This window comes from Pseudomonas sp. GM60 (assembly GCF_000282415.1).
GTDB classification, from domain to species: domain Bacteria; phylum Pseudomonadota; class Gammaproteobacteria; order Pseudomonadales; family Pseudomonadaceae; genus Aquipseudomonas; species Aquipseudomonas migulae.
Genome location: NZ_AKJI01000109.1, coordinates 1 through 57671, shown reverse-complemented (window position 1 = coordinate 57671; position 57671 = coordinate 1). Strand labels below are relative to the sequence as shown.

Genomic DNA, 57671 nt, shown 5'->3' with positions numbered 1-57671 from the left:
AAATCGCCATCGAGACCGCTCGCAAAAGCGCGCAGCCGACCCTGATCTGCTGCAAGACCACCATCGGCTTCGGTTCGCCGAACAAGCAAGGTAAAGAAGACTGCCACGGCGCCCCATTGGGTGACGCGGAAATCGCACTGACCCGTACTGCGTTGAAGTGGAACCACGGTCCGTTCGAAATCCCGGCCGACATCTACGCCGAGTGGGACGCCAAGGAAGCCGGCCGCGCTGCCGAAGCCGAGTGGGACCAGCGTTTCGCTGCCTACTCCGCCGCTTTCCCGACCGAAGCGAACGAACTGATTCGTCGTCTGAGCGGTGATCTGCCGGCCGACTTCACCGAGAAAGCCGATGCTTATATCGCTGAAGTCGCTGCCAAAGGCGAAACCATCGCCAGCCGTAAAGCCAGCCAGAACGCTCTCAACGCATTCGGCCCGCTGTTGCCTGAATTTCTCGGCGGCTCCGCTGACCTGGCCGGTTCCAACCTGACCCTGTGGAAAGGCTGCAAAGGCGTCACGGCTGAAGACGCCAGCGGCAACTACATGTACTACGGCGTTCGCGAGTTCGGCATGACCGCCATCATGAACGGCGTTGCCTTGCACGGCGGCCTGGTGCCTTACGGCGCGACCTTCCTGATGTTCATGGAATACGCCCGCAACGCTGTGCGCATGTCGGCCTTGATGAAGCAGCGCGTGATCCACGTCTACACCCACGACTCCATCGGTCTGGGCGAAGACGGCCCGACTCACCAGCCTATCGAGCAACTGGCCAGCCTGCGCTGCACGCCAAACCTCGACACCTGGCGTCCAGCCGACGCCGTGGAATCGGCGGTGAGCTGGAAGTGCGCACTGGAGCGCAAGGACGGTCCTTCGGCCTTGATCTTCTCGCGTCAGAACCTGCAGCACCAAACCCGCAACGCGATTCAGATCGAAGAGATCTCCCGTGGCGGTTACGTGTTGAAGGACTGTGCAGGCGAGCCTGATCTGATCCTGATCGCCACCGGTTCCGAAGTCGGCCTGGCGGTTCAGGCTTATGACAAGCTGACCGAGCAGGGTCGCAAAGTGCGCGTCGTTTCGATGCCGTGCACCAGCGTGTTCGATGCCCAGGACGCCGACTACAAGCAATCGGTCCTGCCGTTGCAGGTCAGCGCCCGCATCGCCATCGAAGCCTCTCACGCGGACTACTGGTACAAGTACGTGGGCCTGGAAGGTCGCGTCATCGGCATGACCACCTACGGCGAGTCGGCGCCTGCGCCAGCCTTGTTCGAAGAGTTCGGCTTCACCCTGGAAAACATCCTGGGTCAGGCTGAAGAGCTGCTGGAAGACTGATCCAGAAGTTGCGTTATCGGGGCTGACGCCTTCGCGGGCAAGCCTCGCTCCTACAAGGGATAGCGTTGTTGGCGGAATTGGGGTCATCCCGATCCTCAACAATCTCAAACCTGTAGGAGCGAGGCTTGCCCGCGAAGACGGCAGGCCTGGCGACTACATTCCCAAGCGTCATCGAGAACCCCCATGCCTCAACCGCGTCCCTACAAAGTTGCACTCAACGGCTACGGCCGGATTGGTCGTTGCGTCTTGCGTGCGTTGTTTGAGCGAGGCTCGGCGGCCGGGTTTGAAATTGTCGCGATCAACGATCTGGCGGACATGGCCAGCATCGAATACCTGACACGCTTCGACTCCACGCACGGGCGTTTTCCCGGCGAGGTGAAGGTCGACGGCGATTGTCTGCATATTAATGGCGACTGCGTGAAGGTCCTGCGCAGTGCCACCCCCGAAGGCATCGATTGGGCGTCCCTGGGCGTCGATCTGGTGCTGGAGTGCTCCGGCGCTTACCACACCCGTGAAGACGGCCAGCGTTTCCTCGACGCCGGCGCGCCACGCGTGCTGTTTTCCCAGCCGATGGCCAGCGAGGCGGATGTCGACGCCACCATCGTCTACGGCGTGAACCAGGATTGCCTGACCGGCGACGAGCTGCTGGTGTCCAACGCATCCTGCACCACCAACTGCGGCGTGCCGCTGTTGCGCCTGCTGGATCAGGCCATCGGCCTGGAATACGTGTCGATCACCACCATCCACTCGGCGATGAACGATCAGCCGGTGATCGATGCCTATCACCACGAAGACCTGCGCCGCACGCGTTCGGCGTTTCAGTCGGTGATTCCGGTGTCCACTGGTCTGGCGCGTGGCATCGAGCGCCTGTTGCCGGAACTTGCCGGGCGAATTCAGGCCAAAGCCGTGCGGGTGCCGACGGTGAACGTGTCCTGCCTCGATATTACGATGCAGACCGTGAGCGATACCGACGCCACCGAGGTCAACCGGATTCTGCGCGAGGCTGCCACCAGCGGCCCGCTCAAAGGCCTGCTGGCCTACACCGAGCTGCCCCACGCAAGCTGTGATTTCAACCATGACCCACATTCGGCGATCGTCGATGCCAGTCAGACCCGAGTTTCCGGCCCACGGCTGGTGAACATCCTGGCCTGGTTCGACAACGAATGGGGTTTTGCCAACCGAATGCTGGACGTTGCAGAACACTATCTGCAAACAGCAACTTCAAAAAAACCGTAGGAAGTGCGACCCATGACCGTGTTGAAGATGTCCGACCTCGATCTGCAAGGTAAGCGCGTATTGATCCGCGAAGACCTCAACGTCCCAGTCAAGGACGGTGTTGTCACCAGCGATGCGCGAATCCTGGCCTCGCTGCCGACCATCAAGCTGGCCCTGGAAAAAGGCGCGGCCGTGATGGTCTGCTCGCACCTTGGCCGTCCGACCGAAGGCGAGTTCTCGGCCGAGAACAGCCTCAAGCCTGTCGCTGACTACCTGAGCAAGGCCCTGGGCCGCGAAGTGCCGCTGGTTGCCGATTACCTGGGCGGCGTTGACGTCAAGGCCGGCGACATCGTGCTGTTCGAAAACGTGCGCTTCAATAAGGGCGAGAAAAAGAACGCTGACGAACTGGCCCAGCAATACGCCGCCCTGTGCGACGTGTTCGTGATGGACGCCTTCGGCACCGCTCACCGCGCCGAGGGTTCGACCCACGGCGTGGCCAAGTTCGCCAAAGTCGCGGCCGCGGGCCCGTTGCTGGCCGCCGAACTGGACGCACTGGGCAAAGCCCTGGGCGCTCCGGCTCAACCAATGGCAGCCATCGTTGCCGGTTCCAAGGTATCGACCAAACTCGACGTGCTGAACAGCCTGAGCCAGATCTGCAACCAGCTGATCGTCGGCGGCGGCATCGCCAACACCTTCCTGGCAGCAGCCGGTCACCCGGTCGGCAAGTCGCTGTACGAGCCGGACCTGCTGGACACCGCTCGCGCCATCGCCGCCAAAGTCAGTGTGCCGCTGCCGGTCGACGTGGTGGTCGCCAAGGAATTCGCTGAAAGCGCCACTGCCACCGTCAAGCTGATCGCCGATGTGGCGGCAGACGACATGATCCTGGACATCGGCCCACAGACCGCGGCGAATTTCGCCGAGCTGCTGAAGTCGTCCAAGACCATCCTGTGGAACGGCCCGGTCGGCGTGTTCGAATTCGACCAGTTCGGTAACGGCACCAAAGTCTTGGCCCAGGCCATCGCCGAAAGCTCGGCGTTCTCCATCGCGGGCGGCGGTGACACCCTGGCGGCCATTGATAAATATGGCGTTGCGGATCAGATCTCCTACATTTCTACCGGCGGCGGCGCATTCCTCGAATTCGTCGAAGGCAAAGTGTTGCCGGCCGTAGAAGTCCTGGAAAGTCGGGCCAAGGCCTGAGGTCGCTGATTTGACCAGGCAAAGGAGTGTTCAGATGGTCAAGACGCTAGCGTTGTTGATCGTCGCCGGTTCACTGGCGGCTTGCGGGAGTAACCCGAAGGCCGCACCGGAACCTGCGCCGCAATCGGTGCAAAAAAGCTGCTACCAGGCTGACTGGCAAGCGGAAACCAACCCGGTGCTCAACAAGCGTTCCGGGCCTGATGGCCTGGACAAATACGAAACACAGACCCCCGCCAAGGAACATGGTTGTCCTTGACGGGTCTGACTCCTTACTCAGGGCTGGCAGCGTGCGCCGTCAGTCGAGGAACACGGATGAAAGGTTTTATCGCCATTACGGCGCTGGTGCTGCTGGCAGGTTGCTCGAATTTTGACCTGTTCAAGCCGGCCCAATCGACGGACAGCTGGGCCACCTGGACCTGCGACAGCCAGGCCAAAGTGATCTGGCGCTACACTGACGACAGCCACAAGGCCGTCGACGTGCGCCTCGGCGGGGCCGATCAGGTCTATCGCCTGAAGCTTGAGCCGGGCGCCGAAGGTTCGCTGTACAGCAACGACATGCTGGCGTTTCACATAAAAGGTGAGGAAGGCCTGGTTTACTGGGTCGCCACCAACGATTTGATCGGCCGCGGTTGTAAAGCCGAGTGATTGAAGGCTTGTGCCAAGCCTGTAGGAGCGAAGCTTGCTCGCGAAGAGGGCGCCACATTCAACGCATGTGGTGTCAGTTAAACCGCTTTCGCGAGCAAGCTTCGCTCCTACAGGGTTTCTGCGTAATACCGAATGAGCGGACTGGATTAACCCCCGATCTGCAATAACTTGAATAGCCGCCGCCGCTCCGGCAGGCTGGCACGATTAACGACCCAAACCGGGAGAGACACACACAATGGCACTTATCAGCATGCGCCAGATGCTGGACCACGCAGCCGAGTTCGGCTACGGCGTTCCAGCCTTCAACGTCAACAACCTTGAGCAGATGCGCGCCATCATGGAAGCCGCTGACAAGACTGACTCCCCGGTGATCGTCCAGGCGTCGGCCGGTGCTCGCAAATACGCCGGCGCACCGTTCCTGCGTCACCTGATCCTGGCCGCCATCGAAGAATTCCCGCACATCCCGGTGTGCATGCACCAGGACCACGGCACCAGCCCTGACGTCTGCCAGCGCTCCATTCAACTGGGCTTCAGCTCGGTCATGATGGACGGCTCCCTGGGCGAAGACGGCAAGACGCCGACCGACTACGACTACAACGTCCGTGTTACCCAACAAACCGTCGCCATGGCTCACGCCTGCGGCGTTTCGGTAGAAGGCGAGCTGGGCTGCCTGGGTTCGCTGGAAACCGGCATGGCCGGTGAAGAAGACGGCATCGGCGCTGAAGGCGTTCTGGATCACAGCCAGATGCTGACCGACCCGGAAGAAGCCGCTGACTTCGTCAAACGCACTCAGGTCGACGCCCTGGCCATCGCCATCGGCACCAGCCACGGCGCGTACAAGTTCACCAAGCCGCCTACCGGCGACGTGCTGGCTATCGACCGCATCAAAGAAATCCACAAACGCATCCCGAACACCCACCTGGTGATGCACGGTTCGTCTTCGGTTCCGCAAGAGTGGCTGGCGATCATCAACCAGTACGGCGGCGACATCAAAGAAACCTACGGCGTACCGGTTGAAGAAATCGTCGAAGGCATCAAGCACGGCGTGCGCAAGGTCAACATCGACACCGACCTGCGTCTGGCATCCACCGGTGCGATGCGTCGCCTGATGGCCACCAACCCGAGCGAATTCGACCCGCGTAAGTTCTTCGGCGCGACTGTCACTGCAATGCGTGATGTGTGCATCGCTCGCTACGAAGCCTTCGGCACTGCCGGCAACGCTTCGAAGATCAAAGCGATTTCGCTGGAAGGGATGTATCAGCGTTATCTGAAAGGTGAGTTGAACGCCAAGGTTAACTAAGCCTTCAGCGTTTGAGTTGCACAAAAAAACCCGCCGAGAGGCGGGTTTTTTTATGGGCGATGACTCTTGGTTGAATGCGGTCATTGTAGGAGTGAGCCTGCTCGCGATGGCGGGGTGCCAGGCGACTTCAACGTTGAATGACACTCCGCCATCGCGAGCAAGCCCGCTCCCACAGGTTCAGCCGTGATTCACATCACTTATCGTGATCAATATCCAGTTTGCTAAATGTCACTTTACCGCCTTCACTGGTGTACCCGGTGTTGTCCTGCACATAGACCCCGGCCTTGAAGTACAGCGGTTTGACCCGCCACGTGGCGCTGATGTTGGTGTCCCACTGATAACCCGCGGCACTGATGCCCAGCGCACCGCCAGGGCTGAGGTGGATGAGGTAGGAGAACTCCTGATCCAGTTTCACGCCGGTGGCGATGGTGATTACCCGGCCTTCGTCGTCATCGGGGTGCATGCGCACTTTGGCGACGATGTTGCCGGTCTTGGTGGTGGTCTTGTACTGATACTCGACCTTCACCATGGGTTTCTGGCTTTCGTAGGCGTGGATCTGGCCGATGACGATTTTGCCGGAACTCGGCACCTGGTTCACCGCCAGGGTGGCGCGCAGGGAATTGTCGGCGTCCGGGTAGTACCAGTTTTTCAGGGTGCCGTTGCTGTAGGTTTCCCGTAGTTCGGTGCGCGGATATTTCGCGTTTTCGGTTTTTGTGCCGGTTACCGGGGCCCAGAAAAACAGGGTGCCGGTGTCGGAGTGGAAGTATTGATCCTTGAACCCATTCACCAGTTTGGCCGTTTCAACGGTGTACGGCGGGTTACCGACGGGAACGCTGAGGTTCCAGGATGCGAGATCGATCATAGGCAAAGCTTCCACGAATTTTTGCGGCACGGACGTACCAGAAGCTCTAGCACGCGCCTTTGAGGGCGGTCTTTATAAGCGTAGAAGGCTATTTTGTTAACGTCTGTCTGACAAATGGATGACGTCAAAATCCTGTTAAAAGGCCATCTTTCCCGGTTTTAGCGGGCTGTAGAGGCGACCGTTAGTCGGGCAATGAACCCTTTAGTTAAATGATGGCGTACTGATATCTTCTGCTTTCGCGAATCCCGGTCTAGAGTGAAGACGTAACATTTGTCCGGTTTTCACGAGAAACCGGCCTGACGCCCCGACATAGAGAAGCAGCATGGAATGCGCGCAACCCACGCCAGCCGAAGGCAGCTCAACCCTTTTAATCGTCGATGATTACCCTGAAAACCTGATCAGCATGCGCGCGTTGCTGCAGCGCCAGGACTGGCAGGTGATCACTGCTGCGTCCGGTTTCGAAGCTCTCGGCCTTCTGCTCGAACACGATATCGACCTGGTGCTGCTGGATGTGCAGATGCCGGGCATGGATGGCTTTGAAGTGGCGCGCCTGATGCGCGGCAGTCAGCGCACCCGTCTCACGCCGATCATTTTCCTCACCGCCAACGAACAGTCCCAGGATGCCGTGATCAAGGGCTATGCCAGTGGAGCGGTGGATTACCTGTTCAAACCGTTCGACCCGCAGATTCTCAAGCCCAAAGTCCAGGCGCTGCTGGAGCATCAGCGCAATCGTCGGGCGTTGCAGCGCCTGAGCCACGATCTGGAGGTCGCACGCGCCTTCAACGCCTCGGTGCTGGACAACGCCGCCGAAGGCATCCTGGTGGTCGGTGAGGACGGTCTGATTCGCTTTGCCAACCCGGCGATGTCGCGACTGCTCAACGCCACGGTGCAAGACCTGCAAGGCAAAGAGTTTCTGGATTACCTGCAAAAGCCGCATATTGCGGTCTGGGCCGATTCCGAACTGCTGGCCGGTTACAAGCGCGGCGAAACCCTGCGCCTGCACGATGCGCTATTGCGTACAGCGCCGGGCCAGCAGGTGCCTGTCGCACTTTCATGCGCGCCATTGCCAACCGAGCAACACGCGATGGTGGTGACGGTGCTCGACATGTCGGTGGTGCGTCATCTGCATCAGCAGCTGGAATTTCAGGCGGTGACCGACCCGTTGACCGGCCTGCTCAATCGCCGTGGTTTCTATCAGACCGTGGAAAACCTGCTGCTGCGCGGTGAGCGTAACGACAGCGCCTGGGTGTTGCTGTACCTCGACCTCGACGGTTTTAAACGGGTCAACGATTCCCTTGGTCACGATGCCGGCGACCGCGTGTTGCGCTGGGTGTCCGAACAATTGAAGGCTTGCTTGCGACCCTTCGACATTCTGGCGCGCATGGGCGGCGATGAATTCACGGCGCTGCTCGATCTGGAGTTCCCCGAACAAGCGGCCAAGATTGCCGAGAAGCTGATTGAGCGGGTGTCGATCTGTCAGCAGATCGATGGGCTGGATATCGCCCTCGGCGCCAGCATCGGCATCGCCACGTATCCGGATTGCGGGGCCAATCTCGATGGTTTGCTGCGAGCGTCCGACATCGCCATGTACGAAGCCAAGCGTGCCGGGCGTCAGCAATATCGCTTCTATGACCATGACATGAACGGTCGCGCGCGCTCACGGCTGATGCTCGAAGAAAGTGTGCGCACCGCCATCGAAAACCGCGATTTCAATCTGGTGTATCAACCGCAGGTGGCCATTGCCGGAGGGCAGATTCGCGGGTTCGAAGCCCTGCTGCGCTGGCAGCATCCGAGCGTTGGCGACGTGCCGCCGGGGCTGTTTTTGCCGTTGCTGGAAGAGGCGCGGTTGATCAGTCGTCTGGGCAGCTGGATTTATCATCGCGGCGCCGGGCAACGCAAAGCCTGGGAAACCTTGTTTGCCGAAGACTTGGTGCTGGGCGTCAGCTTGAGCAGTACACAGTTCGGCATGCCCAACCTGGTCACCGAGTTGCGTCAGGTGCTGGAGCGCCATGGCTTGCAGGCGCGGCATCTGGAGGTCGAGGTCACGGAAGAGGCCTTGATGCACAACCCCGATGAAACCCGCAAACAACTGCGCCTGCTGCGCAATCTGGGGGTGCGGGTGGCGCTGGATGATTTCGGCTCCGGGCCGTGCTCGTTGTCGCATCTGCGGGATCTGGAACTGGACACGCTCAAACTTGACCGGCATGTGATCGCCCGGTTGCCGGACTCCTCGCGGGATGCGGCGTTGGTGCGCAATGTGATCGACCTGTGCAAGCAGTACGGGATGCTGGTGATCGCCGAAGGCGTGGAAACCGTCGCGCAATATGAATGGCTGCAAGCCAATGGTTGCGAGTACGTGCAAGGTTTCCTGGTGGCGCGGCCGATGATTGCCGAGGACGTCGGCGACTTTGTGCGGCCGTTCGACTGGAGCACGTTGATCGACTGAATTCGCTACACTGGCGGCCTTTCAGTAATTGATGTTGCCTATCCCGATGACCGCGTTGAAATACCTTCAGGCCTATCCCGTAGAGTTGCAGACCCAGGTGCGTGGGCTGATCACCGAAGGTCGGCTGGGCGACTACCTGGACAAACGCTACCCGCAAAAGCACGACGTGCAGAGTGACAAGGCGCTGTATGCCTATGCCCTGGACCTCAAGCAGGAATACCTGCGTAACGCCCCGGCCATCGACAAAGTGTTGTTCGACAACCGTCTGGACCTGACCCATCGCGCCCTCGGCTTGCACACCACGATCTCGCGGGTGCAGGGCGGAAAACTCAAGGCCAAGAAAGAAATTCGCGTGGCCTCGCTGTTCAAGGAAGCGCCTTGCGAGTTTCTGAAAATGATCGTGGTGCATGAGTTGGCGCACTTCAAGGAATCGGATCACAACAAGGCGTTCTACAAGCTGTGCGAACACATGTTGCCGGGGTATCACCAGGTCGAATTCGATTTGCGGGTGTACCTGACGTGGCGGGAAATGCAGTAGCCAAGGAGTGTGTGGATGGACGTGAGCAAGACCAAGAGCAGTTTCTATCGCCGTTTATACGTGGCGTACCTGATCGACAGTGGGCTGGCCAGCAGCGTCCCGGCATTGACCGACGTGACCGGCATGCCCCGACGCACGGCGCAGGACACCATTGCGGCGTTGGCGGATCTGGATATCGTTTGCGAGTTCGAGCAGGAAGAGGGCGCGCGCAACCATGCGGGGCGTTATCGGATTCGCGAGTGGGGAGCGATTGACCGGGGGTGGATCGAGCGTAATCTGCGGCAGATTAAAGCGGTGTTGGAGTATCCCTAGCTCCTGCGGTGTCTGACCTGGCGCCTTCGCGGGCAAGCCTCGCTCCTACAAGGGCAGAGCAAATCCTGTAGGAGCGAGGCTTGCCCGCGAAGAGGCCCTCAAGAACGACGCATCCCGATATGCGGAATGCCATCTTCCACGTATTCCTCACCCGCCACGACAAACCCGTACCGCCCGTAATACCCCTGCAAATGCGCCTGCGCCGACAGATAAACCGGCACATCAGGCCAACGCTTCGCAGCCTGCTTCAGCGCCAGGGCGATCAGCTCATGACCCAACCCTTTGCCGCGCGCCTGCGGGGCGGTAAGCACCCGGCCGATCACCACGTCGCCGCCCTGTAATTCCGGGTCGAGCAAACGCAGGTACGCCACCAGCCGATCGCCGTCCCAAGCCATCAAGTGGCAGGTGTCACCCTCCAGATCCTGGCCGTCCACGTCCTGATAGACGCATTTCTGCTCCACAACGAAAACCTCTGAGCGCAGCTGCAGAATGGCGTACAGCTGCTCTTTGCCCAGATCACTGTGGTGCTTGCAGATCCAATCGATTGTCATCTTCACATTCCGTTGACCTAGTCGCTCCGATACTAATCGCCTCGGCGAAAGATGTCTTTATGGCAGAGAAATCTGTGACAAAGGCCAAAATGCCATCATTCAATTCGCGCGGCGTTGTCTTCTTTGTGTAATCTGGGCTGAAGCGCTGTGCAGTGGCTTCGATGAGCTAATGTTGGTACCTGGGTTTCGCCGGTACGGGGCCTTGGAGTTTTGGCTGAAAACACGTCGGGCAGCCGCCCGCTAAGGATTTTCGAGCATGCCGCGATTGCATCGAGCTTTGGCCTTGATCGGATTGCTGTTGCTGACTCAGAGCGCGGCAGCGGAAAAGCTGCGACTGGTAGCCGATGCCTGGCCACCCTTTACCGATGCCACGCTGCTCAACGGCGGCCTGGCGACGGACATTGTCAGCACCGCGCTGGCGCGAGCCGGCTATGCCAGCGACTTTGAACAGGTGCCCTGGGCACGCGCCCTGATGGGTGTGGGCGAAGGCCGTTACGATGTGCTGGTGAACGCCTGGTATACCGAGGAGCGCACCAGGCTCGGCCGGTTTTCCGGCGAGTATCTGCTCAACCGCGTGCGCTTTCTCAAGCGCAAGGACGCACCGATCGAATACAACAACCTGCAGCAACTGCACACTTACCCGATTGCAGTGGTACGCGGTTACGCCTATTCACCGGCGTTCGATGAAGACGCCTCGCTGCAGAAGGTCCCGGTGCACAGCTTCGCCATGGCCGTGCGCATGGTCGCTGCCGATAGGGTCAAGCTGACGCTGGAAGACGAATACGTCGCGCGTTATTACCTGGCCCGGGAGTCCGCCAAGGTGCGCAATGCCGTGGAGTTCCTGCCCAAGCCTTTGAGCGAGAACAGCCTGCACATTCTGGTCAGCCTGAAAAATCCGCACCATGAAGAGATCGTGGCCAGTTTCGACCGTGAGATTGCGGAGATGAAAGCGGATGGCAGTTATGAGCAGTTGATGAAGCAACACGGGATGTAGTTTTTGCGGGATGGCTGATGGCCTCTTCGCGGGCAAGCCTCGCTCCTACAGGATTCGCGGCGATACTTGTAGGAGCGAGGCTTGCCCGCGAAGAGGCCGGCCCACTCACCACACATCTCAATCCTCGCCGGTGTCCTTGATCAAATGCGCCGCCAACGTCCGTAACGGCCCCAATTGCCGGCAGATCAACGCCAACTGCGTCTGCACCAGCCGCTGCCCTTCATCGATTTCATCCGGCATCTGCTCCAGCTCATTGGCCAGCGCCTCTTCTTCATCACTCTGAATCGCAATCGGCAGTTTGCTCGCCAACCCTTGAGCGATTTCATCGATGCTCGCAGCCAGTTTCACGCCGGCCCCTTCGATCAATTGCTCGCGCACGTCCGCCGGCAGTTGGGTTTCACGGTGTGCACCCAGTCCTGACAAATAGCTGAGCAAGGTGTGCGACAACACCAGGAAGCGGAACCCGACATCCGCCTCCTTACGGAAATGCCCCGGCTCCATCAGCATGTTGGCGAGCGTCGTCGAGAGCGCCGCGTCGGCGTTGTGCGCGTTGCGCCGGGCCAGGCGATAAGCCAGGTCGTCGCTCTTGCCGGCGGCGTATTGCTGCATGATCTGGCGCAGGTAAATGCTGTTGCAGGTGAGGGTGTTGGCCAGCACTTTGTTCAAGCGTCGGCCCTGCCAGTCCGGCAGGAACAGAAACACCGCCAGGCCGGCGATCAGGCTGCCGAGCAAGGTATCGAACAGTCGCGGCAGGAACAGGCCGTAACCGTCGCCGACCTGATTGAAGCAGAACAGCACCATCAGCGTGATCGCGGCCGTGGCCAGGGTGTAACGGGTGGTGCGGTTGATAAAGAACACCACACCGGCGGCGATGGCGAAGCACGACTGGATCAGCGGATTCGGGAACAGATCGAACAGCGCCCACGCCACGGTCAGGCCGATGGCGGTGCCGATGATCCGCTGACCGAGCTTGCGGCGGGTTGCGCCGTAGTTCGGTTGGCAGACGAACAGCGTGGTGAGGATGATCCAGTAACCCTGCGACGGGTGAATCAAATGCACCATGCCGTAGCCGATGCTCAACGCCAGGGGCAAACGCAGGGCATGGCGAAACAGCAGCGAGGTCGGCGTCAGCTGCGTGCGCAAGCGAATCCACACATCCTTGAGGCTGCGTGGCGAACGGTCGAGCAGGCTGCTGTCGGTGGCGTCGGCGAGGGCGTCGGGGTTGCTCGCATCGCTGAGCAAACGGTCGAGGGTGCCGAGGTTGGCGGCCAGGGCGCGCAAGGAGCGCAGCAGTCCGCGCCAGGCCGGGTTGCTCTGGACACGCAGGTGTTCAAGGGACGCATGCAGGTCGCTGAGGGCTTCGGCAAAGCTGGCGTCATAGATGAACGGCTGGCGCATCTGGATCGATTCCGCCAGCGCTCGGCAAGCCTTGCCCTGTTGGCGCAGCAGGCGCTGACAGCGGAACAGCACGTCGCTGTGGAAAAAGGCGTCGGCCAGCGCGTTGTACGGATAGTGCGAGGAGCTGGCGCGCTCGTGGATATCCTGAGCGAGGAAGTAGAGCTTCAGGTAGCGGCTGACTTTCGAGCCCGGTCGACCGTTGCCGACCCGGTGCAGAATGATTTCCTTGGCAGCATTCAGGGCTGCCACGACCCGACCGTTCTGCTGGGCCAGTTCCAGTCGGCGCGCTTCCACGTCCATCTGCCGGATCGGCTCGAACAGCGACGATTTCAGCTTCAGGTAAAAGCCCAGTTCGCGGAACAACCGCGCCAGGCTCTGTTGCACCGGCTGGTTGGAAAACATCGCCTGCCACAACACCGAAAGCAAACCGTACCAGGCCGCGCCGGCCACCAGCAGCACCGGTTCGTGCCAGAAGTCGGTCACTGCGCCGCCGCGCTGGTCCACGCCGATCATGGTGTAGACCGACAGAATCAACGTCGCCGAGGCAATCGCGCCATAACGTTCGCCGAGCGCACCGAGCATGGTCAGGCAGAAAGCGGCCAATGCGAAAGCGATGATGAACAGGACGGGGTAGGGGAATAGCAGTTCGACGGACAGGGCCGCGACGATGAAGCAAACCAGCGTTACGGCCAGTGAATTGAGGCGGCCCTGCCAGCTGTCGTCGGTTTCGGCCAGGGCGCTGGCGATGATCCCCAGGAACAACGGGATCAGCAGCCCCATTTCATCCTGATACCAACACAGCGCCATGCTGCCGGTCAGGGCGATGAACACCCGCACGCTGTAACTGAATTTATCCAGCGCCCAGAGGCGACGCAGGGACTGACGAAAAGGGGTCGATGGCATGAAGTGCGAGGGCCTTCCGAGGCAATGACGCTAAATTGAGCCAGTAATGACGCCGACGCAATGGCGCCGATCACATCTGACAGCAAAATCTGTTCCTTAAGTTCTATGTCGTCTGTCAGGACGCCTTCGCGGGCAAGCCTCGCTCCTACAGGAGCCATGCCTATTTTCACCTGTAGGAGCGAGGCTTGCCCGCGAAGAACGATAACGCGGTACGTCAGACGAATTGCGCAGCGGCGTACCCGGAGGCCCACGCCCACTGGAAGTTGAAACCGCCCAGATGCCCGGTCACGTCGAGCACTTCGCCGATGAAGTACAGCCCGGGGCTTTTCAGCGACTCCATGGTCTTGGACGAGACTTCGTTGGTGTCGACGCCGCCCAAGGTCACTTCGGCGGTGCGGTAGCCTTCGGTCCCGGCCGGCACCACTTTCCAGCTCGCCAGCTTCTCGGCGATGTCGGCAATTTCCGCGTGGGTGTATTGCTTCATCGGTTTGGAAATGAACCAGTTGTCCGCCAGCAGGTTGGCCATCTTCTTGGTGAAGATTTCACCGAGCAGGGTTTTCAGCTCGCTGTTGGGTCGTTCGGCCTGCTGCTGTTGCAGCCAGCTCGGCACGTCGTGATCCGGCATCAGGTTGATCTCTACCGGGTCGCCGGATTCCCAGAACGAGGAAATCTGCAAAATCGCCGGACCGCTGAGGCCGCGATGGGTAAACAGGATGTTCTCGCGAAAGCTCTGATCGTTGCAGCTCACCAGGCAATCCACCGACGTACCGGACAGTTCGGTGCAAAGCTCTTTGAGCTGATCAGTGATGGTGAAGGGCACCAGGCCGGCGCGGGTCGGCAGCAGCTCGTGGCCAAACTGCTTCGCGACCTGATAACCGAAACCGGTGGCGCCGAGGGTCGGGATCGACAGGCCACCCGTGGCGATCACCAAGGATTCACAGGTGATCTGACCCAGTGTGGTGTCCAGCAGATAGCCGCTTTCCAGCTTCTCGATGGTCTGGATCGACGTGTCCAGGTGCAGGCTGACGCTAACCTGATCGCACTCGTTGAGCAGCATTTCGAGGATGTCGCTGGATTTGTTATCGCAGAACAGTTGGCCGAGTTTCTTCTCGTGGTACGGCACGCCGTGCTTGGCGACCATGCCGATGAAATCCCACTGCGTGTAGCGCGCCAGTGCGGATTTGCAGAAGTGTTCGTTCTGCGAGAGAAAATTGCCCGGTTCGGTGTACATGTTGGTGAAATTGCAGCGGCCACCGCCCGACATCAGGATTTTCTTGCCGGCCTTGTTCGCGTGGTCGAGCAACATCACCTTGCGCCCGCGCCCGGCGGCGGTCAGCGCACACATCAACCCTGCGGCGCCAGCGCCAATGATCACGACTTCGGTAGAGCGCAAAACGGTGTCCTCAAAAATTTCAAAACCGACATGAAACCTGTAGGAGCCGGCTTGCTGGCGATGCAAGCGCCGCGGTCCATCAGGCGGACCGCGTCATCGTTCATCGCCAGCAAGCCGGCTCCTACAAGGTGATCAGAGGATACGCACGCGCAGCGAGCGGCCTTTGATCTTGCCGTCGTTCAGGCGTTGCACTGCCTGCTTGGCAACTCCGCGTTCCACGGCCACGAACGCCTGGAAGTCGAAAATCGCGATCTTGCCAACCTGCGCGCCAGGAATCCCGGCATCGCCAGTCAACGCACCCAGAATATCGCCCGGACGCACTTTGTCTTTACGGCCAGCGCCGATGACCAGCGTGCTCATTTGTGGCAGCAACGGACCACCGCCCTGGGACTTGAGGTTGTCCAGCTGATCCCAGCTCAACGGCGACTTCTGCAGTTGCTCGATGGCCTGGGCGCGGTGCGCTTCGGACGGGGCGACCAGGCTGATCGCGATGCCTTTTTCACCGGCGCGGCCAGTACGGCCAACGCGGTGAATGTGGATTTCCGAATCACGCGCCAGTTCGACGTTGATCACCATGTCCAGCGCATCGATGTCCAGGCCGCGGGCGGCGACGTCGGTGGCAACCAGTACCGAAGTACTGCGGTTGGCAAACATCGTCAGCACCTGGTCACGATCACGTTGTTCCAGATCGCCGTGCAGGCCGACAGCGGAGATGCCTTTGGCGGTCAGGTGATCGACGGTTTCCTGAACCTGCTGCTTGGTGAAGCAGAAGGCCACGCAAGAGGCCGGGCGGTGATGCGCGAGGACTTTGACCACGGCGTCCATGCGCTCTTCTGGAGAGATCTCGTAGAAGCGCTGCTCGATCTGCGTGTCGTCGTGGAACGCCTCGGCCTTCACTTGCTGCGGGTTGCGCATGAACTTCGACGCCAACTGCTTGATGCCCACCGGGTACGTGGCGGAGAACAACAGGGTCTGACGACGCTCCGGGCATTGGGCGATGATTTCTTCGATGGAGTCGTAGAAACCCATGTCGAGCATGCGGTCGGCTTCATCGAGGATCAGCGTGTTCAAGCCATGAAGCACCAGCGAACCTTTGCGCAGGTGCTGCTGGATGCGGCCCGGAGTGCCGACGATGATGTGCGCGCCGTGCTCCAGCGAGCCGATCTGCGGACCGAACGACACGCCACCGCACAAGGTCAGGACCTTGATGTTGTCTTCGGCGCGGGCCAGACGACGGATTTCCTTGGCGACCTGGTCAGCCAGTTCACGCGTTGGGCAAATGACCAGCGCCTGGCAGCCGAAGAAACGCGGATTGATCGGGTTCAGCAGGCCGATGCCGAAGGCCGCAGTCTTGCCGCTGCCGGTCTTGGCCTGGGCGATCAGGTCCATCCCCTTGAGGATCACCGGCAAGCTTTGCGCCTGGATCGGCGTCATCTGGGCATAACCGAGGGAGTCGAGGTTAGCCAGCATGGCGGCGGACAGCGGCAAAGTATTAAAAGCGGTGGCGATGGTGGTCACGGGACTGGCCTGCAAAACAAAATGTCGCGCAGTGTACCAGCCCAGTGGCCATTCGCCCTAAGGCTCTATGTGCTCTTCCGGACGCTTGACGCGCCGTCCGTCTTCCTTTGACAGCTGCGAGAAGATCGTCGCGGCCAGCATCGCCATGATTCCAACGGTCACAAACGTGAGTTGGAACGCGCCCAGCACCGTGTCCACGCCGTCGTTTCCGATCTCTGCCGTGAACCCGCCGAGCAGCGCACCGGCGCATGCAACGCCCAGGCTCAGGGACAATTGCGCAACCACCGACAGCAGGCTGTTGCCGCTGCTGGCGCTGGCGTCGTCGAGGTCGATCAGGGTCACGGTGTTCATTGCGGTGAACTGCAACGAGTTGATCGCGCCGAGAATCGCCAGCATGCCCAGCAGCAGCCAGTACGGCGTCTGCTCGCTGACCAGGCCCATGCTTGCCAGCATCAGCCCCAGCGCCAGGGTGTTGCCGGTCAGCACAATGCGATAGCCCAGGCGCTCGATCAGTGGCCGCGCCACCGACTTGGCAACCATCGCCGCCGCTGCCAGCGGCAACATGCTCATCCCCGCCTGCGACGGCGAGTAGCCCAGCGCCACTTGCAGCAACAACGGCACGAGGAAGGGCAGTGCGCCGCTGCCGAGACGGGCGAACAGGTTGCCGAGGATGCCGACGGCGAACGTGCGGGTCTTGAACAGCGACGGCGCGAACAGCGGATTGTCGATGTGCCCGGCCCGCAGCCAATACGCCGCCAGGCACGCCATGCCACCGAACAACAGCAACATCACGCGCAGGTGCGGCAGGTGCAGTTCGCCGAGGCCTTCCATGGCGATGGTGATCAGCACCATCGCTGCGCCAAACAGCAAAAAACCGAGGCTGTCGAACCGCGTGCGTTCAGTGCCGCGCAGGTCGGGGATGAATTTCCATACGGCGTAGCAACCGACGACGCCGACCGGCAGGTTGATCAGGAAGATCCAGTGCCACGTCAGGTATTCCACCATCCAGCCGCCCATGGTCGGGCCGATCAACGGGCCGAGCAGGCCGGGAATGGTGATGAAACCCATGATCCGCACCAGTTCCGAGCGCGGGTAGGCCCGCAGCACCACCAGCCGCCCGACCGGCAGCATCAGCGCACCGCCCAGGCCCTGAATCACCCGGGCGCCGATCAGCATGCTCAGGCTGCTCGACAAGGCGCAGAGCAACGAGCCGAAACTGAACAGCAGGATCGCGCCGAAGAAGATTTTCTTGGTGCCGAAGCGGTCGGCGATCCAGCCCGAGGCGGGGATCAGCAACGCGACGGTGAGCATGTAGGCGATGATCACGCCCTGCATGCGCAGCGGGTCTTCCGCCAGATCGCGGGCCATGGCCGGCAGGGCGGTGTTGAGGATGGTCCCGTCGAGGGACTGCATGAAGAAGGCAATGGCGACGACCCACGGCAACCAGCGGGCGGTGACAGCGTCGAGAGGCGGGCGGTTGGGCATGGGACCTCAGGTTTTGAGTCGCAGAAATTTCGGTGTTTCCCCAATCCCTGTAGGAGCTGGCTTGCCAGCGATGGCGGACTGTCAGCCGACAATGATGTTGGATTTGCCGGCCTCATCGCTGGCAAGCCAGCTCCTACAGGTTTTGCGTCGTTACGGGTTTTGCGGGGTTACAGGGTCAAGGTCAATTTGCTGATGAGCGCGCCCGGCAACAGCGCCGATGCCGTGGCCCGCTGGCTGTAAGTGCTCGCTGACAGCAACAACTCGCGCTCTTCGGTCAACGCTTCCAGCTGCGAACCCAGCAAACTGTAAGCACTGTCATCAAAACGCATGGTGCTGACCGGTGCCTGTATCTCGCCATTCTCGACCCAGAACGTCGCAAACCGCGTCATGCCGGTCATGCGTGCCATCGGTTGGTCCGAGTAATTCAGGTACCAGAGGTTGCTGATGTACAAACCCGTGCCCAGTTGCTTGAGGATCTCGGCATCGGCAAGCGCGCCTGGCGCCATGTTCAGTGCGGTCGGCGATTCACCGCCACCGGCGCCGTTGGCCGTCAGGCCGTATTCGGCGGCACTGCGAGAGTCGACCAATTGCGCATCGGCCTTACCTTCGACGATCAGTTTCAGGTCACTGCGTGGATAACCCTCCTCAGAAAATGCCGGGCTCAACGAACCGCTGACTTGCTCGTCAAGGGACACCAGCGGACTGAACGAATGGTCACCCGCGTAGAGTTTCTGCAATGGACTGCTCTTGCTGGCAATCGACTGTGCCGAGAAGCCACCCCAGGACAACATGCCCATGATTTCTTCCAGCGCGGCCGGTGCCAGGTAAGCGCGATACTGACCCGGTGCCAACGTACGCAATGGCCGACCGAGGAACTCAAGCTGCTCTCGCGCCTGCTGGAAGCGCCGGGCAAACCCTTCGCTGTTCCAGTCATGCCCGGCGTAGCTGGCTTTCACCGCCTGGCCGTTTGCATGAAACAGGCTGAAGTCGAAGTTGAAGCTGTTGGCCTGATGCCAGCCGAACGCGCCTGAAGAACTGGCGAAACCGCGACTGATCGGGCCGGCGGCGTAGAAGCCCACCAGATCCAGCCCTTCGGCGGCCCGGGTGATTTCGGCGACCACCTGCTCGGTGTCCGGCAGCGGATGCTCCTGCACATTCTTGCTTTGCCAGCCGGTGTAGTTGAGCAACAAGTACGGATCCTGCGGCAGCAGCGGCAGGGTGTCGCGCAACTGTTGCAGGCCTTCGGCCAGACGCTGGGAGTCAACGTGAGCATCGCCCGACAGCGTAATGTCGAGGTCGGCATGGCGACCGTCGTTGATCAGTTTGAGACCGACGCTCGCCTGTTGCACCTGCCCGGCCTGCCGCACCTTGGCATGATTGAAACGCACGAAGGCCGACGACTCGGCGGCGTAGCTGAGGGTGAATTGCTCCGGTTCGCGAATTGCCTCGCGCAACCCGTTGACCAAGGCCTTGAACGAATCAGCCTGACTTTTTGAAGTGCTCATCAGGCGTCTCCCCCAAATACATCCACGTTGCTGAACACGCAGGCCGGTGATGCATGGCCGACACGGATCACCTGATTCGGTTCGCCCTTGCCGCAGTTCGGCGTGCCCAGAACCTTGAAGGTGCTGGCGTCGCCAACGGCGCTGAGGCTTTTCCAGAACTGCGCGGAAATCGCCCGGTAGTTCGGGTTTTTCACCACGCCTTTGAGTTCGCCGTTTTCGATCAACTGGCCCCATTCGCAGCCAAACTGGAACTTGTTACGCGCATCGTCGATGGACCAGGAACGGTTGGTGCTCATCAAAATACCGTGCTCGATGTTGCCGATCAGTTGTTCCAGCGGCTGGTCGCCGGGCTCGATATTGAGGTTGGCCATGCGGTCTATCGGTGGGCGGTTCCAGCCGCAGGCACGGCTGTTGGCAACGCCGTCCATGCCGGCGCGGAACTGCGAAAGTGCGCCGCCCAATGGACGCAGGAGCAAGCCCTGCTTGATCAGGAATTGCTTGCTCGCGGCAGTGCCGTCGTCGTCATGACCGTAGCTGGCGAGCTGCTCGGGAATGTCCGGGTCGAAGGTGACGTTCAGCAGTTTCGAACCGTACTGCAAATGGCCGAAATCTTCGGCCTTGACGAAACTGGTGCCGGCGTAATTGCGCTCGTCACCGAGGATGCGATCGAGTTCCAGCGGGTGACCGATGGATTCGTGTATCTGCAGCATCATCTGATCGGGCATCAGCAACAGGTCGCGCGGGCCTTGCGGCGTGTTCGGCGCGAGCAGCAATTGCAATGCTTGATCGGCAACTTTTGGACCGGCGCCAATCAGGCCACAACGGCTGATGACATCAGCACTGCCTTGCTGACCGAAGTTCTCGCGGCCGAGGCTGCGGGTCTGGCTGTCGTTGCCATCGTAGGCCGTTACATCCAGGCCCGGATAGACGAAACGCTGGGCCTGGCGCAGTTCGGCGCCGGCGCTGTTGAGGTAGATCTGCTCGACATGGGTGATGCCGATGCTGACCTGCCAGTTCACCAGTCGCTCGTCCTTGGGCACTGCTGCGGATTCGGCGCCGAGCAGTTGGTAGCAATCGCTCAGGGACGGGAAGGGCTGGTCGAGGTTCGGCGAAAAATAGTCGGCGCGGTCGCTGGAAACGGCTTGCTCACGAAGGTCGAGCAGCGCGTGAGGCTTGAGCAGGCGAGCTTGTTGCTCGGCTCGGTCCAGCGCCGATTGCAGGCCTTGCGGCGACAGGTCGTTGGTCGCAGCGTAGGCTTCAACGCCGTTGACACGAACGGTCAGCATCGCGCCTTCGTCACGGCTCAGGCTCGGAGGTTCGGCAACGTTCTTGCGCACCGACAGGTACTGGCCGGACTCGCGCACGTATCGCAGAGAAAAGAATTCAGCGCCCGTGCGCAAGGCAGCAAAGCGCTGCTTGAGCTGGGGGTGGAAATCGAACATTCGGGAACCTCCTTGGTCTGGAGTGACGATGCAGCGGTGTTGCGAAGGGGGGGGTGAAACGTTTGCGTGGCGCTAGATTAGGCTTGCGCGGGGAGGGATATCAAGGGCAGAGCGGTGTGGCAAGGAATTACCGGGAGAGGTGTGGTGTTTGGTCTGTCCCCTTCGCGGGCAAGCCTCGCTCCTACAGGGTTGGTGTCGATCACGAATTTTCGGTACACCGCCAACCCTGTAGGAGCGAGGCTTGCCCGCGAAGGGCGCGCCTCGGTATTACGCCTTACTGAGCAGTAGGGCTCACATCCCGCAACGGCTTGCCTTTCACCGGAGCATCACCGGCCACGTAGTAGCTGGCAGTGCTGCGCGGCAATGGCTTGCGACCACGGATCTTGTCGGCGATTTTCTCGGCGATCATGATCGTCGGCGCGTTCAGGTTGCCGGTGGTGATGATCGGCATGATCGAGGCATCGACCACGCGCAGACCTTGCATGCCGTGCACACGACCTTCGCCATCGACCACAGCCATCTCGTCGGTGCCCATCTTGCACGAGCAGGACGGGTGGAACGCGGTTTCGGCGTGTTCGCGGATGAACTTGTCGAGCTGCTCATCGGTTTGCACTTCAATGCCCGGGCTGATTTCGCGGCCACGGAAAGCGTCCAGTGCAGGCTGTTGCATGATTTCACGGGTCAGGCGGATGCCGTCACGGAATTCCTGCCAGTCCTGCTCGGTGGCCATGTAGTTGAACAGGATGCTCGGGTACTCGCGCGGATCCTTGGACTTGGCCTGGATGCGACCACGGCTCGGCGAACGCATGGAGCCCATGTGCGCCTGGAAACCGTGCTCTTTCACACCGTTGCTGCCGTTGTAGTTAATCGCGACCGGCAGGAAGTGGTACTGGATGTTCGGCCATTCGAATTCCGGACGGGTGCGGATGAAACCGCCGGCTTCGAACTGGTTGCTGGCGCCGATGCCGGTGCCGTTGAACAGCCACTCGGCACCGATGGCCGGCTGGTTGTGCAGGAGCAGCGACGGGTACAGCGAAACCGGCTGGGTGCAGGCGTATTGCAGGTACAACTCGAGGTGATCCTGCAGGTTTTCGCCGACGCCTGGCAGGTCGTGGACCACCGGGATGTCGAGCTTGTTCAGCAGTTCGGCCGGGCCGACGCCGGAACGTTGCAGAATCTGCGGCGAAGCGATGGCGCCGGAGCACAGCAGCACTTCTTTGCGGGCGCGGACTTCAACGCGCTCTTCAGCGGCGCCGATCAGGTAACGCACGCCGACGGCACGCTTGCCTTCGAACAGGATCTTGTCGGTCAGGGCGTGAGTGACGATGGTCAGGGTCGAACGCTTTTTAGCAGTGTCCAGGTAGCCGCGAGCGGTGCTGGAGCGACGGCCTTTAGGCGTCACGGTGCGGTCCATCGGGCCGAAGCCTTCTTGCTGGTAACCGTTCAGGTCTTCGGTGCGCGGGTAACCGGCTTGCACGCCGGCTTCAACCATGGCGTGGAACAGCGGGTTGTTGCCGGCTTTCGGCGTGGTCACGCTGACCGGGCCTTCGCCACCGTGGTAGTCGTTCGGGCCGATGTCGCGGGTTTCGGCCTTGCGGAAATACGGCAGGCAGTTCAGGTAGTCCCAGTCTTCCAGACCTGGCAGTTTGGCCCAGTTGTCGTAGTCCATCGCGTTGCCGCGGATGTAGCACATGCCGTTGATCAGCGAAGAACCGCCCAGGCCCTTGCCGCGACCGCATTCCATCCGGCGACCGTCCATGTGTGGCTCTGGATCGGTTTCGTACGCCCAGTTGTAGCGACGACCTTGCAGCGGGAACGCCAAGGCCGCTGGCATTTGTGTGCGGAAATCCATCCGGTAATCCGGGCCGCCTGCTTCGAGCAGCAGGACAGTGACGCCTTCGTCTTCAGTCAGACGGGTCGCCAGGGTGTTACCGGCCGAGCCGGCACCGATGATGATGTAATCGAATTCTTGGGACATTGAATGCACCCTCTTTAGATATGGTCAGGTCTGGCGAGTGCTGCGCACTCGATCGCCAGCAAGCCGGCTCCTACAGGGGGGAGGTGCGTCGTGGCTTTTGTGCACGACGCAAAACCTGTAGGAGCCGGCTTGCTGGCGATAGCGGCCTCGCAGGCGAAGCAGATACCGCCTTAGAACACCGAGGCGTAATCGCCCAGCTCAACCTGTACCGATTTGATGCGTGTGAAGTTGTTCAGCGAGCTGATGCCGTTCTCACGGCCCACACCGGATTGCTTGTAGCCGCCAACCGGCATCTTCGCGTCGGACTCGCCCCAGGCGTTGATCCAGCAGATACCGGCTTCCAGTTGATGAATCACGCGGTGAGCGCGGTTCAGGTCCTTGGTGACGACGCCTGCGGCCAGGCCGAAGTCGGTGTCGTTGGCACGACGGATCACTTCTTCTTCTGTTTCGTAAGTCAGGATCGCCATCACCGGGCCGAAGATCTCTTCGCGAACGATGGTCATCTCGTCGGTGCAATCGGTGAACACGGTCGGTGCTACGAACGCGCCTTTAGCGAATTCGCCGTCGGTCAGACGGCCGCCGCCGCACAGCACGCGAGCGCCTTCTTCTTTGCCTTTGGCGATGTAGCCCAGCACGCTTTCCATGTGGGCGAAGCTGACCAGCGGGCCGAAGTTGGTGTTTTCGTCTTCCGGATTGCCAACGCGGATGCGCGCAACGCGCTCAGCGATCTTGGCTTCGAACGCGGCTTTCAGGTGGCTCGGTACGAACACGCGAGTGCCGTTGGTGCAGACCTGGCCGGAGCTGTAGAAGTTGGCCATCATCGCGGTGTCGGCGGCGCGATCGAGGTCGGCGTCGTCGAAAATGATCAGCGGGGATTTGCCGCCCAGTTCCATGGTCACGTCTTTCAACGACGAAGCGGAAGCGCTGGCCATGACCTTCTTGCCGGTGTCGGTGCCGCCGGTGAAGGAGATTTTTTCGATGCGCGGGTGCTCGGTCAACCAGGTGCCGACTTCACGGCCGCTGCCGGTCAATACGTTGAACACGCCGGCTGGCAGACCTGCCTCGGTGTAGATCTCGGCCAGTTTCAGCGTGGTCAGGGAAGTGACTTCGCTTGGCTTGAAGATCATCGCGTTACCGGCCGCCAGGGCAGGCGCGGATTTCCACAGGGCGATCTGGATCGGGTAGTTCCATGCGCCGATACCGGCCACGACGCCCAGCGGCTCGCGACGGGTGTAAACGAACGAAGTGGTGCGCAGCGGGATCTGCTCGCCTTCGATGGCGGGTACCAGGCCTGCGTAGTATTCCAGCACGTCGGCGCCGGTAACGATGTCGACATACTTGGTTTCGGAGAACGACTTGCCGGTGTCCAGGGTTTCCAGGGCGGCCAGTTCATCGTTGCGCTCGCGCAGGATGTCAACCGCGCGACGCAGGATGCGCGAACGCTCCATGGCAGTCATTGCAGCCCAGATTTTCTGGCCCTTTTCGGCGCTGACTACAGCGCGCTCAACGTCTTCCTTGGTCGCACGCTGTACTTTTGCGAGGACTTCACCGTTAGCCGGGTTGATGGCTTCGAAAGTGGCGTCGCTGCTGGCGTCGGAGTAACCGCCATCGATGTAGAGTTTTTGCAGTTCGAAACGGGCCATAGTGTCCTCGCAAGTGCATAAGTGGTTGGCGTTGACCACTGGACGTGCCGTGTAGCGCTGGCACGCTGGTCAGTGGCGGTTCAGGGGTTGAGCGTTTTATGTGTGCTCTAACTCACCTGCTTGGCCAGTTGGAAATCCATGTATTCGTAAGCGATCCGGTGCGCCTGTTCCGTGTCGAAAGCATCTCCCGACAGCGCCCCGCGCAACCACAAACCGTCAATCAACGCTGCCAGGCCCCGGGCTGCACTGCGCGCGTCATCGAGCGGCAATACGCGGCGGAACTGGCAGCACAGGTTGGAATACAGACGGTGATCGTTGATCCGCTGCAACCTGTGCAAAGACGGGTGGTGCATGCTGGTGGCCCAGAAGGCCAGCCAGGTTTTCATTGCCGGGCCATTGACCTGGCTGGCGTCGAAGTTGCCTTCGATGATCACCTGCAGATGCGCCCGCGGGCTGGCATCTGTCAGCGCCTGACGGCGCGCGGTGACGTTCTCGCTGAGGACACTCATCAGGTACTGCGCCGTGGCAGCGATCAGGCCGTTCTTGTCCTGAAAATAGTGACTGATGATGCCGTTCGAGACACCGGCCAAACGGGCGATCAGCGCAATGCTGGCGTCCCCCATTCCGACCTGATCGACGGCCAGCAAGGTGGCTTCGATCAATTGCTGGCGGCGGATGGGTTGCATACCGACCTTGGGCATCTTGCACATCTCCTTAGGCCTTCCGGCAGACGCAAAACGTCTATCGGATTGAGGGCCAGTCTATTTTGTTTTGATTGAACGTTCAATCAACAAAGAATAAGATCTGCGACAAATCGTCGCTGCTTACAGGTTTTTCCTACGTGTAAATGGCGATAACCCGACATCCAAAACGGCTCGAAACCCCTACGCACTGGTGCTTAAGGGTTTCGGGCTTTTTTCGGGTTGTCTTTATATCACCCGCCGGTCGGCTGCCAACTAACCGATTGGTCGGGTAACGCGCTGCCTTGTGTTCTTCTCTCGCACTGCCTGGAGCATCTGTGCCATGAGTTCTGCCTCTCTAATAAAGACCCCGCCCGAGAAGGTGACGGTCAACGGTTGGGTGTTCTACACCTCTACCGCGCTGATTCTGCTGTTGACCGCCATTCTGATCATCGCCCCGCAAGAGGCTGGCAGATTGCTCGGTATCGCCCAGGCGTGGCTGTCCCGCAGCTTTGGCTGGTATTACATGGTGGTGATCGCCGCTTACCTGGTATTCGTGGTCGGCCTGGCGTTTTCGTCCTACGGCAAGCTCAAACTGGGCAGCAAGGACGACACCCCGGACTTCAGCTACGGCGCCTGGGCGGGGATGCTGTTCTCCTCGGGTATCGGCATCTCGCTGTTGTACTTCGGTGCGTCCGAGCCGCTGGATCACTACTTCAACCCGCCGGAAGGCGTGTCGGCCAGCAACCTGGCCGCGCGTCAGGCGGTACAGCTGACCTTCCTGCACTGGGGCCTGCACGGCTGGGCGATTTACGCCTTGGTCGGCCTGGCCGTGGCGTACTTTGCCTACCGTCATAACCAGCCGCTGGCGTTGCGTTCGGCGCTGTATCCGCTGGTCGGTGAGCGTTGGGTCAAGGGCGCGGCCGGTCACGCGGTGGACGGCTTCGGCATGTTCGTGACCCTGTTGGGTCTGGTGACGAACCTGGGGATTGGTTCGCTGCAAGTGTCGTCGGGCCTTGAAAACCTGTTCGGCATGGAACACAGCAACACCAACCTGCTGATCGTGATCATCGTGATGAGCACCGTGGCGACCATCGCCGCCGTGTCCGGCGTGGAAAACGGCATCCGTCGTCTGTCCAACCTGAACATCGTGCTGTTCAGCGGCCTGCTGATTTTCGTACTGCTGTTCGGCCCGACCCTGCACCTGCTTAACGGCTTCGTGCAAAACGTCGGTGACTACCTGAACGGCGTGGTGCTGAAGACCTTCGACCTCTATGTGTACGAAGGCGACAGTGAGAAGTCCGACCGCTGGTTGGGCCTGTGGACCCTGTTCTACTGGGCCTGGTGGATTTCCTGGGCACCATTCGTAGGCATGTTCATCGCGCGTATTTCCCGTGGTCGTACCGTGCGTGAACTGGTGGCCGGCGTGCTGCTGATTCCGCTGGGTTTCACCCTGGCGTGGTTGTCGATCTTCGGTAACTCGGCCCTGGACCTGGTGATGAACCACGGGGCGGTGGAGCTCGGGAAGACGGCGCTGGAACAACCGTCGATGGCGATCTATCAGTTGCTTGAGCATTACCCGGCGTCGAAAGTGGTGATCGGCGTGTCGATTTTCGTCGGTTTCGTGCTGTTCCTGACCCCGGCGGATTCCGGCGCGGTGATGATGGCCAACCTTTCGTGCAAGGGCGGCAACGTCGACGAAGATGCGCCGCACTGGCTGCGAATCTTCTGGTCCGTTGTGATCACCCTGGTGACCATCGGCCTGCTGTTCGCCGGTAACTTCGAAGCCATGCAAACCATGGTGGTGCTGGCTGGTCTGCCGTTCTCGGTGGTGCTGGTGTTCTTCATGTTCGGCTTGCACAAGGCCATGCGCCAGGACGTGCAGATCGAACAGGAGCAAGCGGAACTGGCGGCGCGCGGTCGTCGTGGTTTCAGCGAGCGTCTGACTCAGTTGGACCTGCAACCGAACCAGTCGATCGTTCAGCGTTTCATGGACAAGCAAGTCAGCCCGGCGCTGGAAGAGGCCGTGGTGCAATTGCGTGGTAAAGGCCTGGACGTGCAAACGTTGCTGGGCAAATCCAAGCGTTGCATGGGCGTGCGCATCGAGATGGAAGAGGGCAACCCTTTTGTCTACGAAGTGAGTCTGGATGGCTATCTGGCAGCGGCGAGCGACACGGTGTCGGCTGAAAGTGCTGATGAACCTCGCGCCCGTTACTACCGCGCCGAGGTGTACCTGCACAATGGCAGCCAGGACTATGACCTGATGGGCTTCACTCAGGATCAGATCACTCGTGACGTGCTCGATCAGTTTGAAAGCCATCGGCAGCTCCTTGGCCGGGTTTATAGCTAATAAGTTGTAAGTGACGCGGTGTTTCAGTCTGAAGCACCGCGTCACCTTTATCGCCAGCAGGCTGGCTCCCACAAGAGAATGCATTTCAATGTGGGAGCCAGCCTGCTGGCGATGGGGGCTTCAACTTCAACACTGCATCACCCGATATCCACAAACAAAAACGCCGCGATCCTGTCGCGGCGTTTTTGTGTGTGTTGCCTTACCCCAGGTTCTTGCCGAGCAGTGCGTGATACAGCTCGCTGTCGCCGAGAATCCCGACCACTTTGTTGTTGTCGTGCAGCACCAGTTTGTTGCCGGTGTGATAACGAATCTGCAGCGCATCGCGCATGCCGATGTTGGAGTCCACCAGCGTTGGGCGACGGCCCAGGCCTTCGACGGCTTGCCCCGGGATCCAGTTCTGCAGGTCCAGGCTCGCACCGTTCTGGCGTGCGCCTTTGATGGTGTTGCCTTCCGCCAGGTCCAGCCACGAATCGCCACCCGGATCCAGGCAGACCGAACCGTTGATGCGCTTGCAGTTGTCCAGGGTGCGCATCAGGCTGCGACCGCACAAAACGTTCAGCGGGTTGGTGTGGGCGACAAAGGTCCGCACATAGTCGTCCGCCGGGTTGAGAACGATTTCTTCCGGCTTGCTGTACTGGACGATCCGACCGTCTTTCATGATCGCGATACGGCTGCCCAGCTTCAGTGCTTCATCGAGGTCGTGGCTCACGAAGACGATGGTTTTGTTCAGCTTGCTTTGCAGCTCCAGCAGTTCGTCCTGCAGGCCTTGGCGGATCAGTGGATCGAGGGCCGAGAACGGTTCGTCCATCAGCAGAATATCGGCGTCCATTGCCAGTGCGCGGGCCAGGCCCACACGTTGTTGCATACCGCCGGAAAGCTCGTTGGGTTTCTTGTTGCGCCATTGGGTCAGGCCCACCAGCTCAAGTTTTTCATCGACCAGTTTTTTCCGTTCCTTCTCCGGCCGACCCTGCATTTCCAGACCGAAACTGATGTTCTCGCGCACCGTCAGCCATGGCATCAGGGCGAACTTCTGGAACACCATCGCAATGCGCTTGGTGCGCATCATTTTCAGTTCGGCCGGGGTGCAGGAAGCGATGTCGATCTGCTTGCCTTCGTGCTCGACGAACAGCTTGCCGCGGCTCACGGTGTTGAGGCCGTTGATGCAACGCAGCAGACTGGATTTGCCGGAGCCAGACAGGCCCATCAGCACGCAGATTTCGCCTTTCTCGATATCCAGGGTGGCCTTTTCGACGCCGACGATCTGCCCGGTCTTTTTCAGGATCTCGTTACGGGTCATGCCCTGGTCGAGAAGTTTCAAGGCTTCGCGCGGATCTTTGGTGAAGATCACGTCGACGTCTTCGAAGCGAATAATGCTCATGCGTCACCCCCTACTTTAGCGTCGGGTTGTTTGCAGATACGGTCGAGCATGATCGCCAGCAATACGATCGCCAGGCCTGCTTCGAAGCCCAGGGCGATATCAGCAGTGTTCAGTGCATTGACCACGGGTTTGCCCAGGCCGTCGGCGCCCACCAGTGCCGCAATCACCACCATCGACAACGACAGCATGATGCACTGGGTGATACCGGCCGCGATGCTTGGCATGGCGTGGGGCAATTCAATCCGTGAGAGCAGCTGACGTCGCGAGCAGCCAAAGGCTTTGCCTGCGTCCATCAATTCTTCCGGGACATCGCGAATACCCAGGTAGGTCAGGCGGATAGGCGCGGCAATCGCGAACACCACCGTGGAGATCAGGCCCGGGACCACACCAAGACCGAAGAGGGTCAGGGTAGGAATGAGGTAAACGAAGGTCGGTACGGTCTGCATCAGATCGAGCACCGGACGCATCAGGGTGTAGAACATCGGTTTGTGCGCGGCGACGATGCCCAGCGGCACGCCGATGACCACGCAGACCAGGGTGGCGAACAACACCTGGGCGAGGGTTTCCATGGTTTCCTGCCAGTACCCCAGATTGAGGATCAGCAGGAAGGAAGCGATGACGAAAGCAGTCAGCCCCCATTTTCGTTGAATGAAGTGTGCCAGTAGCGCGATGAGGCCGATCAATGCCAGCGGGTTGAACCAGGTCAGCGCAAAAGTCACGCCGTGGATCATCGTTTCCAGTGACACGGCGATTGCGTCGAAGGTGTTGGCGCCGTGTTGCGTCAACCATTCAACGAAGCCCGCGATGTACTGGCCTAGAGGTATTTTCTGATCAATCAGCATGGTAGTGAACGTCCGCATGCAAGGAAATAAACAGCCCGGGCGGGCTAGCCCGCCCGGCGTAAGCGATTACTGCGCGAGCTTGGCTTTAACGGCCTCCAGGCCTGGTTTACCGTCAATGGTGGTCACGCCAGCGAGCCAGGTATCGAGCACCTGTGGATTCTTCTTCAGCCAGGCCTTGGCGGCCGCGTCAGGCTTCATTTTGTCGTCCAGGACGTTGCCCATCAGCGTGCTTTCCATGTCGAGGGTGAACACCAGGTTTTTCAGCAACTGTCCAACGTTGCTGCATTCCTGGGCATAACCCTTGCGGGTATTGGTGAAGATGGTCGCCTGACCGAAGTTGGGGCCGAAGAACTCGTCGCCGCCAGTCAGGTACTTCATCTTGAATCGTGTGTTCATCGGGTGCGGTTCCCAGCCCAGGAACACCACGGCGGTATTGCGGCGCTGGGCGCGATCGACTTGCGAGAGCATGCCGGCTTCGCTGGATTCGACCACCTTGAAACCGGCGGCTTTCAAGCCGAAGGCGTCTTTGTCGATCATGCTCTGGATCAGACGGTTGCCGTCGTTACCCGGTTCGATGCCATAGATCTTGCCGTCGAGTTCTTTCTTGAACTTGGCGATGTCGGCGAAATCTTTCAGACCTTTGTTATACAACTCTTCCGGGACGGCGAGTGTGTATTTTGCGTTTTCGAGGTTGGCACGCAGGGTGTCCACGGTGCCGGCATCGCGGTAGGCCTTGATGTCGTTTTCCATGGTCGGCATCCAGTTACCCAGGAATACGTCCATGTTCTTGCCGTCGGCCAGCGACTTGTAGGTCACCGGCACGGAAATCATTGTGGTTTTGGTTTTGTAGCCCAGGGCATCGAGCACGACGCTGGTGGTGGCGGTGGTGACAGTAATGTCAGTCCAGCCGACATCGGAGAAGTTTACGGTACTGCACTGAGCGGGTTCTGCGGCTTGAGCCAGTAACGGCAGACTCAGCATGGCGGCCAACAACAACGACGGGGAACCTTTCATGGATGGACTCCTTGGTGTTTTTTTTGGCAGTGTTCCGACTGTGGACCACCGCACTTATAGGTTGCGGTTGGATGGCGTTTTGGAGACAGCTCTACCACGGCGCCTTGCAATCGAGTCGATACGATCATGTACCAGTGAAAATCTGACGCCTACAGGGTGCGTCGTATCCAGTACAGGGATGGTCGCATCCAGTGTCGGTGACGTCGTTTACAGATTTTTTCAGCCCCGTTTGCCCACCTGAGCCGCAAAAAAACGGCGAAAAAGCAGCGTAAAACGCACACGGCGCTGGTGGACAAGAGTGCGTCGGTACTGGACGTCGAGCGACACGGTAAAAGCCTGATGATGCAGCCATACCGGCGGATTGCAGCTTGAGCGTAGCAGCTCCGTCACCGGGCGCTTTTGCGCCTGGAGTTGGCATATCCAGGAGTTCGGCAGTAATGGCTATCAGCGTTTTCGACCTGTTCAAAATCGGCATCGGCCCTTCCAGTTCGCACACCGTGGGGCCGATGCGCGCCGCGGCGCTGTTCGTGCAAGGTTTGCGTGAACAGGGGCTTTTGGAGCAAGTGCGGCGTGTCGAGGTCCAGCTTTATGGTTCGTTGTCGGCCACCGGCATTGGGCACGGCAGCGACAACGCGGTGATCATGGGCCTGATGGGCGAATGGCCGGACGCGATCGACCCGTCGCAAATCGGCATCCGCATTGAAACCCTGCGCGAAACCCACACCCTGTTGCTGGACGGCCGCTTGTCGGTGCCGTTCATCTGGGCCCGGGACATGCGTCTGATCGACGAAAACCTGCCGTTCCATCCGAACGCGATGACCCTGGTCGCCGAAGGCGATGACGGTGAGCTGCATCGCGACACCTACTATTCCGTCGGCGGCGGCTTTGTCGTCGATGAAGCACAAGCTTCCAGCGGTGTGGTGGATCTGGATCGCACGGTGTTGCCGTACGATTTCTCCAGCGCCGCCGAGCTGCTCAGCCTCTGCCAGAAGCACAACCTGCGCGTGGCCGAATTGATGATGGCCAACGAGAAGGTCTGGCGCAGCGAAGACGAAATCCGCGCCGGCCTGATGAAACTCTGGCGGGCCATGCAGGATTGCGTCGAGCAAGGCCTCAAGCACGAAGGCATCCTGCCGGGTGGCCTGAACGTGCGCCGTCGCGCAGCCAAATTGCACCGCAGCCTGCAAGAACTGAACAAACCCAACGTCATCGGCTCGACCCTGAGCGCGATGGAATGGGTCAACCTGTTCGCCCTCGCGGTCAACGAAGAAAACGCGGCCGGCGGGCGCATGGTCACGGCGCCGACCAATGGCGCGGCGGGGATCATTCCGGCGGTGTTGCACTACTTCATGAAGTTCAGCGAGGTGGTGACGGACGCCAACGTGGTCGACTATTTCCTCGGTGCCGCGGCGGTGGGGATTCTGTGCAAGAAGAACGCCTCCATCTCCGGCGCGGAAGTCGGTTGCCAGGGCGAAGTCGGATCGGCTTGCGCGATGGCAGCGGCCGGATTGGCGGAGATTCTTGGCGCCACGCCGGAGCAGTTGTGCAACGCGGCGGAAATCGGCCTGGAACACAACCTCGGCCTGACCTGCGACCCGGTCGGCGGGTTGGTGCAGGTGCCGTGCATCGAGCGCAACGCGATTGCTGCAGTGAAAGCGATCAACGCGGCGCAGATGGCGTTGCGTGGTGACGGCCAGCACTTTATTTCGCTGGACCGGGTGATCCGCACCATGCGAGATACCGGGGCGGATATGCATGACAAATATAAAGAGACATCGCGGGGCGGGTTGGCGGTTAGCGCGGTTGAGTGCTGAGACCGAGGCGATCCCATTCGCGAGCAAGCTTCGCTCCTACAGGGATCGTGCGGTGCTCTTGTAGGAGCGAGGCTTGCCCGCGAAGACGTCGGACCAGTCAAAACTGCGCGCTAAGTGAACACCGGATTCAAAACGCGCCACGTTTTGGCGCGTCGCTTACAGATAAGCGCATTGCAACACGTCAGGGATCCAACCTGGCCCTGACCGTCCGTCCCCTGTGCCTGCGGTGACACTCTTTCCGAAGTCGTCGCAGGCCTGTTCCCACAAGTGCTACCGATTTGCTCACACGCAACGCGGCAGAGCACTTGCCCCTGTGAATGCCACTTATAACCCCTACTCGTGACGCGGCTTATATAGACAGGCTGCGACGTCGTTTTCAGGAGTTATTGAACGCGTATTCAATTTTAGGCATGGCAATTGCTCTGTCATTACAAAGCCCGTCTCCCACGCGAGAACGATGGCAATAACAAGAGCCTCCGCCTGAGGCCATCACCTGCTTTGTGTGAGGAGATACCGCGATGACGACGTTCAACTCCGGGGCTCAACCCCAGAACCGTGCGCCTCAATCCATCGGCTTTCTGCTGCTGGACAATTTCACGCTTATTTCTCTGGCCTCCGCCGTAGAACCCCTGCGCATGGCCAACCAATTGTCCGGTCGCGAGCTGTATCGCTGGACCACGCTCACCGTCGATGGCGGTCAGGTCTGGGCCAGTGACGGTCTGCAGATCACCCCTGACGCCTCCATGCACAAAGCACCTTCCATGGACACCATCATTGTCTGCGGCGGTATCGGTATTCAGCGCACGGTAACTCGCGAACACGTCTCATGGCTGCAAAGCCAGGCGCGTCAATCCAAGCGTCTGGGTGCAGTCTGCACCGGCAGCTGGGCCCTGGCGTGCGCCGGCCTGCTGGACGGTTTCGATTGCAGCGTGCACTGGGAATGTCTGGCCTCGATGCAGGAAGCCTTCCCGCGTGTGGCGATGAGTACCCGCCTGTTCACCCTCGACCGTAACCGTTTCACCAGCTCCGGCGGCACCGCGCCGCTGGACATGATGCTGCACCTGATCAGCCGCGATCACGGGCGTGAACTGTCCGCCGCGATTTCGGAGATGTTCGTCTACGAGCGTATCCGCAACGAACAGGATCACCAGCGCGTGCCGCTCAAGCACATGCTCGGCACCAACCAGCCGAAGTTGCAGGAAATCGTCGCGCTGATGGAAGCCAACCTCGAAGAGCCGATCGACCTCGACGAACTGGCGGTGTACGTCGCCGTGTCACGTCGGCAACTCGAGCGGTTGTTCCAGAAATACCTGCACTGCTCGCCGTCGCGTTACTACCTGAAACTGCGCCTGATCCGTGCCCGGCAGTTGCTCAAGCAAACGCCGATGTCGATCATCGAAGTGGCGTCGGTGTGCGGTTTCGTATCCACGCCGCACTTCTCCAAGTGCTACCGCGAATACTTCGGCATTCCGCCGCGTGACGAACGCGTAGGCTCCAACACCACGCAACAGGTGGCGATGATGCCGCTGCCGCAAGCGTTGGTGCTGTCGCCGTTGTCCGGGCCGTTGTCGGCATTGAGTCAGGCGCGCAACGAGTCGACCTTCGCCAGCGTAAGGCTCTGATCAGAGCTGACGCCTGAAAAACACGACGCGCTCGGTTTCCTCGAAACCGAGCGCCTTGTGCGTCTCCTGGCTCGGCAGGTTGTCGACGTCGGTGTCCGAGGCCATTTCCACGCATCCGCGTTCCCGTCCCCAATGCGCCACGTGTTCGATCAGTCGTGCGGCCACTCCATGGCGGCGCTGCTGCGGCACCACGTAGATACCTTCCAGGAACACCACCGGCGAGCTGTCGGTGCCATTGACGTAGTCGTGGCGCAATGAGGCTTCGGCCAGGCCGACGGGTTGCTCCCCGGCGTCGTAGGCGACGAAGTTGATATAGCGTTGCGGCTGACGCAGCTGTTCGGCTATTTCGTCCCGATGCTCCTGTTCCGAAGCATCAGGCCAGAGTGCCTGGCGCAAAGGCAGCCAGCCCGCTTGTTCGCCGGACTGGCAGTGTTGGATTCGGAACATCAGCGATCGCTCGTGGTGGTCAGGAAGCCACCACTCTAGCAAACCGCCTACGTGTCAGGCGCGGTGGCTTTGTTGGTATTCAGCCAATGCCGGCAGCAGCTGCTTGTCGATGGCCTGACGCACTGCCGGCAGGATGGTCGCGCTGCTGGTGTACATCTGCTTGACCATGGTGCGCAGCACGGTCGCCCGTTCGTTGTTCAATCCTCTCACCGCGCACTCGCAAGCCTGCTCGGCGGTGGAGCCGTTCGGTACTTGAAAGCCCAACGATTTCAGCTGGCCCAACAGGTCTTCCTGGTCAATCAAATCGGCGTGCATCATGACGCAATCCTTCTTCAGGGAACGGTGTCGTGGTTCGATTCTCGTAGGGGGCGTTGGCGTCGGCAAGGACGATTTGTCGCAATGGCCGCAATACCTATGAACAGGTCGTTTTCGGCTAACTCGCGGGAGGGGAGAGTGGGCACACTGGATTCAGCTGGCTTCACGAAGGTTTGGTCACCCTCGCGCAACGGCTCCTCAACAGTACCCACCTCTGCCCCGATCCTGTCACGGCTTGATCGGGGTTTTTTTTGCCTGTGAGTCAGGGAAATATGGGGTGTCTGTGCTGACGCCTTCGCGGGCAAGCCTCGCTCCTACAGAAGCAGCGCTAGCCTTGTAGGAGCGAGGCTTGCCCGCGAAAAACGATGACGCGGTCTAGCGTTGTAGCACGAGGATCCGCGACAACAACTCATCCCGATCGACATAGCACCCCTGGAAATGCCGGGCACCACTGGCGGGATCAAACGCATTGCGCGCATGCAGCGTGCGACGGTTGTCGAAGCACCACAGCTCCCCGGGGTTGAGCCGTTGCATCAGCCTGAACCGCCCCTCGCGAGTCATCGCAATAAACCGTCGATAAGCGCGATACAGCCGGGGCATTTCCTCCACCGACGCATCGAACGGCCCGCGCAAAAAGTTTGCCATACGAATTTCAGACACCTGCCCCAACACATCCAGGGCGATGACCGGCGCGAGGCAGCGATAGTCGCTGTGACGGTCCTTGTTGCGAAACTCCACGGGGATTTCGCACAGGGCCTTGAACGATTCGGGATCTTCCTCGCGCAGCGCTTGGGCGATGGCAAAACCGTCGACGAAAATACTCTCGCCACCGTCGGCGTCATTGACCAGGCAATGCAGAAATTGCAGCCCCGGTTGCAACTCCCGCGTCGGCAAATCGCTGTGTAACGGCAGGTTGAAAGCGGTGTAGGCGTTGCTGTCGGCATCGGCCTTGGATTGCACGTTGAACAGCACGCCGAAATTGCTCTCGCGGATGAAGGAAATCCGCTGGGCGATCAGCTTCAACGAACCGGGTTCGGTGGGCACGCCGCGCACTTGCGTCAGGCCTATGTCGCGCACCGCCAACAGCCATTGCAACAAGGCGTCGTTGTCGTCTATCAGCGCTTGATAATCGAACACCGGCAGCGACAAGTCGCTTTTCCACAGGCGGGATTTTGGCTTGCTGGCGCGGCGTTCTGCGCGGGACTCGTCGTCATAGGCGTGGGCCCGCAACCAGCCCGGATCGAAGCGGCTGAGGTGACCGTCCTGCCACTGGATGCAGAGGCAACCTTCAGGGTCGACGCTCGTCTCTGCGGGCATCAGGTCTTGCGCAACGTCGACGATTTCCAGCACCTGCTCACGGGTCACCGTGTAGACGCACTGCGGGCAAGGGCAGTTGTCACGCAACCATTGATGATGGAAGGGGCTGACACGGTCATCGGCCCATTTCACGAGAACGCGATCCGCCAGGGCCTGCACGCCACTGAGCGCGCTGATCAACGGATAAGTACGAAAGTCAGCAAAAGCGGCGGCGGTGTTCATGGCGATCTCCTTGTTATTTTTTTGGGGGTAAAGCGATCACTCGGCCAATGTACTCAGGGGTGGGCAGGTCGGTTTGTTGCGCAACGATGGCTTGCAGCTTGTCCAGCGTGTCTTCGCTGAACGGCGCGGAGCGGGGACCGGCGAGGTCGACGTGCAGCAACATCTGCTCGTTGCCCGCCAGCTCTTTGTCGTCACCGACCAGGTGCAGGCTGTGATAGAGGTGCAGGCGTTTACTGTCGTGAGCGATGATCTGGGTGTGCACTTCTACGTCGGCGTCGAGCTTCACTTCATGCAGGTAATTGAGGTGCAGTTCGAGGGTGAACAGCGAATTGCCGCTGGCTTCGCGGTTGTTGCTGTCCATGCCCAGCCGGTCCATCAGCGCGTCGGTGGCGTAGCTGAAAATCAGCAGGTAAAACGCGTCGCGCAGGTGGCCGTTGTAGTCGACCCAGTCGGGGATGATTTTGGTGCTGTAAGTCGTAAGAGCAGGCATGCGATCGGTTCCTGAGATAACGAAAACCTGTAGGAGCGAGGCTTGCCCGCGAAGGCGGTATTCCTGCCACAAGAGATCCGTCGGATGTACCGGCCTCTTCGCGGGCAAGCCTCGCTCCTACAAGTGGCGGCGGGGCTTAGTCGGCGAACGCCATCCCATGCTTCTCTTTGGTGGTCTTCACCGCCTCCAGCACCGCCAGCAGGCAGTCATCACGATAGCGCTCCAGCGCCGAAATGCTGTGTTTGCCCAACTGATCGCTGGTGCCATCCACTACATCATCAATCAGCTTGTCGGTCAGCTCCGGCGCCGGCAGATACGTCCACGGCAACTGCAATGCCGGACCGAACTGTGCCATGAAATGGCGCATGCCCGCGTCGCCGCCCGCCAGGGTGTAGGTCAAGAAGGTACCCATGAACGACCAGCGCAGACCCGCACCAAAGCGAATCGCATCGTCGATTTCACCGGTCGTCGCCACACCGTCGTTGACCAGGTGCAGGGCCTCACGCCACAGCGCTTCGAGCAAACGGTCGGCGATGAACCCAGGCACTTCCTTACGCACGTGCAGCGGGCGCATGCCCAAGGATTCGTAGACTTTCATGGCCGCTTGTACGGCTTCGGGGGCCGTGTTCTTGCCGCCGACGACTTCCACCAATGGCAGCAGGTAAACCGGGTTGAACGGGTGACCGACGACGCAGCGTTCCGGGTGGGTCGAACTCTCGTAGAACTCGCTTGGCAACAGGCCCGAGGTGCTGGAGCCGATCAGTGCATTTGGTTTGGCCGCGGCGCTGATTTTGCTGTGCAGTTCCAGTTTCAGGTCGAGGCGTTCAGGGGCACTTTCCTGGATGAAATCGGCGTCGCGAACACACTCTTCAATCGTCGCGACGAAGCGCAACCGATCCTGTGATGCACCGGGTGCCAGGCCTTGTTTCTCCAGTGCGCCCCAGGCATTGGCGACGCGTTTGCGCAGGGCGGCTTCAGCGCCGGGTGCCGGGTCCCAGGCCACAACATCGAGGCCGTGGGCGAGGGCGCGGGACACCCAGCCGCTGCCGATGACACCGCTGCCCAGGGCGGCGAAGGTTTTGATTTCGGTGATGAAGGTCATGGCAACGTCCTAAAAAATTCGGTGATCTTTGTAGGAGCGAAGCTTGCTCGCGAAGGCGATATTCCTGCCGCTATATCCATGGCGGGTGTACCGGCCTCTTCGCGGGCAAGCCTCGCTCCTACAGGTTTTGTGTGGGGCTTAACCGCGCTTGGTCAGGCCCATTTTTGCCCGGCCCTCAGCCGGTGTCAGAACCCGGGCGCCGAGGCGGCTGAGGATTTCCGAGGCGCGTTCGACCAGTTGGCCATTGGTCGCCAACACGCCCTTGTCCAGCCAGATGTTGTCTTCCAGGCCAACCCGCACGTTGCCGCCCAGCAGCACCGCTTGCGCCGCCATCGGCATCTGCATGCGACCGATGCCGAACCCGGCCCACACGGCGTTTGCCGGCAGGTTGTCGACCATGGCTTTCATGGTGGTGGTGTCAGCCGGTGCGCCCCACGGGATGCCCAGGCACAGCTGGAACAGGGGGTCGTCGAGCAGGCCTTCCTTGATCATCTGCTTGGCGAACCACAGGTGACCGGTGTCGAAAATTTCCAGCTCGGCTTTTACGCCCAGCTCTTGAATGCGTTTGGCGCCTGCACGCAGCTGCGCCGGGGTGGAGACGTAAATGGTGTCGCCGTCGCCGAAGTTCAGGGTGCCGCAATCGAGGGTGCAGATTTCCGGCAGCAGTTCTTCGACGTGGGCCAGACGGGTCAGCGGGCCGACCAGATCGGTGTTCGGGCCGAATTCCATCGGGTTCTCGCCCGCGCCGATTTCCAGGTCGCCGCCCATGCCGGCAGTCAGGTTGACGATGATGTCGACGTCAGCTTCGCGGATGCGCTCCATGACTTCGCGGTACAGCGCCACGTCACGGCTGAATTTGCCGGTTTGCGGGTTGCGAACGTGGCAATGGACCACGGTGGCGCCGGCCTTGGCGGCTTCCACGGCGGCAGCGGCGATTTGTTTCGGGGTGACCGGCACGTGTGGGCTTTTGCTGGTCGTGTCGCCAGCACCGGTAAGTGCGCAGGTGATGATGACGTCGTGGTTCATGAGGTGGTTCCTTGCAGGCGTGGTGGTCCCGTTCGCAGCCCGGTCGGGCTGCGAATCGGTGGTTCGGGTCTGTTTGCTGAAGAGTTACTTGCTGGTGAGTTGCAGGTTTTCAGCCGCTGGTTTGCCATCGAAGGTGGTTACACCTTCCAGCCAGCGCTGCTTGTCTTGCGGGTGATCTTTCAGCCATTGCTTGGCCGATTCGAAGGCGTCCTTGTGATCCAGCAGCGGCTGCATCATCCGGCTCTCGTCTTCGGCGGTGTAGGTCAGGTTGCTCAGCAAGCGGCCGATGTTCGGGCATTGCTCGGCGTAGGTCGGCGAAGTGACGGTCCAGACAGTCGCCATGCCTTCGTTCGGGCCCAGGGCGTCGTCGCTGCCGGTGAGGTAAGTCATCTTCACGTTGACGTTCATCGGGTGCGGCGCCCAGCCGAAGAACACGATGGCTTCGTTGCGTTTGGTCGCCCGGGTCACCGCCGACAGCATTCCGGCTTCGCTGGACTCGACCAGCTGGAATTTGCCGAGACCGAACTGGTTCTTGGCGATCATCTCTTTGATCTGCGTGTTGGCGCCCGAGCCTGGCTCGATGCCGTAGATCTTGCCGCCCAGCTCTTTCTCGAATTTGGCGATATCGGCGAAGGTTTTCAGGCCCTTGTCGGCGAGGTAAGTCGGAACCGCGAGGGTGGCGCGGGCATCTTTCAGGCTGGGCGCCTCAAGCACTTTGACCTGCTTGCCATCAACGAACGGCGTGATGGTTTGAGTCATCAGCGGGTTCCAGTAGCCCAGGAACAGGTCCAGGCGCTGGTCGCGGATCCCGGCGAAAATGATTTGCTGGGAGGCGCTGGTTTGTTTGGTGTTGTAGCCGAGGCCATCGAGCAAGACCTGGGTCATGGCGCTGGTGGCGATCACGTCGGTCCAGTTCACGACGCCCATGCGTACGTTCTGGCACGATGCAGGTTCGGCGGCCATGACGCTGGCGCTCAGGAAAGCGGTACCGCTGAGTGCAAGAACACAGCTGCTGATCAGTCGTTTCATCTCAGGTTTCCTCGGCAGTTCGTTATTGTGGGTCCGGTCGTCTTTGTGCGCCGGTGATGCCAAGTTACGCAGCTAAAGCCCGGTGAAAACGCACTGCGGCGACCAGCTCTTGCACTGCAGCGACCTGTCCACTTGAATGCCGCTCGCAAGTGGCGTATCAACAGCACACGCTACCCGCGAATCGAGTGCGCTCCATGTCCCAGGATTTCTACTTCATGTTGATGCCGGGTTTCTCGGCCATCGGTTTCATCTCGGCCATCGAGCCGTTGCGGGTCGCCAATCGATTTCGCGGCGAGCTGTATCGCTGGCATGTGTTGAGTGCGGATGGCGGGGCGGTTTTGGCCAGCAACGGTATGTCGGTCAACGCCGATGCCGCGCTGGAACCGCTGAAGAAAGGCGCGACGTTGTTGGTGGTCGCCGGTTTTGAACCGCTGAAATTCGCCACGCCAGCGCTGGAGCACTGGCTGCGCCGACTGGACAACGAAGGCGTGACCCTCGGCGCCATCGACACCGGCAGCTTCGTCCTCGCCGAAGCCGGCTTACTTGATGGGCATCGTCTGACCCTGCACTGGGAAGCCATCGACGCGTTCAAGGAATCTTATCCACAGCTCAGCGTTACCCAGGAGTTGTTCGAGATCGACCGTCGGCGCATCACCTCGGCCGGTGGTACTGCCTCCATCGACCTGATGCTCGACCTCATCGCCCAGGCCCACGGCCCGGAACTGGCGATCCAGGTCAGCGAACAATTCGTGCTCGGCCGCATCCGCCCGCGCAAAGACCACCAGCGCATGGAAGTCGCCACGCGCTATGGCATCAGCAACAAGAAGCTCGTTCACGTGATTGGCGAGATGGAACAGCACAGCGAACCGCCGCTGACCACGTTGGAGCTGGCGGAGTCGATCAAGGTGACACGGCGGCAGTTGGAGCGGTTGTTTCGGTTGCACCTGAACGACACGCCGAGCAATTTCTACCTGCGGTTAAGGCTGGAGAAGGCGCGGCAGTTGCTGCGGCAGACCGATATGAGCGTGCTGGAGGTGAGTATCGCGTGCGGGTTTGAATCGCCGTCGTACTTCACCCGCAGTTATCGGGCGAAGTTTGAGCGGTGTCCACGAGAAGACCGCCGACAAACCCAAAAGGCCTGAAACTACCAACGGAAAAAACCGAATCCTGTAGGAGCGAGGCTTGCCCGCGAAGAGGCCGCCTCAATCGAAATCACCGTCGTTTGACACTCCGCCTTCGCGGGCAAGCCTCGCTCCTACAGGGTGTGTGGCGTTACTTTTTCATCAGTGCCGAACAGGCGGCTTTGTAAGCCTCATGCTGATACTTGTTCAGCGTCCCCGGCAGCTCAAAATCAAACTTCTTGTTCTGCGCATTGATCGTCTGCGGCGACAACAGGATCACCTCGCAACTCTCCAGCAACTGAAAAACGCCTTCGATCTTGAACGTGGTCGGCCCACCGGCGAATTCGCCTTTCTTGCTGCGTTTCTTGATCGCGATCCGGTCTATGGAATTCTCGCGTACAAACGACGCCACCTGAGCGGCAAAGACTTTGACGTTGGCGGCTTCGTCGTCATCGTCGAGGGCGATTTTCTTGGTGTTCAGCGCGACGTGGCTCAGTACCTGATCGTCGAGGGAGGCCACGGCGATGATCGCTTCGCTGCCTTTGATTTCGATGCCGCAGATTTTCATTTCGATCCCTTTCACAAATGGTTGTGTGCAGCCTACAGCTCAAGTTGACTGGCCGTGATGCCAAAAGCTGCAGCAATTCTCTCGCGAGTGGCCTTGCGAGGCTTCGCGACGGTCTCCTGCTGGGCAAAAGCCGGTTGAGAAATACCCATACGTTTGGCCACTTCATCCTGTGTAAGGTTCAAGTGTTCGCGCCAGGCACGAATCGGTGTTGCACCATCGACGATGCGACTGACCACTTCGTGAGGGATCAGGTCGGGCTCGATTTTTTGCGCCACGTACTGCGCGTAAGGAATAACCACGAACGCGGGGTTTCCGTCTGCGTCATTGATAATTTGAACGTCAGTAGGTGCGTTCATCACGTTTTTTGACCTCTTGAATACTGACCACTTTGATTGCGCCATCCCAGTCGAACATGACTCGATAGTTACCCACTCGAAGTCGATAGGCATAGTCATGACCGATGAGCGCTTTGACATTGCCTGTATCAGGCATGCCTGTCAGCGCCGCGACGGCATCACGAACCTGGATCTGGTGAACGGAATGCAATTTCAAAAGCTGCTTAACGGCCTTTCGAGTCCAGTGAATGCTGTTCATGGGAGAATATAAGTCTTTTATAAGATTTGCGAATCTTTACTTATATTTTCACATCGGCCAATTAACGAAGCATGTCGGGATATTGCCCGACTAACAGGGTCTGCTCCGAGGTGCAGGGAGCGCTGTAGGTGTGGTCAGCCACGCCTGTGGGAAACATCATTTCTTGAGAGGTGAAAGCTGGCGGTGGTGCCTGTAGCCGACAAACTGAAAACATCACTCCTGCCCAATCGACTCCAAAAACTCCGACCGCTCATCACTCATCCGCGCCACGCAATCGTTCTGCGCAATGGTGAATGCCTTGTTGCCGCTGGTCGCCGGAAACGCTTCAACTGTGCAATCCGCATCCCGGGTCTTTAGCCATTGCTGCTGGGCGGCCTTGAGTTTGGCGGTGATGTCGGCCAGTTGTGTCGGGTTCTTGCCGTAGAGCGTTTGCATGCGCTCGGTCAGGCTCTGGTAGTTGTCTTTGAGCAGGTCTTCGGCGGTGGTTCGGCTGTAGACCGAGCATTCCAGGGTCTGGACTTCGTTTTCGACCGCATCGCAGGGGTTGATGTCGGACTCTTCAGCCGCCTGTACGGCGGTCGCTATCAGTGCCATTGCCAGTAAGATCGATTTCATTGCGCCTCAGCCCCTTTTTTGGCCCAAATTCCGTAATGCGGCGAATTCTGGCCCATGCGCAAGCCCTTGAACAGGTGGCCCGCGACGTTCAACGACGACCCTTTGTCGCAGATTGACGCTTTCGGCAAACCCCCTGTCGTTTTTGCACCCGGCTGCACCGGTACTCAGGCATATGCTGGCCCCAAAGCGCCGGCACACGATTCGGCGCATGAATCGCTAATAGGGGACAGCCTGATGAGCCCAGCCGAATTGCACGCCGACAGCATCGTTATCGACGGGCTGATTATTGCCAAGTGGAACCGCGAGCTGTTTGAAGACATGCGCAAGGGCGGTCTGACCGCGGCCAACTGCACCGTGTCGGTGTGGGAGGGCTTTCAGGCCACCGTCAACAACATCGCCGCCAGCCAGAAGCTGATCCGCGAGAACAGCGACCTGGTGATTCCGGTTCGCACCACCGCCGACATCCGTAAAGCCAAGGAGCAGGGCAAGACCGGCATCCTGTTCGGCTTCCAGAATGCTCACGCGTTTGAAGACCAGATCGGCTATGTCGAGGTGTTCAAGCAGCTCGGCGTCGGTATCGTGCAGATGTGCTACAACACCCAGAACCTGGTCGGTACCGGTTGCTACGAGCGTGATGGCGGTCTGTCGGGCTTCGGTCGCGAAATCGTTGCCGAGATGAACCGCGTCGGGGTCATGTGCGACCTGTCCCACGTCGGTTCCAAGACTTCCGAAGAAGTCATCCTCGAATCGAAGAAACCGGTCTGCTACTCCCATTGCCTGCCGTCGGGTCTGAAAATTCACCCGCGCAACAAATCCGATGAAGAACTGAAGTTCATCGCCGACCACGGCGGTTTCGTCGGCGTGACCATGTTCGCGCCGTTCCTCGCCAAGGGCATCGATTCGACCATCGACGACTACGCCGAAGCCATCGAATACACCATGAACATCGTCGGCGAAGACGCCATCGGCATCGGCACCGACTTCACCCAGGGCCATGGCCAGGACTTCTTCGAATACCTGACCCATGACAAGGGCTACGCCCGCCGTCTGACCAGCTTCGGCAAGATCATCAACCCGCTGGGCATCCGCACCGTCGGCGAGTTCCCGAACCTGACCGAAACCCTGCTCAAGCGCGGCCATTCCGAGCGCGTGGTCCGCAAGATCATGGGCGAGAACTGGGTCAACGTCTTGAAAGATGTCTGGGGCGAATAAGCCGCCGCACCTCTGAATTCTTTCCCCCGGCCATCCGTGCCGGGGGCAACACCAAAATTTTTCTGGAGTTAAGTTTCCATGGCCAAGATCGCCCCGCAATTGCCTATCGAAGTCGACAGCGAAACCGGTGTCTGGACCTCCGACGCCCTGCCGATGCTGTACGTGCCGCGTCATTTCTTCGTCAACAACCACATGGGCATCGAGGAAGTGCTGGGCGCCGACGCCTACGCCGAAATTCTCTACAAGGCCGGCTACAAGTCCGCCTGGCACTGGTGTGAAAAAGAAGCCGAATGCCACGGCCTGGAAGGCGTCGCGGTGTTCGAGCACTACATGAAGCGCCTGTCGCAACGCGGCTGGGGCCTGTTCAAGATCCAGGACATCGACCTCGACAAAGGCACCGCCAGCGTCAAGCTTGAACACTCCGCTTTCGTCTACGTGTACGGCAAGGTCGGGCGCAAGGTCGACTACATGTTCACTGGCTGGTTTGCCGGTGCCATGGACCAGATTCTGCAAGCCCGCGGCAGCAAGATTCGCACCGTTGCCGAACAAGTCTACGGTGGCTCCGAAGAAGGCCACGACGACGGTTTGTTCACCGTCAAGCCGTTGTAAGTCGAGGAACCCGCCATGGCTTTCGAAGCAATGTTCCAGCCGATCCAGATCGGCAAACTGACCATCCGTAACCGCGTGCTCAGCACCGCGCATGCCGAGGTCTACGCGACCGACGGCGGCATGACCACCGATCGGTACGTCAAGTATTACGAAGAGAAAGCCAAGGGCGGGATCGGCCTGGCGATTTGCGGCGGTTCCTCCGTGGTGGCTATCGACAGCCCGCAGGAGTGGTGGAGTTCGGTGAACCTGTCCACCGACCGCATTATTCCGCACTTCCAGAATCTGGCCGACGCCATGCACAAGCACGGCGCCAAGATCATGATTCAGATTACCCACATGGGCCGGCGCTCGCGCTGGGACGGTTTCAACTGGCCGACGCTGATGTCGCCGTCCGGTATCCGTGAACCGGTGCACCGCGCCACCTGCAAAACCATCGAGCCGGAAGAAATCTGGCGGGTGATCGGCAACTACGCCCAAGCGGCCCGTCGTGCCAAGGCCGGTGGCCTGGACGGTGTCGAGCTGTCGGCCGTGCACCAGCACATGATCGACCAGTTCTGGAGCCCGCGGGTCAACAAACGTACCGACGAATGGGGCGGCAGCTTCGAAGGTCGCATGAAGTTCGGCCTGGAAGTGTTGAAAGCCGTGCGCGCCGAGGTCGGTGACGATTTCTGCGTGGGCATGCGTATCTGTGGTGACGAATTCCACCCGGACGGTCTGTCCCACGAGGACATGAAGCAGATTGCCAAGTATTACGACGACACCGGCATGCTCGATTTCCTCGGCGTCGTGGGCTCGGGTTGCGACACCCACAACACCCTGGCCAACGTGATTCCGAACATGAGTTATCCGCCGGAGCCGTTCCTGCACCTGGCGGCCGGCATCAAGGAAGTGGTCAAGGTTCCGGTGCTGCACGCGCAGAACATCAAGGACCCGAACCAGGCGACCCGTATTCTGGAAGGCGGTTACGTCGACATGGTCGGCATGACCCGCGCGCACATCGCTGACCCGCACCTGATCGCCAAGATCAAGATGGGGCAGATCGACCAGATCAAACAATGCGTCGGCGCGAACTACTGCATCGACCGTCAGTATCAAGGCCTGGATGTGTTGTGCATCCAGAACGCAGCGACCTCCCGTGAATACATGGGCCTGCCGCACATCATCGAAAAAACCACCGGCGTGAAACGCAAGGTGGTGGTGGTCGGTGCAGGTCCTGCCGGGATGGAAGCCGCCCGCGTGGCCGCCGAGCGTGGCCACGACGTGACCCTGTTCGAGAAAAAGGAATTCATCGGCGGGCAGATCACCACGGCGTCGAAAGCGCCGCAGCGTGACCAGATCGCCGGTATCACCCGCTGGTATCAGCTGGAACTGGCACGGTTGAAAGTCGACCTGCGCCTGGGCACTGCGGCTGATGCACCGACCATCATGGACCTGCGTCCGGATGTGGTGGTGCTGGCGGTTGGCGGCCATCCGTTCCTGGAGCAGAACGAACACTGGGGCGCGGCTGAAGGCCTGGTGGTCAGCAGCTGGGACGTGCTCGACGGCAAGGTCGCGCCGGGCAAGAACGTGCTGGTCTACGACACTATTTGCGAGTTCACCGGGATGTCGACCGCCGACTTCCTCGCCGACAAGGGCAGCCAGGTCGAGATCGTCACCGACGACATCAAGCCGGGCGTAGCAATTGGCGGTACGTCGTTCCCGACTTACTACCGCAGCATGTACCCGAAAGAAGTGATCATGACCGGGGACATGATGCTGGAGAAGGTCTACCGCGAAGGCGACAAGCTGGTGGCGGTGCTGGAGAACGAATACACCGGCGCCAAAGAGGAGCGGGTGGTCGACCAGGTGGTCGTGGAAAACGGCGTGCGCCCGGACGAAGAAATCTACTACGCGCTGAAGGACGGCTCGCGTAACAAAGGCCAGATCGACGTCGAAGCCTTGTTCGCGATCAAGCCGCAGCCATGCCTTGAGCAGAGCGGTGACGGCTACCTGCTGTTCCGCATCGGCGACTGCGTGGCCCAGCGTAACGTGCACGCGGCGATCTACGACGCGCTGCGGCTGTGCAAGGATTTCTAAGAGCTTGTGGATAACCCCTGTAGGAGCGAGCTCGCTCGCGATGGATTTGAAGGCGCCGAGTTTTTCCAGAAGACACGCGTCATCGTTAACGACCATCGCGAGCAAGCTCGCTCCTACAGGGAATCGGGCAAGGCATCCAGGTAGTTTGGCCTGCAAGACCCTGCGGTCTTTGGGAGCTCCACCATGTTGAACACCCTTCTTCCAATCCTGTTGTTCGCTGCCCTGGGCCTTGCTGTCCTCGGCGCGTTGCGGCGGGTGGCCATGTGGCGCCGGGGCCGAGCCTCCAAGGTCGACCTGATCGGTGGCCTGTTCGCTATGCCCAAGCGCTACATGGTCGATTTGCACCACGTCGTCGCGCGGGACAAATACATCGCCAACACCCACGTGGCCACGGCCGGTGGTGCGGTGGCGTCCATCGTGCTGGCGATTCTGGTGCACGGTTTCGGCCTGCATAACCGCATCCTCGGTTACGCGCTGTTGTTGATGACAGTGGTGATGTTCGTCGGTGCGATCTTTGTGTACCTACGTCGTCGCAACCCGCCGGCTCGCCTGTCCAAAGGGCCGTGGATGCGCCTGCCGAAAAGCTTGTTGGCGTTCTCGGCGAGCTTCTTCCTGTTGACTCTGCCGGTCGCCGGCATCCTTCCGGAGAATTTTGGCGGTTGGGTGGTGGCAGCGATCCTCGGGATCGGCGTGCTGTGGGGCGTTTCGGAATTGTTCTTCGGCATGACCTGGGGCGGGCCGATGAAGCACGCATTCGCCGGTGCGCTGCACCTGGCCTGGCACCGTCGCGCCGAACGTTTTGGCGGCGGTCGTTCCACCGGTTTGAAACCGCTCGACCTGAACGATCCAAACGCACCGCTGGGCGTGGAAAAACCCAAGGATTTCACCTGGAACCAACTGCTCGGTTTCGACGCCTGTGTGCAATGCGGTAAATGTGAAGCCGCGTGCCCGGCGTTCGCCGCTGGCCAGCCGCTGAACCCGAAAAAACTCATCCAGGACATGGTCGTCGGCCTTGCCGGCGGCACCGATGCCAAGTTCGCCGGCAGCCCCTATCCGGGCAAAGCCATCGGCGAACACGCGGGCAACCCGCATCAACCGATCGTCAACGGTCTGGTGGACGCCGAAACCCTGTGGTCCTGCACCACCTGCCGTGCCTGCGTCGAGGAATGCCCGATGATGATCGAGCACGTCGATGCCATCGTCGACATGCGTCGCCATCTGACCCTGGAAAAAGGCGCGACCCCGAACAAGGGCGCCGAAGTCCTGGAAAACCTGATTGCCACCGACAACCCTGGCGGTTTCGCACCGGGTGGCCGGATGAACTGGGCAGCGGATTTGAACCTCAATCTGCTCAGCGAGAAGAAATCCACCGACGTGTTGTTCTGGGTCGGCGACGGCGCCTTCGACATGCGCAACCAGCGCACCCTGCGTGCCTTCGTCAAAGTGCTGAAAGCGGCCAAGGTCGACTTCGCGGTACTCGGCCTCGAAGAACGCGACAGCGGTGACGTGGCCCGACGTCTGGGCGACGAAGCGACCTTCCAGTTGCTGGCCAAACGCAACATCCAGACCCTGGCCAAGTACAGCTTCAACCGCATCGTCACCTGCGACCCGCACAGCTTCCACGTGCTGAAAAACGAATACGGCGCCTTCGACGGCAACTACCTGGTGCAGCACCACAGCACCTACATGGCCGAAATCATCGACGCCGGCGCGCTCAATCTCGGCCAGCACAAAGGCAGCAGCGTGACCTATCACGACCCGTGCTACCTCGGTCGCTACAACGGCGAATACGAGGCGCCGCGAGAAGTGCTGCGCGCCCTCGGGATTGAAGTGAAAGAGATGCAACGCTCCGGTTTCCGTTCACGCTGCTGCGGCGGCGGTGGCGGCGCGCCGATCACCGACATTCCGGGCAAGCAGCGGATCCCCGACATGCGCATGGAAGACATCCGCGAAACCGGCGCCGAACTGGTGGCCGTGGGTTGTCCACAATGCACCGCGATGCTCGAAGGCGTGGTCGAACCTCGTCCGTTGATCAAGGACATCGCCGAGCTGGTGGCGGACGCACTGCTTGAAGACGCAGCGCCAAGCAAACCGTCCACACCGGCCCAACGTGAACCTGCGGAGGCCCACTGATGAGCGACATTATCCGCCGCGACCCCCGCGCCGAATGGATTGCCCGTAACCGCCTGCACCCGCTGCACGCGGCCATGCAGCCGGCGCAACATAGCTGGATGGGGCCGAACGGCGTCATCCGCAAGAACCCGCATGGCCTCGGCTTTATCGGTCCCAATGGCATCAAGCGCATCGACCGCAGCGGCGCGCAGCAGGGCGGGGCGACCAAACGCTCGGCCGCTGTTGAAGTGCAATTGCCGCTGCATCAAGTGCCAGCACCTGCGTTTTACATCAGCGTGGTGCCGGACATGGTCGGGGGCCGCTTGAGCAGCCACGACAAGGATTTGCTCGGCCTGGCGCACCAGTTGGCCGGCAAGGACGGCGCGGTGTTGGCCGTGGTCTTCGGCGAACACAAGGAAAACGCCTTTGCCACTGCCGGCGTCGACCGCTTGCTGGTGCTCGAAGGCGACGAATTCAGTGGTTATGCACCGGAGCAGCGTGTCCAGGGCCTGCGGGCTGTGGATAACCAGTTCAGCCCGCGTCACTGGCTGCTGCCGGACAGCCGCAGCGGTGGCGGCGAACTCGGTCGGCGCTTTGCCGCTGCCCTGGGCGAACGCCCGGCCACGCGGGTCTGGCAGGTCAAGGATCAGGAATGCATCGGCCGCGCTGGCGCCGGGTTGCAAGACCTTGCGCGTCCGGTCGCACGCTTGATTCTGGCCGCCGCCGAATGCGCCGAGCCGGTCAGCGAAACCCGTCATGAAGCCTTGCCGGTGGAGTTATCCACAACCGTGGCGCGCAGCTTGTCGCGGATCGAGGATCTGGGCGCTGTGGCCGTGGACCCGGCAGCCATTCCGATGGCCGAAGCAGAGTTCATCTTCTCCGGCGGCAACGGCGTCAAGGACTGGGGACTTTTCCACAGGACTGCCGAAGCGCTCGGCGCCACCGAAGGCGCATCCCGTGTGGCGGTGGACGATGGCTTCATGGCCCGTGACCGTCAGGTCGGCGCGTCCGGCACGTGGGTCACTGCGAGGGTCTACGTGGCGGTGGGGATTTCCGGGGCGATCCAGCACCTGCAAGGCATCGGTGCCTGCGACAAGGTGGTGGCGATCAACCTTGACCCAGGTTGCGACATGATCAAACGGGCCGACCTGTCGGTGATCGGCGAGAGTGCCGAGATTCTTCAAGCCTTGATCGATGCGATAGCGGCTTATCGCGACGACGCCAAGCGCGATGCGGCTTAAGGGAAGGAAAGGGTTATGAGCACGAAAATCATCAGCCTGGTGTCCATCGGCGCCCACCCGACCTCCGGCCGGCCACGTCGCGCGGAGCAGGATGCGCGGGCGGTGGAACTGGGTCTGCAACTGGCTGGGGATAACCTGCAAGTGCTGCATGCCGGCGACGTCGCGGAGCCTGCGCTGCGCGCCTATCTGGGCATGGGCCTGGAACAGCTGCACGTGCTGGAGCAACCATCCGGCGCGGATGCCTTGCCGGCGTTGACCGCCTATTTGCGCGATGCCGGAGCACAAGTCGTGCTGACTGGCAGCCAGGCAGAAACCGGCGAAGGCTCGGGCATGCTGCCGTTCCTGCTGGCGGAAAACCTCGGCTGGCCGCTGGTGGTCGGGCTGGCTCAGGTGGAGTCCATCGATGGCAGTTCGGCGTTTGTCCTTCAAGCGTTGCCCCGTGGTCAACGCCGTCGTTTGAAGGTGCGGCTGCCGTTCCTGGCGACTGTGGATAACGCGGCGCCGAAGCCTCGTCAGAGCGCGTACGGCCCGGCCCGGCGTGGTGTGTTGCAGGCGGATGAAGTCGAAGTGATCGATGATGAGTTGCTGGCCGTATCGACGCTGCAACCTGCCAAGCCTCGGCCTAAACGCTTGAAAGTGATCAAAGCCAAAAGCGGCGCGGACCGGATGAAAGCGGCGACGGCCAAAGCCAGTGGCGGCGGCGGGCAGGTACTCAAAGGCGTCACGGCGCAAGCGGGTGCCGAAGCGATTCTCAAATTGCTGATCGAAGAAGGCGTGGTCCGCTAACCAACACTCAGCACAGATCAAAATGTGGGAGCGGGCTTGCTCGCGAAAGCGGTGTGTCAGTCGACATTAATATTGCCTGACACACCGCCTTCGCGAGCAAGCCCGCTCCCACAAGGGGAAAAACAGTGACCGTCAAATTTCGTTCGGCCTTGCGCAGCGACGCGCGGGAAATTGCCCGTTTGTTCCAGATTTCCTCAGAGGGCGCTTCGGATTACATCTGGAGCCAACTCGCCGAACCCGGCCAGGATCTGTTGGACGTCGGCGCCCTGCGTTACGCCCGTGACGACGTGGATTTCTCCTACCAGAACTGCCTCATCGCCGAGGCTGACGGCCACGTCATCGGCATGATGCACAGCTATGTGATGCGCCACGATCCACTGGCCGAGCCCACCACCGACCCGGTGCTGGCGCCGTATGCCGACATGGAAATCCCCGACACGCTCTACATCTCCAGCCTCGCGCTGCATGAAGGCTGGCGCAACCAGGGCCTTGGCAAGCAGTTCCTCGCCCACGCTCACGAACGCGCCAGCCAGTTGGGGCTCAAGGGCTTGAGCCTGATCGACTACGCCGTCAACACCGGCGCCCGTCGGTTCTATGAGCGGCATGGTTTCCGCATCGTCGATACCTGCCAGATCACGCCACACCCGATGATTCGGGTGACCGGCGACGCTTACCTCATGCAGTGGCCCTAGTGAGCTACATTTCTTAATGAGCGGCCCGAGGCGGCAGCAGCGCTGATTCATAAAACTCGTTTTCAGGAATGGGTTGCCGATGAACACGGTCAGTCGGCGTGAGACATGTCTGATCTGTGGCGTGATGCTGGTTGTGATGGCTGCGGCCGCTGAAACCCGCCAGGGCGATCCGGATTTCTATCAATGGATCGACTCTGCGCAGGGGCGGAACGCTTCTCTGGCGCAAATGAAGCGACATTGCGATCAGGTGTTGGCGCCTGATAAAAACCTCAATTGTTCAGTCACCGTTCTCGCCAGAATGTTCGAGACCAAGGCCGCCAATCAGCTGCCCGATTACTACCTGGCAATCAAGCGGCGCCACGCTCAAGCCATCGCCAATGACCCTGAACTCCAACAGCTGTTCTCCATGTTCGGCGGTGAATCGATCGCGACCTTGCGGCAGGTCGCCGATTTCTCGCTGACAAGATCACCGCGACGCGAAGTGCTGCCGATTCATCCTTCCCCAGGCGATGGCCACGAGACGAATGAGGTGCTGCCGTACCTCGATGTCAAAGCCGCCAACGGTGTTTCGGCGCGGTTCATTCTTGATACGGGCGCCCCGCAAACCCGGGTCAACAGTGAAACCGCGAAGCAGATGGGCATCAAGCTGCTGACCGACTCTGATTACGGCTACAGCACCTTCTACGGCGAGCGGGACCTGGCGGCCAAACTCGGAATCCTTGAATCCCTGAAGATCGGTGCAAGCGAGTTCAGGAACGTCCTGGTGTTTGTCAGTGACCGGGATAACTTATTGGGGCTCGATCTGATCGGTAAGCTGGGACGATTGAACATTACGAAAAAGACGCTGGAGATCAATGCTGCGGCGCCCACACGATGTGATTCGCCAGTCACCTTCGTGCGTATCGACATCAATCAACGATTGACCCTTGCTGCGCGGCTGGATCGGCGTGCGACCGTGGCGATTATCGACACCGGCAATGTGGATTACCTGACATCCGCCTCGCCCGGCACTTCACCTGTTCACGTCATCGATAAGCCGCACCACCAGATCTTCAAGGGCGAGTTGAGCTTGTCCGGGCGTACCCGTCTGATCGTGTACAAGTATTACCCGGACTTTACGATCCCGCCGTCGATGCTGCTTGGGCAGTACGTGCCGTCGATTTTGCTCGGATGGCGTGCTTTCAATGATTACGAGTTGAATCTGGATATTGCTTCGGGCTTGTCGTGTTTCAACAGGGTTTGATCATGGTTACCCACAATCCCTGTTAGCGCTTCTGTGGATAACATGTTCGCCCATCGCTGCACGCCATACAAATCAAGCCCTGCAAGCCTTCGTACAAAAAACAACCAGCCTAAGTTGCGGTTTTTTCGGGCTTTTTCCAGAGGATAAGTCTGTTCGTTCGCCAATACTTGCCCCCAATCTCTGTTGGCGCTTCTGTGGATAAGATGTTCGCTGTCCGCTACAGGCCATATAAACCGGGCCTGTTAGCTGTATGATTAAAAAATGATCAATTTGCCGGTTTGGAGGGGCGAACTTCGCGTAAACCCTGATTTATCGCGGCTTTCGGCGGTTTTCCACAGATGCAGCGAAGTTGCCCCCAAAGTCTGTTGGCGCTTCTGTGGATAAGGTGTTCGCCATCCGCTACAGGCCACGTTCTGCGTGGCTTTCAGGTGTCAGGTCAAAAAACAACCAATCGCTGCTCAAAACCCTGCTTCTGGATAAGTCACGGATTTTCTTCGGTTTCTGTGGAGAAAGTTATGGGGCGTCGCACACTTGTCCCCATTAGCTGTGGGTGGAGGTGTGGATAACTTGTTTGCGGAAGGCTGAAAGCCACGTATGGCATAGCGCTGAACGGAATAGATCATATTTCGTACAGTTCTATGGAGAGACCCCTGTAGGAGCGAGCTTGCTCGCGATGGGCGTGAACGATAACGCGTAGAACCAGAAGGCCAACGGCGCATTCGGGTTTTTCGCGAGCGAGCTCGCTCCTACAGGGAGGCGTGTTTAGCCTTGAACCGGAACCCCTTTGAGGTAAGGCGCAGGCTCAGCGCCGAGGTTGTTCAGCAGACGCTCGCTGTACCAATCCACAAAGTTCACCACACCAAACTCATAGGTCTTGGAGTAAGGCCCAGGCTGGTACGCCGATGAGTTGATCCCGCGCTGGTTTTCTTCAGCCAGGCGACGGTCCTGGTCGTTGGTGGCATCCCAGACCTGGCGCATGCGCTCCACGTCGTAGTCGACGCCTTCGACGGCATCCTTGTGCACGATCCACTTGGTGGTGACCATGGTTTCCTGCGCGCTGATCGGCCACACCGTGAAGACGATGATGTGGTCGCCCATGCAGTGGTTCCACGAGTGCGGCAGGTGCAGGATGCGCATCGAGCCCAGGTCCGGGTTCTTGATGCGGCCCATGAGTTTGGCGCAACCCTGTTTGCCGTCCATGGTCATCGACACGGTGCCCTTGAGCAGCGGCATGCGCACGATGCGGTTACGCAGGCCGAAGCTGGCGTGGGCGTAAGGAATCTTCTCGGCTTCCCAGGCAGCGGCGGAAGCGGCAACGTGGTCCTTGAACGCCTGGTCGGCGCGCGGGTCGGTAACGTCGTCCCATTCCAACAGGGTTTTCAGCAATTCCGGGTGCGACGCGTTGCAGTGGTAGCACTCGCGGTTGTTTTCCAGCACCAGTTTCCAGTTGGCCTTTTCCATCAAGGTGGTTTGCACCGCCACCTTGGTGTTTTCCATGTCGTACGGTTCCATGTAATGGTTCAGCGTCGACAGGAAGTCATCAATGGCCGGCGGATTCTCCGACAGGCTGATGAAGATATAGCCGCCGGCGGTCTTCACGTTCACCGGTTTGAGGCCGTACTGCTTCATGTCGAAATCGGCGCCCATCTCGGTGCCGGCGAACAGCAGGCGGCCGTCCAGCTCGTAGGTCCACTGGTGGTAGTGGCAGACCAGCTTGGCGACTTTGCCTTTATCACTGGTGCACAGCCGCGAACCGCGGTGACGGCAGACGTTGTGGAAAGCGTGAACCACGCCTTCGGCGCCGCGAATCACGATGATCGGGTTCTTGCCGACTTGCAGGGTCAGGTAGTTGCCCTTGGTCGGGATTTCGCAGGTCATGCCGGCGATCAACCACTCTTTCTGGAAGATCTCCTGCATGTCGATATCAAACAGCCGCTCGTCAGAGTAAAACGGCTGCGGCAGCGAGAAGGTGCGCTCGCGCTCTTGCAGCATCTGCGCGGTGGCCTTGCGTGCGGGTTCCAGCGGATCGCCCAGGCTGATTTTTGCGGTGACGTCCATCGTGTATATCCTCAAGGCCATCTGCGTGGCCGCGAAAGTGGCTGATCAGGGTTGCTACGCAAGGTGTAAAGGTTATGTCTTGGTATGGGGCGAGTGTGGGGCCGGCGTTGCCCGGAACCTTATCCATGGGCGACATGGCCCAATCTGTTCCCGACGCGTAACCCCCGGCAGTTGGGGGCTGGTCGCGATAAGTATGTGAATGTCGCAGATAGGTAAATGGGTGGTCTGCGCTATACGCAGAATCGTCAACATAAGGCCGACCATCGGCGGTGGAGAACAGCATGTCCAACAGCTTCCTGAATCCGGTAACCACCCAGACCTGGGCCAATGGCCGACACATCGTCCGTTGCGTCAAAGTCATCCAGGAAACCTGGGATGTGCGCACCTTCTGCTTTATGGCCGACCAGCCGATCATGTTCTTCTTCAAGCCGGGGCAATTCGTCACCCTGGAGCTGGAAATCGATGGCCAGCAGATCATGCGTTCGTACACCATTTCCAGTTCGCCCTCGGTGCCGTACAGCTTTTCGGTAACGATCAAGCGCGTGCCGGGCGGCAAGGTTTCGAACTGGCTGCACGACACCCTGCATGAAGGCTATGAGCTGGCGGTGCACGGCCCGGTCGGGCTGTTTAACGCGATCGACTTCCCAAACCCGAAAGTGCTGTACCTCAGTGGCGGCGTGGGCATCACGCCGTGCATGTCCATGGCCCGCTGGTTCTTCGATACCAACGGCAATGTCGACATGGCGTTTATCCACAGCGCCCGCTCGCCGAAAGACATCATTTATCACCGCGAGCTGGAACACATGGCGGCGCGGATCGAAAATTTCAGCCTGCACCTGATCTGTGAAAAACATGGTTTCGGTGAGCCATGGGCCGGTTATCGCGGTTATCTGAACCACAAGATGCTGGAACTGATGGTCCCGGACTTCCTTGAGCGCGAAGTGTTCTGCTGCGGCCCGACGCCTTACATGAACGCGGTCAAGCGCCTGCTGGAAAACGCCGGCTTCAATATGAAGCACTACCACGAGGAATCGTTCGGCGCCACGCCGCCAGAGGCGATCGCCGATGCCGTGGAGAATGCCGAGCAGGCCGCTGAGGCACCGGAAATCGATGCGGCTGATTTGCATGAAGTGGAATTCACCGCCTCGGGCAAGAGCATCCGCGTGGCACCGGGCGAGACCGTGCATGCGGCGGCCGCCAAGGTCGGCCTGATGATTCCGAAAGCATGCGGCATGGGCATTTGCGGCACCTGCAAGGTGCTCAAGCTTGGCGGCGAAGTGGAGATGGACCACAACGGCGGGATCACCGAAGAAGACGAAGCCGAAGGGTTCATCCTGTCGTGCTGCAGCGTGCCGAAGGGCGACGTTCGCATCGAGTACTAAATCGCATCGCAATACCTAATGTGGGAGCGGGCTTGCTCGCGAAGGCGGTGTGTCAATCGACATTAATGTCGACTGGCTCACCGCCTTCGCGAGCAAGCCCGCTCCCACATTGGTTTGTATTTCAGTCGACAAACAGGTCAGACAGCAGCTTATCGTCGCCGTCCGGCTCGAAACGGTAATGATTGAATTCGCTCACTCCGTTTTCTCGCAAAAGCTCCTCATCAATCAACAACCGACCGGTGATGCTGCGACCGCTGCTGTCCAGGATGACGTGTGCGGCATCCGCCATGATTTCCGGTGTACGCGCATGTTTGAACGACTCGCGTGAGCCCAATTGAAATTCGATGGCGGCGGTGGCGATCATCGTCTGCGGCCACAGCGAGTTGACACTGATCCCGTAATTCTTGAATTCCTCGCTCATGCCCAACGTGAGCATGCTCATGCCGTATTTGGTCACGGTGTACGGGCTGTATTGGGCGAACCACTTGGTTGCCAGGTTCAGTGGCGGTGACAGGTTGAGGATATGACCGCTGCTTTTCTTCAGGTAAGGCAGGGCTGCCTGGCTGCACAGTAATACGGCGCGGGTGTTGATCTGGTGCATCAGGTCGAAGCGCTTGAGTTCGATGTGCTGAACCCCGGTCAGCTTGATCGCGCCGGCGTTGTTGACCAGCGCATCGATGCCGCCGAAATGCTCGTTGGCCTGGGCCAGTGCCTCACGCACCGCGACTTCATCTCGAACGTCTACCTGCAGCGCCAGCGCCTTGCCGCCGGCGGCTTCGACTTCCTTTGCGACGCTGAAAATCGTGCCCGGTAATTTGGCGTGCGGCTCGGCACTTTTGGCTGCAATCACGATGTTGGCCCCATCGCGCGCGGCCCGCAGCGCGATCTCACGACCAATCCCGCGGCTGGCGCCGGTGATGAACAGGGTTTTGCCTTGAAGGGACATGCGTGCGCTCCTGATTATTGTTATCTGAGCGCTTCAATGTAGACCAACATGCGTGGTGCATCTTGCTGGCGATGGCGGTGTGTCGGGTGTACCGCGTTGCGGCGATCGCCAGCAAGCC

50 protein-coding genes (1 of these 50 running past the window's edge) are annotated in these 57671 nt (G+C 60.2%); 23 read left to right on the top strand and 27 right to left on the bottom strand.

Annotated features, from left to right (window positions below):
* The 6 genes from tkt to fba form a co-directional block, all read left to right on the top strand.
* Window positions 1–1325, top strand: the 3' portion of a protein-coding gene (gene tkt, locus PMI32_RS05230) for a transketolase (protein WP_008033295.1). 673 nt of this gene lie to the left of the window's left edge; the window shows 1325 of its 1998 coding nt (coding positions 674–1998); its start codon lies beyond the left edge, outside the window; its stop codon occupies window positions 1323–1325.
* 183 nt (window positions 1326–1508) lie between these two features.
* Window positions 1509–2561, top strand: a complete 1053-nt coding sequence (epd, locus tag PMI32_RS05235; protein WP_008033294.1) for an erythrose-4-phosphate dehydrogenase — start codon at window positions 1509–1511, stop codon at window positions 2559–2561.
* A gap of 12 nt (window positions 2562–2573) precedes the next feature.
* Window positions 2574–3737, top strand: coding sequence for a phosphoglycerate kinase (locus tag PMI32_RS05240; RefSeq protein ID WP_008033293.1), 1164 nt, complete (start codon window positions 2574–2576; stop codon window positions 3735–3737).
* A 34-nt stretch (window positions 3738–3771) separates the two neighbouring features.
* Window positions 3772–3993, top strand: a complete 222-nt coding sequence (locus PMI32_RS05245) for a hypothetical protein (RefSeq protein ID WP_008033291.1) — start codon at window positions 3772–3774, stop codon at window positions 3991–3993.
* A 56-nt stretch (window positions 3994–4049) separates the two neighbouring features.
* Window positions 4050–4382 (top strand): MliC family protein, encoded by a 333-nt coding sequence (locus PMI32_RS05250; RefSeq protein ID WP_008033290.1) that lies wholly within the window; start codon window positions 4050–4052, stop codon window positions 4380–4382.
* Between the two features lie 235 nt (window positions 4383–4617).
* Window positions 4618–5682 (top strand): class II fructose-bisphosphate aldolase, encoded by a 1065-nt coding sequence (gene fba / locus PMI32_RS05255; RefSeq protein ID WP_007981624.1) that lies wholly within the window; start codon window positions 4618–4620, stop codon window positions 5680–5682.
* A 193-nt stretch (window positions 5683–5875) separates the two neighbouring features.
* Here the strand turns inward: fba and PMI32_RS05260 are convergent, their stop codons facing one another.
* Entirely contained in the window at window positions 5876–6544 is a 669-nt protein-coding gene (locus PMI32_RS05260; RefSeq protein ID WP_008033289.1) for a polysaccharide lyase family 7 protein, read from the bottom strand.
* A gap of 322 nt (window positions 6545–6866) precedes the next feature.
* Here PMI32_RS05260 and PMI32_RS05265 point away from each other — a divergent pair, with 322 nt between their 5' ends.
* Genes PMI32_RS05265 through PMI32_RS05275 form a run of 3 tightly spaced genes read left to right on the top strand, consistent with a single transcriptional unit; the run spans window position 6867 to window position 9840 of the window.
* Window positions 6867–8990: a putative bifunctional diguanylate cyclase/phosphodiesterase gene (locus PMI32_RS05265; protein ID WP_008033288.1), complete on the top strand. Its 2124-nt coding sequence runs from the start codon at window positions 6867–6869 to the stop codon at window positions 8988–8990.
* Between the two features lie 46 nt (window positions 8991–9036).
* Window positions 9037–9528 carry a YgjP-like metallopeptidase domain-containing protein gene (locus tag PMI32_RS05270; protein ID WP_032829092.1) on the top strand — a complete coding sequence of 164 codons (492 nt, stop codon included), beginning with the start codon at window positions 9037–9039 and terminating at the stop codon, window positions 9526–9528.
* Between the two features lie 15 nt (window positions 9529–9543).
* On the top strand, window positions 9544–9840 hold the full coding sequence (locus PMI32_RS05275) for a winged helix-turn-helix domain-containing protein (RefSeq protein ID WP_008033286.1): 297 nt from the start codon (window positions 9544–9546) through the stop codon (window positions 9838–9840).
* Window positions 9841–9938: 98 nt separating this feature from the next.
* Here PMI32_RS05275 and PMI32_RS05280 read toward each other — a convergent pair whose 3' ends face one another.
* On the bottom strand, window positions 9939–10391 hold the full coding sequence (locus PMI32_RS05280; RefSeq protein ID WP_008033285.1) for a GNAT family N-acetyltransferase: 453 nt from the start codon (window positions 10389–10391) through the stop codon (window positions 9939–9941).
* 256 nt (window positions 10392–10647) lie between these two features.
* Between PMI32_RS05280 and PMI32_RS05285 the strand changes: the two genes are divergently transcribed.
* Window positions 10648–11385, top strand: coding sequence for a substrate-binding periplasmic protein (locus PMI32_RS05285; RefSeq protein WP_008033284.1), 738 nt, complete (start codon window positions 10648–10650; stop codon window positions 11383–11385).
* A 117-nt stretch (window positions 11386–11502) separates the two neighbouring features.
* Here the strand turns inward: PMI32_RS05285 and yccS are convergent, their stop codons facing one another.
* The 9 genes from yccS to betI all read right to left on the bottom strand — a co-directional run bounded on the left by yccS (window position 11503) and on the right by betI (window position 25351).
* Window positions 11503–13686 (bottom strand): YccS family putative transporter, encoded by a 2184-nt coding sequence (gene yccS, locus PMI32_RS05290; protein ID WP_008033283.1) that lies wholly within the window; start codon window positions 13684–13686, stop codon window positions 11503–11505.
* A gap of 214 nt (window positions 13687–13900) precedes the next feature.
* The gene (locus PMI32_RS05295; RefSeq protein WP_008033281.1) at window positions 13901–15079 is read right to left on the bottom strand and encodes a BaiN/RdsA family NAD(P)/FAD-dependent oxidoreductase; all 1179 of its coding nucleotides are present in this window, start codon (window positions 15077–15079) and stop codon (window positions 13901–13903) included.
* Window positions 15080–15211: 132 nt separating this feature from the next.
* Window positions 15212–16549, bottom strand: a complete 1338-nt coding sequence (dbpA, locus tag PMI32_RS05300; protein WP_238541041.1) for an ATP-dependent RNA helicase DbpA — start codon at window positions 16547–16549, stop codon at window positions 15212–15214.
* A gap of 105 nt (window positions 16550–16654) precedes the next feature.
* Window positions 16655–18082 (bottom strand): multidrug transporter subunit MdtD, encoded by a 1428-nt coding sequence (gene mdtD / locus PMI32_RS05305; protein WP_008033279.1) that lies wholly within the window; start codon window positions 18080–18082, stop codon window positions 16655–16657.
* Between the two features lie 167 nt (window positions 18083–18249).
* Window positions 18250–19587, bottom strand: coding sequence for a TldD/PmbA family protein (locus tag PMI32_RS05310; RefSeq protein ID WP_008033278.1), 1338 nt, complete (start codon window positions 19585–19587; stop codon window positions 18250–18252).
* Complete coding sequence (locus PMI32_RS05315; protein WP_008033276.1) at window positions 19587–21029, bottom strand: TldD/PmbA family protein; 1443 nt, start codon at window positions 21027–21029, stop codon at window positions 19587–19589. Before PMI32_RS05315 ends, PMI32_RS05310 begins: the two co-directional genes overlap by 1 nt.
* A gap of 274 nt (window positions 21030–21303) precedes the next feature.
* Window positions 21304–23007: a choline dehydrogenase gene (gene betA, locus PMI32_RS05320; protein ID WP_008033274.1), complete on the bottom strand. Its 1704-nt coding sequence runs from the start codon at window positions 23005–23007 to the stop codon at window positions 21304–21306.
* A gap of 170 nt (window positions 23008–23177) precedes the next feature.
* Entirely contained in the window at window positions 23178–24650 is a 1473-nt protein-coding gene (gene betB, locus PMI32_RS05325; protein WP_008033273.1) for a betaine-aldehyde dehydrogenase, read from the bottom strand.
* A 107-nt stretch (window positions 24651–24757) separates the two neighbouring features.
* Window positions 24758–25351 carry a transcriptional regulator BetI gene (gene betI, locus PMI32_RS05330; RefSeq protein WP_008033272.1) on the bottom strand — a complete coding sequence of 198 codons (594 nt, stop codon included), beginning with the start codon at window positions 25349–25351 and terminating at the stop codon, window positions 24758–24760.
* A 379-nt stretch (window positions 25352–25730) separates the two neighbouring features.
* Here betI and PMI32_RS05335 point away from each other — a divergent pair, with 379 nt between their 5' ends.
* Window positions 25731–27680 carry a BCCT family transporter gene (locus PMI32_RS05335; RefSeq protein ID WP_226300271.1) on the top strand — a complete coding sequence of 650 codons (1950 nt, stop codon included), beginning with the start codon at window positions 25731–25733 and terminating at the stop codon, window positions 27678–27680.
* Window positions 27681–27879: 199 nt separating this feature from the next.
* On the opposite strand, the gene choV is transcribed toward PMI32_RS05335, so the two are convergent.
* From choV to PMI32_RS05350, 3 genes are all read right to left on the bottom strand, one after another.
* Window positions 27880–29058 carry a choline ABC transporter ATP-binding protein gene (choV, locus tag PMI32_RS05340; RefSeq protein ID WP_008033270.1) on the bottom strand — a complete coding sequence of 393 codons (1179 nt, stop codon included), beginning with the start codon at window positions 29056–29058 and terminating at the stop codon, window positions 27880–27882.
* Window positions 29055–29900: a choline ABC transporter permease subunit gene (gene choW / locus PMI32_RS05345; RefSeq protein ID WP_008033268.1), complete on the bottom strand. Its 846-nt coding sequence runs from the start codon at window positions 29898–29900 to the stop codon at window positions 29055–29057. The genes choV and choW overlap by 4 nt, the downstream gene beginning before the upstream one ends.
* A gap of 66 nt (window positions 29901–29966) precedes the next feature.
* Window positions 29967–30914: a choline ABC transporter substrate-binding protein gene (locus PMI32_RS05350; RefSeq protein ID WP_008033267.1), complete on the bottom strand. Its 948-nt coding sequence runs from the start codon at window positions 30912–30914 to the stop codon at window positions 29967–29969.
* Between the two features lie 437 nt (window positions 30915–31351).
* On the opposite strand from PMI32_RS05350, the gene PMI32_RS05355 reads away from it, so the two are divergent.
* Window positions 31352–32728 carry an L-serine ammonia-lyase gene (locus tag PMI32_RS05355; RefSeq protein ID WP_008033266.1) on the top strand — a complete coding sequence of 459 codons (1377 nt, stop codon included), beginning with the start codon at window positions 31352–31354 and terminating at the stop codon, window positions 32726–32728.
* Between the two features lie 518 nt (window positions 32729–33246).
* Window positions 33247–34350 carry a choline metabolism transcriptional regulator GbdR gene (gene gbdR / locus PMI32_RS05360; RefSeq protein WP_008033265.1) on the top strand — a complete coding sequence of 368 codons (1104 nt, stop codon included), beginning with the start codon at window positions 33247–33249 and terminating at the stop codon, window positions 34348–34350.
* Here the strand turns inward: gbdR and aac(6') are convergent, their stop codons facing one another.
* From aac(6') to PMI32_RS05395, 7 genes are all read right to left on the bottom strand, one after another.
* Window positions 34351–34797, bottom strand: a complete 447-nt coding sequence (aac(6'), locus tag PMI32_RS05365) for an aminoglycoside 6'-N-acetyltransferase (RefSeq protein WP_008033264.1) — start codon at window positions 34795–34797, stop codon at window positions 34351–34353.
* A gap of 54 nt (window positions 34798–34851) precedes the next feature.
* Complete coding sequence (locus PMI32_RS05370) at window positions 34852–35115, bottom strand: hypothetical protein (protein ID WP_008033263.1); 264 nt, start codon at window positions 35113–35115, stop codon at window positions 34852–34854.
* A gap of 372 nt (window positions 35116–35487) precedes the next feature.
* Window positions 35488–36651, bottom strand: coding sequence for a gamma-butyrobetaine dioxygenase (locus tag PMI32_RS05375; RefSeq protein WP_008033262.1), 1164 nt, complete (start codon window positions 36649–36651; stop codon window positions 35488–35490).
* 13 nt (window positions 36652–36664) lie between these two features.
* Window positions 36665–37141, bottom strand: a complete 477-nt coding sequence (locus PMI32_RS05380; protein WP_008033261.1) for a thioesterase family protein — start codon at window positions 37139–37141, stop codon at window positions 36665–36667.
* A gap of 136 nt (window positions 37142–37277) precedes the next feature.
* Complete coding sequence (locus PMI32_RS05385; RefSeq protein WP_008033260.1) at window positions 37278–38243, bottom strand: L-carnitine dehydrogenase; 966 nt, start codon at window positions 38241–38243, stop codon at window positions 37278–37280.
* A gap of 138 nt (window positions 38244–38381) precedes the next feature.
* On the bottom strand, window positions 38382–39269 hold the full coding sequence (gene cdhC / locus PMI32_RS05390; protein ID WP_008033258.1) for a 3-dehydrocarnitine:acetyl-CoA trimethylamine transferase CdhC: 888 nt from the start codon (window positions 39267–39269) through the stop codon (window positions 38382–38384).
* Between the two features lie 84 nt (window positions 39270–39353).
* Window positions 39354–40298, bottom strand: coding sequence for a choline ABC transporter substrate-binding protein (locus tag PMI32_RS05395; RefSeq protein WP_008033257.1), 945 nt, complete (start codon window positions 40296–40298; stop codon window positions 39354–39356).
* Between the two features lie 194 nt (window positions 40299–40492).
* Here PMI32_RS05395 and PMI32_RS05400 point away from each other — a divergent pair, with 194 nt between their 5' ends.
* Window positions 40493–41440 carry a GlxA family transcriptional regulator gene (locus PMI32_RS05400; RefSeq protein WP_008033255.1) on the top strand — a complete coding sequence of 316 codons (948 nt, stop codon included), beginning with the start codon at window positions 40493–40495 and terminating at the stop codon, window positions 41438–41440.
* Between the two features lie 130 nt (window positions 41441–41570).
* Here the strand turns inward: PMI32_RS05400 and PMI32_RS05405 are convergent, their stop codons facing one another.
* The 4 genes from PMI32_RS05405 to PMI32_RS05420 form a co-directional block, all read right to left on the bottom strand.
* On the bottom strand, window positions 41571–41987 hold the full coding sequence (locus tag PMI32_RS05405; RefSeq protein WP_008033254.1) for a DUF3010 family protein: 417 nt from the start codon (window positions 41985–41987) through the stop codon (window positions 41571–41573).
* A gap of 32 nt (window positions 41988–42019) precedes the next feature.
* On the bottom strand, window positions 42020–42343 hold the full coding sequence (locus PMI32_RS05410; RefSeq protein ID WP_008033253.1) for a helix-turn-helix domain-containing protein: 324 nt from the start codon (window positions 42341–42343) through the stop codon (window positions 42020–42022).
* A complete protein-coding gene (locus tag PMI32_RS05415; RefSeq protein WP_008033252.1) occupies window positions 42327–42581 on the bottom strand; it encodes a type II toxin-antitoxin system RelE family toxin in 255 nt (84 codons plus the stop codon). Before PMI32_RS05415 ends, PMI32_RS05410 begins: the two co-directional genes overlap by 17 nt.
* A 213-nt stretch (window positions 42582–42794) precedes the next feature.
* Entirely contained in the window at window positions 42795–43196 is a 402-nt protein-coding gene (locus tag PMI32_RS05420; protein ID WP_008033251.1) for a lysozyme inhibitor LprI family protein, read from the bottom strand.
* Between the two features lie 234 nt (window positions 43197–43430).
* On the opposite strand from PMI32_RS05420, the gene PMI32_RS05425 reads away from it, so the two are divergent.
* The 8 genes from PMI32_RS05425 (at window position 43431) to PMI32_RS05460 (ending at window position 53167) form a co-directional block, all read left to right on the top strand.
* Window positions 43431–44408, top strand: coding sequence for a dipeptidase (locus PMI32_RS05425; protein ID WP_008033250.1), 978 nt, complete (start codon window positions 43431–43433; stop codon window positions 44406–44408).
* A 78-nt stretch (window positions 44409–44486) separates the two neighbouring features.
* Window positions 44487–45017 (top strand): DUF5943 domain-containing protein, encoded by a 531-nt coding sequence (locus PMI32_RS05430; protein ID WP_008033249.1) that lies wholly within the window; start codon window positions 44487–44489, stop codon window positions 45015–45017.
* Window positions 45018–45032: 15 nt separating this feature from the next.
* Complete coding sequence (dgcA, locus tag PMI32_RS05435; protein WP_008033247.1) at window positions 45033–47093, top strand: dimethylglycine demethylation protein DgcA; 2061 nt, start codon at window positions 45033–45035, stop codon at window positions 47091–47093.
* 183 nt (window positions 47094–47276) lie between these two features.
* Window positions 47277–49226, top strand: a complete 1950-nt coding sequence (gene dgcB, locus PMI32_RS05440; RefSeq protein ID WP_008033245.1) for a dimethylglycine demethylation protein DgcB — start codon at window positions 47277–47279, stop codon at window positions 49224–49226.
* Window positions 49226–50446: an electron transfer flavoprotein subunit alpha gene (gene etfA / locus PMI32_RS05445; RefSeq protein ID WP_008033244.1), complete on the top strand. Its 1221-nt coding sequence runs from the start codon at window positions 49226–49228 to the stop codon at window positions 50444–50446. Before dgcB ends, etfA begins: the two co-directional genes overlap by 1 nt.
* 15 nt (window positions 50447–50461) lie before the next feature.
* The gene (gene etfB / locus PMI32_RS05450) at window positions 50462–51232 is read left to right on the top strand and encodes an electron transfer flavoprotein subunit beta (protein WP_008033242.1); all 771 of its coding nucleotides are present in this window, start codon (window positions 50462–50464) and stop codon (window positions 51230–51232) included.
* A 125-nt stretch (window positions 51233–51357) separates the two neighbouring features.
* On the top strand, window positions 51358–51924 hold the full coding sequence (locus PMI32_RS05455; protein WP_008033241.1) for a GNAT family N-acetyltransferase: 567 nt from the start codon (window positions 51358–51360) through the stop codon (window positions 51922–51924).
* A 79-nt stretch (window positions 51925–52003) separates the two neighbouring features.
* Window positions 52004–53167 (top strand): retropepsin-like aspartic protease, encoded by a 1164-nt coding sequence (locus PMI32_RS05460; protein WP_008033240.1) that lies wholly within the window; start codon window positions 52004–52006, stop codon window positions 53165–53167.
* A 762-nt stretch (window positions 53168–53929) separates the two neighbouring features.
* Here the strand turns inward: PMI32_RS05460 and gbca are convergent.
* Window positions 53930–55225 (bottom strand): glycine betaine monooxygenase oxygenase subunit, encoded by a 1296-nt coding sequence (gene gbca / locus PMI32_RS05465; RefSeq protein WP_008033238.1) that lies wholly within the window; start codon window positions 55223–55225, stop codon window positions 53930–53932.
* A 281-nt stretch (window positions 55226–55506) separates the two neighbouring features.
* Here gbca and gbcB point away from each other — a divergent pair, with 281 nt between their 5' ends.
* Window positions 55507–56607 (top strand): glycine betaine monooxygenase reductase subunit, encoded by a 1101-nt coding sequence (gene gbcB, locus PMI32_RS05470; RefSeq protein WP_008033237.1) that lies wholly within the window; start codon window positions 55507–55509, stop codon window positions 56605–56607.
* 121 nt (window positions 56608–56728) lie between these two features.
* On the opposite strand, the gene PMI32_RS05475 is transcribed toward gbcB, so the two are convergent.
* Window positions 56729–57553 carry an SDR family oxidoreductase gene (locus PMI32_RS05475; protein ID WP_008033235.1) on the bottom strand — a complete coding sequence of 275 codons (825 nt, stop codon included), beginning with the start codon at window positions 57551–57553 and terminating at the stop codon, window positions 56729–56731.
* Between the last annotated feature and the right edge of the window lie 118 nt (window positions 57554–57671).

Excerpts from the sequence above, each read along its gene's own strand:
- PMI32_RS05355 (WP_008033266.1), top strand. The coding sequence starts at position 31,352 with ATGGCTATCAGCGTTTTCGACCTGTTCAAAATCGGCATCGGCCCTTCC.
- PMI32_RS05475 (WP_008033235.1), bottom strand. The coding sequence starts at position 57,553 with ATGTCCCTTCAAGGCAAAACCCTGTTCATCACCGGCGCCAGCCGCGGG.
- betI (WP_008033272.1), bottom strand. The coding sequence starts at position 25,351 with ATGCCCAAGGTCGGTATGCAACCCATCCGCCGCCAGCAATTGATCGAA.
- PMI32_RS05310 (WP_008033278.1), bottom strand. The coding sequence starts at position 19,587 with ATGAGCACTTCAAAAAGTCAGGCTGATTCGTTCAAGGCCTTGGTCAAC.
- PMI32_RS05265 (WP_008033288.1), top strand. The coding sequence starts at position 6,867 with ATGGAATGCGCGCAACCCACGCCAGCCGAAGGCAGCTCAACCCTTTTA.
- etfA (WP_008033244.1), top strand. The coding sequence starts at position 49,226 with ATGAGCGACATTATCCGCCGCGACCCCCGCGCCGAATGGATTGCCCGT.
- PMI32_RS05400 (WP_008033255.1), top strand. The coding sequence starts at position 40,493 with ATGTCCCAGGATTTCTACTTCATGTTGATGCCGGGTTTCTCGGCCATC.
- PMI32_RS05315 (WP_008033276.1), bottom strand. The coding sequence starts at position 21,029 with ATGTTCGATTTCCACCCCCAGCTCAAGCAGCGCTTTGCTGCCTTGCGC.
- dgcB (WP_008033245.1), top strand. The coding sequence starts at position 47,277 with ATGTTGAACACCCTTCTTCCAATCCTGTTGTTCGCTGCCCTGGGCCTT.
- betA (WP_008033274.1), bottom strand. The coding sequence starts at position 23,007 with ATGTCCCAAGAATTCGATTACATCATCATCGGTGCCGGCTCGGCCGGT.
- PMI32_RS05460 (WP_008033240.1), top strand. The coding sequence starts at position 52,004 with ATGAACACGGTCAGTCGGCGTGAGACATGTCTGATCTGTGGCGTGATG.
- PMI32_RS05375 (WP_008033262.1), bottom strand. The coding sequence starts at position 36,651 with ATGAACACCGCCGCCGCTTTTGCTGACTTTCGTACTTATCCGTTGATC.
- etfB (WP_008033242.1), top strand. The coding sequence starts at position 50,462 with ATGAGCACGAAAATCATCAGCCTGGTGTCCATCGGCGCCCACCCGACC.
- PMI32_RS05250 (WP_008033290.1), top strand. The coding sequence starts at position 4,050 with ATGAAAGGTTTTATCGCCATTACGGCGCTGGTGCTGCTGGCAGGTTGC.
- PMI32_RS05430 (WP_008033249.1), top strand. The coding sequence starts at position 44,487 with ATGGCCAAGATCGCCCCGCAATTGCCTATCGAAGTCGACAGCGAAACC.
- PMI32_RS05385 (WP_008033260.1), bottom strand. The coding sequence starts at position 38,243 with ATGACCTTCATCACCGAAATCAAAACCTTCGCCGCCCTGGGCAGCGGT.
- PMI32_RS05260 (WP_008033289.1), bottom strand. The coding sequence starts at position 6,544 with ATGATCGATCTCGCATCCTGGAACCTCAGCGTTCCCGTCGGTAACCCG.
- mdtD (WP_008033279.1), bottom strand. The coding sequence starts at position 18,082 with ATGCCCAACCGCCCGCCTCTCGACGCTGTCACCGCCCGCTGGTTGCCG.
- PMI32_RS05425 (WP_008033250.1), top strand. The coding sequence starts at position 43,431 with ATGAGCCCAGCCGAATTGCACGCCGACAGCATCGTTATCGACGGGCTG.
- PMI32_RS05395 (WP_008033257.1), bottom strand. The coding sequence starts at position 40,298 with ATGAAACGACTGATCAGCAGCTGTGTTCTTGCACTCAGCGGTACCGCT.
- PMI32_RS05285 (WP_008033284.1), top strand. The coding sequence starts at position 10,648 with ATGCCGCGATTGCATCGAGCTTTGGCCTTGATCGGATTGCTGTTGCTG.
- fba (WP_007981624.1), top strand. The coding sequence starts at position 4,618 with ATGGCACTTATCAGCATGCGCCAGATGCTGGACCACGCAGCCGAGTTC.
- PMI32_RS05245 (WP_008033291.1), top strand. The coding sequence starts at position 3,772 with ATGGTCAAGACGCTAGCGTTGTTGATCGTCGCCGGTTCACTGGCGGCT.
- PMI32_RS05350 (WP_008033267.1), bottom strand. The coding sequence starts at position 30,914 with ATGAAAGGTTCCCCGTCGTTGTTGTTGGCCGCCATGCTGAGTCTGCCG.
- PMI32_RS05275 (WP_008033286.1), top strand. The coding sequence starts at position 9,544 with ATGGACGTGAGCAAGACCAAGAGCAGTTTCTATCGCCGTTTATACGTG.
- PMI32_RS05270 (WP_032829092.1), top strand. The coding sequence starts at position 9,037 with ATGACCGCGTTGAAATACCTTCAGGCCTATCCCGTAGAGTTGCAGACC.
- PMI32_RS05240 (WP_008033293.1), top strand. The coding sequence starts at position 2,574 with ATGACCGTGTTGAAGATGTCCGACCTCGATCTGCAAGGTAAGCGCGTA.
- gbdR (WP_008033265.1), top strand. The coding sequence starts at position 33,247 with ATGACGACGTTCAACTCCGGGGCTCAACCCCAGAACCGTGCGCCTCAA.
- dbpA (WP_238541041.1), bottom strand. The coding sequence starts at position 16,549 with ATGCTGGCTAACCTCGACTCCCTCGGTTATGCCCAGATGACGCCGATC.
- PMI32_RS05280 (WP_008033285.1), bottom strand. The coding sequence starts at position 10,391 with ATGACAATCGATTGGATCTGCAAGCACCACAGTGATCTGGGCAAAGAG.
- choW (WP_008033268.1), bottom strand. The coding sequence starts at position 29,900 with ATGCTGATTGATCAGAAAATACCTCTAGGCCAGTACATCGCGGGCTTC.
- cdhC (WP_008033258.1), bottom strand. The coding sequence starts at position 39,269 with ATGAACCACGACGTCATCATCACCTGCGCACTTACCGGTGCTGGCGAC.
- PMI32_RS05415 (WP_008033252.1), bottom strand. The coding sequence starts at position 42,581 with ATGAACAGCATTCACTGGACTCGAAAGGCCGTTAAGCAGCTTTTGAAA.
- dgcA (WP_008033247.1), top strand. The coding sequence starts at position 45,033 with ATGGCTTTCGAAGCAATGTTCCAGCCGATCCAGATCGGCAAACTGACC.
- betB (WP_008033273.1), bottom strand. The coding sequence starts at position 24,650 with ATGGCCCGTTTCGAACTGCAAAAACTCTACATCGATGGCGGTTACTCC.
- yccS (WP_008033283.1), bottom strand. The coding sequence starts at position 13,686 with ATGCCATCGACCCCTTTTCGTCAGTCCCTGCGTCGCCTCTGGGCGCTG.
- gbca (WP_008033238.1), bottom strand. The coding sequence starts at position 55,225 with ATGGACGTCACCGCAAAAATCAGCCTGGGCGATCCGCTGGAACCCGCA.
- choV (WP_008033270.1), bottom strand. The coding sequence starts at position 29,058 with ATGAGCATTATTCGCTTCGAAGACGTCGACGTGATCTTCACCAAAGAT.
- PMI32_RS05405 (WP_008033254.1), bottom strand. The coding sequence starts at position 41,987 with ATGAAAATCTGCGGCATCGAAATCAAAGGCAGCGAAGCGATCATCGCC.
- PMI32_RS05370 (WP_008033263.1), bottom strand. The coding sequence starts at position 35,115 with ATGATGCACGCCGATTTGATTGACCAGGAAGACCTGTTGGGCCAGCTG.
- epd (WP_008033294.1), top strand. The coding sequence starts at position 1,509 with ATGCCTCAACCGCGTCCCTACAAAGTTGCACTCAACGGCTACGGCCGG.
- gbcB (WP_008033237.1), top strand. The coding sequence starts at position 55,507 with ATGTCCAACAGCTTCCTGAATCCGGTAACCACCCAGACCTGGGCCAAT.
- PMI32_RS05420 (WP_008033251.1), bottom strand. The coding sequence starts at position 43,196 with ATGAAATCGATCTTACTGGCAATGGCACTGATAGCGACCGCCGTACAG.
- PMI32_RS05380 (WP_008033261.1), bottom strand. The coding sequence starts at position 37,141 with ATGCCTGCTCTTACGACTTACAGCACCAAAATCATCCCCGACTGGGTC.
- PMI32_RS05410 (WP_008033253.1), bottom strand. The coding sequence starts at position 42,343 with ATGAACGCACCTACTGACGTTCAAATTATCAATGACGCAGACGGAAAC.